Genomic DNA, 57,671 nt, shown 5'->3' with positions numbered 1-57,671 from the left:
TAGAGAGGGGTCGCGTAGCACACGTACTATGCGGTGGCGGGCGCCACGCCGGTCCTGGTTCACAACTCTCGCGCTGGAAATCTTTGTCCGCATCCAGACGCGGAAGGACCCCATACGACATTCCGTCGGGACGGAACGACCGGCGAGATCGACCATTATGAATCCTATGACCGACCTTCAGACCCCCGGAATCCGAAGCCATGGGTCCCGACGAAACGAGTTGACGTGAAGGGTAAACCTCACTACGACAAGAAGACCAAGACTCGTGTCCCGACGCCGCACGTAAATCTTCCGGACGGATCGGCAGTGCCTGCGGAACTCTGGGAGATCCCTAGAAGGAACCCGTGATTCCGGCCCTGAAGTTTCTTCAGAAGTGGTATGCATCCGCCTGTGATGGGGACTGGGAGCATTCGTACGGTATTCGAATTGAAACAACTGATAACCCTGGCTGGATCCTCATCGTCGACCTGGTCCGAACTCCGCTGCATGGTCGAACTTATGATAAGGAAGATCAATCCATTGACGGGTCTTGGGTTTCGGTAAAAAGTGACGGAATCGAGTTTGTGGCGGCATGCGATCCAGGCTCACTGGAGAGGGCAATCGATTATTTCATCGAATTCTCTGATGTCTCCTGAGGCCCGTCCAGGTGGCGGAGTCGGACATGCGGCCGGGCTCTGAGTTCGGGCAGGTCGTGGAGTGCGGGGTGGCTGGTTTTGAGGGGCCATCTCCGCGGGGGCGGAGTGGGGACCGTCGGCATGCGCCCGGTTCCGTTGTTCGGTGTGGTGAATCGTGTCCAGGGGGGAACACGCGTGGTCAGACGGAGATCGTTGCTGCTCGCTTCATCGGCGGCCGGGCTCGCGGTGGGGGGTGCCGTCGTCTATGGCGTGCGGGCCGGTGCCGAAAGTGCTGATGCCGGTGACGGGAGCCGGGGCGGGGGGTCCGGGGAGCGGATGCCGGTGCAGTTGCGGGGGGTGCGGCCCGGGGGGCGGGTTGTGATGGTCGCGCTCGATCGTGGGGCTCGTGAGGGTGAGGTCCGGGCAGTCCTGCGGGAGTTGGTCGCCGGCTTGCGGGCTGTGGAACGGGCCGGTCTCGCTGTGGGGGTTGGGCTGGGGGCCGGTGCGTTCGAAGGCGGTGGGTCGCGGCCCGGCCAGCTCGTCGACATGCCGTCCTTCCCCGGGGACCTGCTGGATCCGGCGCGGTCGCACGGCGATGTGCTCGTACAGGTCGCGGGGGACCGGGTCGCCGATGTGCGGGCGGCGGTCGCGCGGTTGTTGACGGCCGTCCCTGGCTGGCGGGAGCGGTGGCGGATCGAGGGGTTCCGGGCTGAGAACCGGGAAGAGGGTGGCCGGGGGCTGGCCCGTAACCCCTTTCACTTCACCGAGGGGTTCGGGAATCCGGCCGGGGACCGGGAGACCGCGGATCGCGCCCTCGTACGGGCCGGTCAGGGCGAGCCGGAGTGGGCCGTCGGCGGGAGTTATCAGGTCGTACGGGTCATCCGGCTCGCGACCGAGCTGTGGGACAAGGACTCCGTCCCCGAGCAGGAGCGGATCATCGGCCGCCGTCGTGACGGGCGGTGGCTCGACGGGGCGCCCACGGACGAGGAGCCGAACTTCGCGGCCGACCCCAAGGGCCGGCTCACCCCGCTCGACTCGCATGTACGGCTCGCCGCGCCCGACCGCCGCGATCCGCCGCCGCTCGTACGGCGCAGCTACAGCTACGACCGGGGCGACGGCGACAGCGGGCTGGTTTTCTCGTGCTTCCAGCGCGATCTGGCGAAGGGGTTCGAGGCCGTGCAGAAACGGCTGGCGGGCGAGTCCATGGCCAAATATCTGCTGACCACCGGCGGCGGCTACTACTTCGTCCCGCCCCCGGGCGACCACTGGGCCGACGGGCTCCTCCCCGCGTCGGGCTGATCGAGGTGGTCGCTACTGACCCGCCGGGCCGCAGACGAATTCGTTCCTTGTCGTCCAGAAGCTGAAGAGATCCCGTCCGCAGTAGCTGTCCAGCTCCGAGACACCCATCCCGCGCAGAATCGCGTGGATCAGGTCGAAGAAGGCCGCGTTCACCTCGGGGATGAAGAAGAGCAGGACGAAGACGGCGAGCAGTCCGTACGGGGCGAACGGCTCCACCTGGCGGCGGAACTTGTAGGAGAGCCACGGCTCGACCACTCCGTAGCCGTCGAGGCCCGGCACCGGCAGGAAGTTCAGGATCGCCGCGGTGACCTGGAGGAGGGCCAGGAAGCCGAGGGCGTAGCGGAAGCCCGTCGGGACGCCGGACAGGGCGTCCAGCCAGAAGGGCGCGGTGCAGACGACGGCGAACAGTACGTTGGTCAGCGGCCCGGCCGCGGAGATCAGGCTGTGCCGCCAGCGGCCCTGGATCCGGTGGCGCTCGATGAAGACCGCGCCGCCCGGCAGACCGATACCGCCCAGGATCACAAAGACCACCGGCAGCACGATGGACAGCAGCGCGTGCGTGTACTTGAGCGGGTTGAGCGTCAGATAGCCCTTCGCCCCGATCGAGATGTCCCCGCTGTGCAGCGCGGTACGGGCGTGCGCGTACTCGTGCAGACAGAGCGAGACGATCCAGGCGCCGGTGACGAACAGGAATACGGCGATCCGGATGTTCGCCGCGAAGTCGGTCCACACGGCCCAGCCCGAGACCGCCGTGACAGCGACGATCCCCAGGAAGACGGGGGAGATCCGCCGGTCGCTCCGGCGGGAGGAGGCGGTGGTCATGGGTGGGTCTCCTCGGGGCGGGGGGCGGGGCGGGAGTGTCGGGCGTGGGGCGGGAGTGTCGGGCGTGGGGCGTCGGCGTCGGGCGTGGCACGGTCCGGCGGTCGGGCCGCGCTGCCGTGAGCGGCGCCGCACTACGGGCGGCGTCGACCGACCGTACAGCCGCCAGAACGGAAACGTCCGGCACGCCGATAACGTCTCGCCAACGGATCCCAGTTCCGGGGAGGCCGGTGCCGGGACAGTACGACCCACGTGCGGGGGTGCGGGGGCGCGGGGGCCTACGAGGCGGTGCCGGACGGAGTGGTGGCCGAGCCCTGCCGGCACCCGCCCCACGAGGGTCACCGGGCTCGCTCGGCCGCCCGCACTCCGGCGCGCGGGCCCTCGGCGCGACGCGACCGGCCTGCTGGTCGGACTCGCGACAGAACAGGTCGGGGCGGCCTTCCCGACGGCGGTCACGGACAATGGGCTGATGCGCTACCGGCTCCTCGGCACCACCCGGGCACTGCATGACGACGGCACCCCCGTCGCCCTCGGCGGTGCGCGGCTGCGTGCGCTGCTGACGGTGCTCGCCCTGCGGCCCGGCCGTACGGTTCCGGTCGCCCTGCTTGTCGCCGAGGTATGGGACGGCGATCCGCCCGCCGACGCGGTCGGGGCGCTCCAGGCGCTGGTCGGGCGGCTGAGACGGGCGCTCGGCCCCGGGGCCGTCTCCTCCGGGGAGGGCGGCTACCTGCTGTGCGCCGACGAGGAGGATGTGGATCTCCACCGCTTCGGCCGGCTCGCCGGGGAGGGCGCGCGGGCCCTGGCGGATGGAGACGCGGTCAAGGCGGCCGGCCTGCTCGACGAGGCGCTGGCACTCTGGCGCGGTCCCGCGCTGGCCGATCTCCCCGACCGTACGACCGAGGCGGCCCGCTGGGAGACCCGTCGGCTGGAGGCGCGCAGGGCGCGGCTCACGGCCGAGTTCGCCCTCGGCCGGGCCGAGGACGCGCTGCCCGAACTGGCCGCGCTCTGCGGTGAGTTCCCGCTCGACGAGCCGCTTCAGGCGCTGCGTATCCGCGCCCTGCGCGAGGCGGCACGCCCGGCCGAGGCCCTGGCCGCGTACGACAGGGTGCGCCGCGCGCTGGCGGACCGCCTTGGCACCGACCCCGGTCCCGAGCTGCGCGCCCTGCACGAGGAGTTGCTTCGGGGTGCCAACGGCTCCGAGGGGCGGGCCGAAGACGCCCACGGATCCCACGGATCCCACGGATCCCACGGGGCCCAGGGGGCCGATTGGGCCGATGGGGGCGCCGAGGTCGGGCGGGCCACGGGCCGCGGGCGCTCCCACCGTACGGCCGCCACGGCACCCGCCGCGCCCCCGGCCGCCATGGCCGCCGCGCCCCCCGGCAATCTCCGCGCGCGGCTGACCAGCTTCGTCGGGCGCGAAGGCGATATCGAGGCCATCCGCGACGATCTGGGCCGCGCCAGGCTCGTCACTCTGCTCGGGCCCGGCGGAGCGGGGAAGACCCGGCTCTCGCAAGAGGCCGCCGAGCGGATGGCCGAGGGGTGGCCCGACGGCGTATGGCTCGCCGAACTGGCGCCCGTGAACGATCCGGAGACCGTGCCCGAGGCCGTACTGACCGCGCTCGGGGCGCGGGAGACCGTGCTGCGCGGCGCCGGGGCCGAGGAGTTGCGGGCCGCCGATCGGCACGCCGGTGAGCCGATCGTACGGCTGGCCGAGCACTGCGCTCGTCGGCGCATGCTGCTGCTTCTCGACAACTGCGAGCATGTGATCGGTGCCGCCGCCGCGCTGGCCGAGACGCTGCTCGTGCACTGTCCCGGTCTCCGTATCCTCGCGACGAGCCGGGAGCCGTTGGGGGTGCCGGGGGAGTCGGTGCGGCCGGTGGAGCCATTGCCTCCGGATCCGGCGCACCGGTTGTTCGCGGAGCGTGCCCGCGCGGTGCGGCCTGGGTTCGATCCGGCGGGGGATCCGGAGGCGGTGGCGGAGATCTGTCGTCGGCTGGACGGTCTTCCGCTGGCGATCGAGCTGGCGGCGGCGCGGTTGCGGATGCTGACGCCACGCCAGATCGCGGATCGTCTCGATGACCGTTTTCGGCTGCTGACCAGCGGGAGCCGGACGGTCCTGCCGCGCCAGCAGACGCTGCGCGCCGTCGTCGACTGGTCCTGGGACCTGCTGGACGCGTCCGAACGCGCCGTACTGCGGCGGCTGTCGGTCTTCGCGGGCGGCTGTGGGCTGACGGCCGCCGAGTCGGTCTGCGCGGACCAGCCGACCGGCCTTGACGAGATGGGCGACACGGACGACACGAACAACACGGGCGGTACGAACAACACGGGTGGCACGGACAACGCGGGCGGCACGGATACCACGGGCGGCACGGATGTTACGGGTCGCACGGACGACGCGGACGTACCGCATGAACCGGGCACCACTCAAGCCGTCGCGTCCTCGGACGTCGCCCTGCTCCTCGGCTCGCTCATCGACAAGTCCCTCGTCGTCGCCGCCCCCGCGCCGGACGGCGACATGCGCTACCGGCTGCTGGAAACCGTCGCGGAGTACACCGCCGAGCGGCTCGACCAGGCCGGTGAGCGGGCCGCTTCCGAGCGCCGCCATCTCGTGCACTACCGGGAGCTGGCCCGTACCACCGACCCCATACTGCGCGGCCCCGGCCAGCACGCCGCGATCGCCCGCTTCCAGCTGGAGTACGAGAATCTGCGCACCGCGCTGCGCCGTGCCGTCGCCGCCCGCGACGAGCAGGAGGCGCTCTGTCTCGTACTCTCCCTCGGCTGGTTCTGGCAGATGCTCGATCTGCGCGCCGACGCCCGCCACTGGGCGGCGGCCGCCGCGGCTCTCGGACCCGACCCGTTCGCCCCGCCCGTGGAGCCGGCTCCGGCCCTCTCGCAGCGATGCACGGACACGCCGCCGCCCATGACACCCGAGCTGCTCCACGAGGCGCGGCGCCAGGTGCGGCTGATCGGGATCGCCAGCATGAATCACGACGCGGAGAACTGGACCACACCCGAGCGGCTCGCGTGGCTGCGTGAGGTCGCCGGTGCGTACAGCCCGGGGCTTCCGCAGACCTGCCGGTTCCCCGGCACGTTGTGGGTCTTCGCGTACATGCTCACCGGGGATCCGGACGGGCTGAGACGGATCGTGGACGAGACCGTACGGGCCTGCGAGAGGCTCGGTTACGAGTGGGAGCTGGCCGGCGCGCTGCACCTACGGGCCAATGTCGTCTCGAACCGCACCGACGGGACCGGGGCCGCGAGCCGGGACGCCGACCGCAGTCTGGAGATCTTTCAGCGGCTCGGCGACACCTGGGGCGCCGCCGAGGCGCTGTCCGCGCGGGGGGAGGCCAGGGAGAAGGCCGGGGAGTACCGCCTCGCCGCCGACGACTACCGGGCCGCCATGGCCCACGCCGAAGGGCTCGGCGCGCAGAGTCAGGCCGCGCTGTTGCGTTCCCGGCTGGCGGCGACCATGTTCGAGACCGGCGAGGGAGAGGAGGGCGAGCGCATCCTCCGCGAGGTGCTGGCCGAGGGGCGCGACACCTGGCACGAGGCGCAGCCCGCGGCCCGGCTCTTTCTCGCGCTCTGGCTGGGCGGTACCGGACGCGGGGACGAGGCGCGGGAGGAACTCAACCGTCTGCTCGACGTGTTCCGCTCCGAGACACTGGCCATCTTCGAGGGGTTCGTCCAGGGCGTCTTCGCCTGGCTGGACTGCGCGGACGGCCACTACGCCACGGCGCTGGGGGCGGCCCGCACCGCGGTGGAGGCGGCGCTGACACCGCTTTCGCTGATGGTCGCCCCCGAGATGGCCGCGGTCCATCTGATGACGGTGGCCTGGGCGCTGGGCGGGCTGGCCACCGAAGCGGGCGACCGGGAGCGCGGACGGGACGCGGCCCGGCTGATCGGCGCGTACGAGGTGCTGTCGCCCGTCGGGCGCCACCCCGCGTTCTCGGAGCGGTACATCGCGAAGGGCGCGCGCGAGACGGTGGTGGGGCTGCTCGGCGAGGCCGCGTTCGAGGAGGCCCGCGCCGAGGGCGGCGGCCTCACGCTGGAGGAAGCCACCGCCCTCGCCCGACGCTGAACCCGCCGGACCCCGGACCCGCCGGATCCCGGACCCGGAGCGCCGGACCCGGACCGCCAGATCCTGGACCTGCCGGATCCTGGACCCGGACCCGCCGGATCCCGGACCCGGCTTCGGACCCGGACCCGGCTTCGGACCTGAACCCGGCTCCGGCTCCCGCGTCGGAACGTCAGGACTTCTTGCGGAACTTGGCCACCGCGAGCGGCGCCGTCACCACCGTGATCGCCGCCGCCCACCCCAGCGTCATCCACATCGAGTGCGCGACAGGCCCGCCGTTGATCAGACTCCGCGCCGCGTCCGCGAGATTGGACAGCGGGTTGTAGTCGGTGAACGCCTGGAGCCAGCCGGGCATCGTGGACGGCGGGGCGAAGATCGACGATCCGAACTGCAACGGCATCAGGACGAGCATCGCCACCCCCTGGACGGCCTGCGCCGTCTTCATGGTGAGCCCGAGCAGGATGAAGATCCACATAAGCGAGGCGCCGAACACCAGGGACAGACCGACGGCACCGAGCAGTTCGAGCACCGACGTCTGGATCTCCATGCCGAGCAGGAAGCCCATGCCGAGCAGGACGGCGGTGGCGACCAGCATCCGGCCGATCTCGACGACGATCTTGGCGATCAGCACGGACGACCGGGCTATCGGCATCGTACGGAACCGGTCCATGACCCCCTTGCGGAAGTCGTCGTTCACGCCCGTGCCGACGGCCATCGCGATGTTCATGCCCATCATCGCCATCAGACCGGGGATCACATAGTTCACATACTGGTCGCGGCTGCCACCGAGGCTCGCGCCCACGGAGCCGCCGAAGACATAGACGAACAGCAGCGTGAAGATGATCGGCATCAGCAGGACGTCGAACATCGACTCGGGGTCCTGCTTGATCTGGAGGGCGTTGCGGCGCACCAGCGCGCCGATGTGCCGCAGATTGTTGCGCAGTCCGATCCGGCCCTCGGCGGTGGCGGCGGTGGCGGGCCTCGGCGCGGGTGCCTTCTCGGGCGCGGACGTGGGCAGTGTGGTCGTGCTCATGCCGCGACCTCCTCGGGTGTGGTGTCGGACACGGAGGCCGTCTTCTGGCCGGTGATGGCCAGGAACACTTCGTCCAGGCTCGGGAGATGGGTGCCGATATGGGCGATCCCGAAGCCGCGCTCGCCCAGCAGACCCACGACCGCGGTCAGCTGCTCATCGCTCAGGATCGGTACGTACAGCAGGCCCTCGTCGGGGACGGCCTGGGTGCCGGCCAGGCCGTCGAGCCCGGTCTCGGCGATCGCCCGCGCCATCGCGGGGAGCTGGGCCGGGTCCGTGGGCCGGATCTGGAGCGTACGGCCGCCGACCTTCGCCTTCAGTTCGTCCACCTTGCCGTTGGCGATGACCCGGCCGCGGTCGAACACCGTCAGCTCGCTGGCCAGCTGCTCGGCCTCTTCCATGTACTGGGTGGTGAGCAGGACGGTGGCCCCCTCCGCGACCATCCGCTGCACCTCGTCCCAGACCTCGTTTCGGGTACGGGGGTCGAGGCCGGTGGTCGGCTCGTCCAGATACAGCACCGCCGGTTGGCCGATCATCGACGCCGCCAGGTCGAGCCGGCGCCGCATCCCGCCGGAGTACTGCATCGTGGGCTTCTTCGCCGCCTCGGTGAGGGAGAAGCGCTCCAGCAGATCGTCGGCGCGGCGGCGGGCGTCCTTGCGGGACAGATCGAGCAGCCGGCCGATCATGTACAGGTTCTCCCAGCCGGAGAGCTTCTCGTCGACCGAGGCGTACTGGCCGGTGAGACCGATGGTGCGGCGCAGCTGGCGCGGCTGGCGCAGCACGTCGTACCCGGCGACCATCGCGGTCCCGGCGTCCGGCTGGACGAGCGTGGAGAGAATACGGACGAGCGTTGTCTTGCCGGCGCCGTTGGGCCCGAGCACACCGAGGACGGTGCCCTCGCGTACATCGAGGTCCACTCCGTCGAGTGCCCGGGTGCCCTGTGGTCCGCCGTAGTGCTTGACCAGCCCCCGTACCTCGACGGCGTTGCCCGTGCGGCTGCCGTTGGGGTGTTTGTCGATTCGCGTCATGACACCAGTGGACCAGCTGCCACCGACAATCCACCGACAAGCTGCCGACAAGCCGCTGTCGGGCGGTCGTCGAGACGCTGTCGGGCGACCGTCGTACCGTCGACAGCCCCCGGCCGGAGAAGCCGACGGTCCCCGGCCGGAGAAGCCGACAGCCCGCCGACGGGGGAAGATCGGCGGGCTGTCGTCCGTGCGGGCAGTGGCTTCTGGGGCGGAGGCGCCCGCCTCACTGGGGCGGATCCGCTCAGTGGAACGTGTGCTCGTCTAGTGGAACGTGTGCTCCTCCTGAGGGAACGTTCCTCCAATGACCTCGTCCGCAAACTCCCTCGCGGCGTCCCCGAGCGTCTGGCGGAGATTCGCGTACTGCTTCGTGAAGCGCGGCACCTTCCCTCCGGTCAGCCCGACCATGTCCGTATAGACGAGCACCTGCGCGTCCGTCTCCGGCCCCGCGCCGATCCCGACGGTCGGGATGTGGAGGATGCGGGTGACCTCGGCGGCCAGCTCGGCGGGGACCAGTTCGAGCACGACCGCGAACGCCCCCGCGTCCTGTACCGCCTTGGCGTCGCGGAGCAGTTGCTGCGCGGCTTCCTCGCCGCGGCCCTGCACCCGGTAGCCGAGGGTGTTGACGGACTGTGGTGTCAGTCCGATATGTCCCATCACCGGGATGCCGGCCCGCACCAGCAGCTCGATCTGGGTGTGCGAACGCTCGCCGCCCTCCAGCTTGATCGCGCCCACGCCCGCGTCCTTCACCAGCCGCGTGGCGCTGCGCAGGGCCTGGACCGGCCCTTCCTGGTACGAGCCGAACGGCAGGTCGCCGACGATCAGGGCGCGCTTCGTGCCCCGTACGACGGCCGCGGCGAGCATCGTCATCTCGTCCAGTGTGACGGGCACGGTCGTCTCGTACCCGAGATGGCAGTTCCCCATCGAGTCGCCGACGAGCATGACCGGAATGCCGGCCTCGTCGAACACGGAGGCCGTCATCGCGTCATAGGCGGTGAGCATGGGCCACTTCTCGCCGCGCTCCTTGGCGGCGGCGATGTCATGAACGGTGATGCGCCGCGAACTCTTGCCGCCGTACAGCGCCTTGGAACCGGCTTCGGAGCCGGCCGGGCGTCCTGCGGGCGGCTTCTGAGCAGCCTCGGTCTGAACAGTCATGGCCAAAGGCCCTTTCGTCATCTCGAGGCACCCTGACGGTGTCCCCGGACCGGTTCCATGGTGGCATCCCGGTACCGCTCGCGGGAAGTGGGGCCGTTCGTAAAGACTTTCCAATACGAGACGGTCTCGTATCGAAACGGGTCTAGGGTGTACGCCATGTCCACACCGTCCGGCGGCGCCGCCGCCGCACCCCGCATACCCGAGTCCCGTGTCCCGGAGGCGGTCCACCGCCGTCGCTGGGCCATCCTCGGTGTCCTGATGTTCAGCCTGCTCATCGTCGTGCTGGACAACTCGATCCTGAACGTGGCGGTCAAGACGATCGCCGCCCCCGAGCCCACCGGTATCGGCGCCACCCAGAGCGAGCTGGAGTGGGCGATCAACTCCTACACGCTCGTTTTCGCGGGACTGCTCTTCACCTCCGGGCTGCTCGGTGACCGTGTCGGCCGCAAGAAGACGCTCCTCTTCGGCACAGCCGTCTTCGGCCTCGGCTCGGCGCTCGCCGCCCTGTCCGGATCTCCCGCCGAACTCATCGGCTACCGCGCCCTGATGGGCTTCGGTGCCGCCTTTGTGATGCCCGCCACCCTCGCCATCCTGATGAATGTCTTCGAGCGCGAGGAGCAGCCCAAGGCCATCGGCATCTGGGCGGGCAGCGTGGGCCTCGGCATCGCCATCGGCCCGATCACCGGCGGTCTGCTGCTCGAACACTTCTGGTGGGGCTCCATCTTCCTCGTGAACGTCCCGGTGGCCGTGGTCGCGCTGATCGCGATGGTGCTGCTGGTCCCGGACTCCAAGGACCCCAGGCCCGGCCGGCTCGACCCGGTGGGCGTCGTGCTCTCCATCGTCGGACTCGTCCTGCTGGTGTACGGCATCATCCGCGGCGGCGAGCTGGCCGACTTCACCGGCGCGAGCGTGCTCGCCCCGCTCGTCGGCGGCGTGGCCGTGCTCGCCCTCTTCGTCTGGCACGAGAAGCGCAGCAGCCATCCGGCCATCGACATCTCGTACTTCAGGAAGCCGGCCTTCGCGGCCGCCGTCGCCGCCATCGCGCTGGTCTTCTTCGCGCTGATGGGTGTGACCTTCTTCTCGGCCTTCTATCTCCAGAGCGTCCGCGGCTACAGCGCGCTCCAGTCCGGACTGCTGATCCTGCCGCTCGCCGCGGCCCAGATGATCTTCGCGCCGAGGGCCCGGCTGGTGGTGGACCGGTTCGGCGCCCGCGCGGTCTGTACGGTCGGCATGCTGCTGGTCGCCGCCGGACTCGCCGCGTTCGCCGTCTTCGACGCGGACACCCCGGTCTGGGTGCTGTGCCTCGTCTTCTTCGTCCAGGGCACCGGCATGGCGCACATCATGCCGCCGGTCACCGTCGCGGTCATGCAGGCGCTGCCCCGGGAGAAGGCCGGTTCGGGCTCCGCCATCAACAACACCTTCCGCCAGGTCGGCGGCGCCCTCGGGATCGCCGTACTCGGCTCGGTGCTCTCCGCGACCTACCGGGGCGGGATCGAGGGGCACCTCGGCGCGGTCCCGGCCGGCGCGCGGGACGCGGCGGGGGAGTCGATCGAGGCGACGATCGGCGTCGCGGAGAAGATGGGCCCGGCGGGCCGCCCGCTGATCAGCTCCGCCTACGACGCGTTCCTCGACGCCATGCATGTCACGGCGTTCGGTTCGGCGGCCGTCGCGCTGATCGGCGCCGCGGTGGTCGGACTCTTCCTGCCGGGCAGGCCGGAGCCGCGGAAGCTCGCGGGGAGCGAGGAGGCACCCGAACCCGTGAGCGCCGTCCGCGGCTGACAGCGACGCCGTACGCGCCCTATTCGCCCGCTGCGTGTGCACGCAGTGTCCTCGCGCACGCCGTGTACGTGTGCACGAGGACGGCGTGCGGTGGGCCGCCGTGTACGAGAATTGGCGCGGCGGAAGCGCGGCGGGACGTACACGGCGGCCAGGCCCCAGGGCGGCGAGAGGCGGAGACAGGTGCGGGAGCAGGGTCACGAGAAGGAACACCGGCGCGGCAGGCCACGCAGTGAGGCGGTCGAGCGGGCGATCCTGGAAGCCGTCGTGACCCTGCTGGAGGACGGTGTGCCGCTCGGCGCGCTCTCCGTCGAACGCATCGCCCGTACGGCGGGCGTCGGCAAGGCGACCATCTACCGGCGCTGGCCGGGCAAGGAGGAACTCTTCCTCGACGTCCTGCGGGAGATCGAGCCGCCCGAGCCCGAACTGCCGGGCACCTCGGCGCTCGATGATCTCCGGGTCATGCTGGAGGCGATGCGTCAGCGCGGTCTCGCCCAGCGCTCCTCGACCCTGCTGCACAACGTCATGGTTGAGATGAAGAGTCGGCCCCGGCTCTGGGCGGAGTACCACCGGACGGTCATCGACCCCCGGCGCGCGATGACGACGGACCTGATCCGGCGCGGGGTCGCCTCCGGTGAGCTGCGGGACGACCTGAGCGTGGAGCTGATGAACGAGTTGCTGATCGGCCCCATGCTCATGCGCACGCTGCACCGGCAGGGCGCGCCGCTGGAGGAGGACCTGCCCGACCAGATCATCAGCGCCGTGCTCCAGGGGCTGCGCCCGCGCACATGACGCGTACGCGGGTGTCCCCGCGAAGGACCGGCGTGGGCGTCCCCGCGCCGCTCCGGCGCGGGGACATACACCGGACCGGCGCGCGACTCGGAACGGTCGATTACAGCGGTGCGGGATCTGTCACATCCGCCGCTCTTTCATCTGTGGTCGGAACTCCCAAACCCTCCCTCTTCGTCTCCGTCCGGGAACGGCTGTCCCCGGACGGCGGAGAAAGTGCCCGTACATCGCCTAGGGTCGGGGGCGAGCGTGCACAGCAAGGCAGTGAGGGCAGCGCATATGACGCAGGAGTACACGGCGCATTCGGTGACGGACGGCGAGGAGGAGGACCCCCGCACCGGCTCCCGCGCCAGAGCCCTGCTCGACCGATGGCGAAACGATCCGGGCATCTGGCGGCGAGGCATCGTGCTGGCGCTGCTCGCCGTGGTCGTCGCGCTGTTGATGATCTTTCACGCGCAGATCCCCAACAAGATCGGCAACTTGGGGAGTCTCACCGAGACATTCCTGCCCTGGTTCGGTGTGTTCGTTCCGCTGATCCTCGTCCTGGCGCTGGTACGGCGCTCCGCCACCGCGCTGATCGCCGTACTGCTGCCCGCCGTGGTCTGGGTCAATCTCTTCGGTGGACTCCTCACCGACAAGTCCGGCGGCGGCGGTGACCTCATGGTCGCCACCCACAACGTGAACGCGGACAACCCGGACCCGCAGGGCACCGCGCGCGAGCTGGCGCGGTCCGGGGCCGATGTCCTGGCGCTGGAGGAGCTGAAAGCCAGTGCCGTACCGATCTATGTCGACGCGCTGGCCGAGACGTACAAGTACCACTCGGTGCAGGGCACGGTGGGACTGTGGAGCAAGTACCCGATGAGCGGGATCAAGCCCGTCGACATCAGGCTGGGCTGGGTCCGCGCCATGCGCGCCACCGTCAACACACCGGAGGGCCCGGTCGCCGTCTTCGTGGCCCATCTCCCCTCCGTACGCGTCAAGATGAACGCGGGCTTCACCGCCAACCAGCGTGACAAGAGCGCCGACGCGCTGGGCGAGGCCATCGCCGACGAGTCACTGAGCCGGGTGATCCTGCTCGGCGATCTGAACGGCACCATGAACGACCGCTCGCTCAACGCCGTGACCGCCCAGATGCGCTCGACGCAGGGCGCGGCCGGGCACGGGTACGGCTTCAGCTGGCCGACGTCGTTCCCGCTGGCCCGGATCGACCAGATCATGGTGAAGGGCGTCGAACCGACCTCGTCCTGGACCCTTCCCGAGACGGACAGCGACCATCTGCCGATCGCGGCACGGGTGGAGCTGGGCTGAAGGGGGGCGAGGCAGCGCCCACCGCATCCGGGCCGGCCGAATCCGCGCCCACCGAAGCCCACCGAACCCGGGCCCGCCGATCCGCGCGGCCCGGACCTCGCCCGCCGGAGCGCTGGGCGCAATCCGGAGTTCATCCGCCGGAATGGAAACCCTGAGAGGCTTTGTTCCGTGAGGGTACTTAACCCCTGAAGCTCACCCCCTGAAGCTCACCACGGAAGGTCTCTCGATGCCCCTCGCCCTGTTCGCCCTGGCCGTCAGTGCTTTCGGCATCGGGACGACAGAGTTCGTGATGATGGGCCTGCTGCCCAATGTCGCGGACGATCTGGGTACGTCCGTGCCGACCGCCGGACATCTGGTCTCGGCCTACGCGATCGGTGTGGTCGTCGGCGCCCCCCTGCTCACCGCCCTCGGCTCCCGTATCCCGCGCAAGCGGATGCTGCTCCTGCTCATGGCGCTCTTCGTCATCGGCAACCTCGGCTCGGCGCTCGCCCCCGGCTACGGCTGGCTGCTGGCGGGCCGGTTCCTCGCCGGGCTGCCGCACGGCGCGTTCTTCGGTGTGGGCGCGGTCGTCGCCGCCAGGCTGGTGCGCGAGGGCCGGCAGGCGCGCGCCGTCGCGACCATGTTCCTGGGCCTGACCGTCGCCAACATCATCGGCGTTCCCGCGGCCACCCTGCTCGGCCAGAGCCTCGGCTGGCGCGCCACCTTCCTGGTGGTGACCGTGATCGGCCTGATCGCGCTCGCCGCGCTGGCCCGGCTCGTCCCCCACATACCGCTGGAGGCGCACCAGAGCGTGGGCCGTGAGATACGCGCCCTCGGCGACCGTCAGGTGCTGCTCGGCCTCGCGACCGCGGTCTTCGGCTTCGCCGGGGTCTTCGCCGTCTACTCGTATCTGGCCTCGATCACGACCGAGGTCATGGGCTTCGGCGAGTCCTCCGTCACACTGGTCCTCGCGCTCTTCGGCATCGGCATGACGCTGGGCGCGCTGGTGGCCGGGCCGCTGACGGACCGGGCGCTGCGGCCCACGCTGTACGCCTCGCTCGGCGCGCTCGCCGTCGTACTGCTCGCTTTCCGCTTCACGGCGCACATCCAGTGGGCGGCCCTGGTGACGGTCGTGGTGCTGGGCGCGGTCGGCTTTATGACGACCACTCCGCTCCAGATGCTGGTCATGCGGAAGGCCAGGCACGCGCCCACGATCGCCTCCGCCTCGAACCACTCGGCCTTCAACCTGGCCAACGCGGGCGGCGCCTGGCTCGGCGGTGCGGCGATCGCGGCGGGCTGGGGCTGGCTGTCCCCGACCCTGGTCGGCGCGGTGCTCGCGGTCGTCGGTCTGGCGATCGCGGTGACGGCAGGGCTGCTGGACCGGGGTGACCGGGCCGACCGGGGGCCGGAGGCATCGCGGGTCGTCGCCTCCGCCGTGACGAAGGCCGGGGCGACGACGGAACGGGTGAGCTGAGCCCCGGGGCCCGGGGCTCCCACGCGTCCGCGCGTCCGCTACGGCGTGTGCTCGCGCCAGCGGTTCGTGATCGGCAGCCGCCGGTCCTTGCCGAAGCCCTTCGCCGAGATCTTGGTGCCCGGCGGGTACTGGCGCCGCTTGTACTCCGCCGTGTCCACCATCCGCAGCGTCCTGGCGACCAGTTCGGCGTCGAAGCCGGCCGCGACGATCGCGTCCCTGCCCTGGTCGCGGTCGACGTACAGCTCCAGGATCCGGTCCAGCACGTCGTAGTCGGGCAGCGAGTCCGTGTCCATCTGCCCGGGGCGCAGTTCGGCGCTCGGCGGCTTGGAGATCGAGGTCTCCGGGATCGGCGGGGTCTGGCCGCGCTCCTCGGCGACGCGGTTGCGCCAGCGCGCGAGCCGGAAGACGGAGGTCTTGTAGACGTCCTTGATCGGGCCGTACGCGCCGACGGAGTCGCCGTAGAGCGTCGAATAGCCCACGGCCAGCTCGGACTTGTTGCCCGGCGCGAGCACGATGTGCCCCTCCTGGTTGGAGAGCGCCATCAGCATCGTGCCGCGCAGCCGCGACTGAAGGTTCTCCTCGGCGAGCCCGGTCAGCCCGAGCGCGACCATGTACGCGTCGAACATCGGCTCGATCGGGTGCGTACGGAAGTTGAGCCCGGTACGGCGGGCCAGCTCGGCCGCGTCGTCCCTGGAATGGCCGGACGAGTACTTCGACGGCATGGAGACGCCGTACACGTTCTGCGCGCCGACCGCGTCACAGGCGATCGCGGCGACGAGCGCGGAGTCGATACCGCCGGAGAGACCGATCAGCACGGACCGGAAGCCGTTCTTCGCGGCGTACGCGCGCAGGCCCACCACCAGCGCCGAGTAGACCTCCTCGTCGTCGTCCAGGCGCTCGGCGTAGCCACCGGTCAGCTCGGGCTCGTAGGCGGGCAGCGGGTCCTCGGAGAGGATGACCCGGTCGATCCGCAGCCCGTCGTCCACCACCCCGTCCGGGGCTTCGGGCGAGGCGGCCGGCAGTTCGAGGTCCAGGACCACACAGCCCTCCGCGAACTGCGGTGCGCGCGCCACGACGTCGCCGTCCTTGTCCACGACGATCGAGTCACCGTCGAAGACCAGCTCGTCCTGGCCGCCGATCATCGCGAGATACGCGGTGGTGCAGCCGGCCTCCTGGGCGCGCTTGCGCACCAGGTCGAGGCGGGTGTCGTCCTTCTCGCGCTCGTACGGCGAGGCGTTGATCGAGAGCAGCAGCCCCGCCTCCGCGGACCGGGCAGCCGGGACCCGGCCGCCGTCCTGCCAGAGGTCCTCGCAGATCGCGAGCGCGATATCGACGCCATGGACCCGGATGACGGGCATGGTGTCGCCCGGTACGAAATACCGGAACTCGTCGAAGACGCCGTAGTTGGGCAGATGGTGCTTGGCGAAGTTGAGGACGACCGCGCCGCGGTGCAGTACGGCGGCGGCGTTGCGCGGGGCACCGGCGGGCTGGCCGTAGCGCGGCTGGGCCGACTCGGAGCGGTCCAGATAGCCGACGACGACGGGCAGCTCCCCGAAGCCCTCCTCGTCGAGGCGTCCCGCGAGCGCGCGCACGGCGGTCCGGGACGCCTCGACGAAGGACGGCCGCAGGGCGAGGTCCTCGACGGGGTAGCCGGTCAGCACCATCTCGGGGAACGCGACGACATGCGCTCCCTGTTCGGCGGCGTGCCGGGTCCAGTGCACGATCGCCTCGGCGTTCGCGGCGAGATCGCCGACGGTCGAGTCGATCTGATTCAGAGCGAGACGTAGTTGGGGCACGGGACCCAGTGTAATCGTCTGACTGACACGATGTCCTGGGGTGCGCGTGTGGGGCGGCCCACTCGGTCGCCGCGGCGGACCGTCCGTGCGAGACCCGTCCGTGCGAGACCCGTCCGTGCGAGACGCGTGCGCGCGAGACGCGCGCGATACGGGCCGTGTCTGTGCCGGGCGAGCCGGGGCTCAGCCGTGCGCGTAGACCTGTTCCATCCAGGAGGCGAGCTGCCCGTCGGTGAGGTGCTGGGCCAGATCGGCCTCGCTGATCATCCCGACCAGACGCTTGTCCTCGATCACCGGCAGCCGCCGTATCTGGTGGCTCTGCATCTCGTACAGGACCGTGTCCACATCCGCGTTCGCGTCGATCCAGCGAGGGGTGCCGTGCGCCATCTCACCGGCCGTCGTCCGCGCCGGGTCATGGCCCATCGCCACACACCCGACGACGATGTCGCGGTCCGTGAGAATGCCGGTCAGCCGCTCCTCGGCGTCGGCGATGGGGAGCGCGCCCACATCCAGCTCACGCATCAGCTGGGCGGCGCGGTCCAGGGTCTCGTGGGCCGGGATCCACTGGGCCCCGGGGTGCATGATGTCTTTGGCGGTGGTCATGATTGTCCCTGCCTCCTGAGTGCCGTCCACCCCGAGCCAGATCCATCATCGTGGACCCGTTCGGGTGACGCGACCGCAAGCGCCCGAACAGGGACGGGAGAGATGGACGGGAGAGATGAGGGGGAGAGCATGGCGCGACTGACCCTGCGGATCACCGGGCGCGAGCTGCCCGGCCGCGCGTGCGGCTGCTTCCAGGAGGTCCATGTGGCCCCGCAGCGCGGCCGGGGCCCGGACCCGGACCAGCTGGTAAGGGCCGACGCGGCCGAGGCGCACTTCGAGATCCCCGTCGACACGACCACGGCACCCGACGGCACGCCGGATTTCCGCGGGCCCTATGTCCAGGGCCGGCGCGGGGCCCGGTTCATCTATCTGACCTGGGGCGAGCTGTCGCCCGGCGCGGACATCGCGGCGTTCCGGATGTTCCGCCGCGCGAAGCTCTTCCTCGTGGATCTGCCGCCGGACCTGCTCGCCGGGGGCGCCGCCGAGACGACGCTGTCGCTGACGGACGCGAAGGGCCTGCCCCGGTGCGCGCGGCTCCGCCCGCCCGAGCTGGTGTGGCGGACCGTGCCCGGGACGCGGGAGCGCTGAGATCGCGGGGCCGCCGGCTCCCCGGGGAACCGGCGGCCCCGCGCGTCAGCCGGTACGCGGCTGCGCGCCGCGTGCCGCGAGCAGGTCCGCCATCAGGGCCATCTCGGACTGCTGCGCCGCGACCATCCCTTCGGCGAGGTCCTTCTCCGTACCGGGTACGCATAGCTGTACGCAGCCCTCGGCCATGTCGACCCCGCCCTTGTGGTGGTCGGTCATCAGCTGGAGATACAGGACTTCGGCCGCCTTGCCACGGGCCTCGCGGAGCCGGTCCAGCTCCGTCTTCGTGGCCATGCCCGGCATCAGCGAGCCGTCCTGGGGCTGATGGCCCGCGTCGCCGTGGTCCATCGAGCCCATGTCCGTGCCGCCGCCGTGGTCCATGATCTTGTCCATGGACATCCAGGCCATCGGCTCACGGCCCGACTCGACCTTCGGCAGCCCCCACATGTCCAGCCAGCCCAGCAGCATCCCGCGCTGGTTCGCCTGGGTGTTGGCGATGTCGTACGCCAGCCGGCGCACTTCCTCGTCGTCCGTGCTGTCCCGCACGATGAAGGACATCTCCACCGCCTGCTGATGGTGGACCGCCATGTCACGGGCGAAGCCCGCGTCCGCCGAGTCCGCCGTGGGGGTACGGGGCGCGGCCGGGCCGCCGTCACGCCCGGCCGAGGCCACCGCCGCCGTACCGGCGAAGACCAGCGCCAGGACGACGGCGGTGATCGCCGCCCACTGGGTGCGTGTCGCCTTGCGCGCCGGACGAGCCGTGTCGGCCGCGTCGTCGGCGGTGTCGGCCGTCTCCGCGCCGGCGGTCGGGTCCGGGGCGCTCCCCGCTGTCACTGCGCGCCCATTCCGCCCGTGCAGGCGGCGCCCGGCTCAGGGGTCTGCGCGCCCTGCACGTACTTCGTGAAGAACTGGTCCACGCGGGGGTCCGTGGCGCTGTCCACCGTGACCTGCTTGCCCCACGCGCTCAGCATGAGGGCGCCCGACTGGTTCTGCACCGGGCTCATCAACGAGTAGGGCGTCTTCTCCACCTTCTCGCCGAGCGCCTTCACATCGGCGTCGGAGGCCTTGTCGTTGTACGTGACCCAGACCGCGCCGTGCTCCAGTGAGTGCACCGCGTTCACGTCCGGGATCGCCTCCTTGTAGACGTCCCCCTGGCAGTTCATCCAGACCTGGTTGTGGTCACCGCCCACGGGCGGCGTCATCGGGTACGTGACCTGCTCCGTGACGTGGTTACGGCCGAGCTCCTTGGCGTCCCAGGACTTCTCGCCCTTCACGGGCGCCTTGGCCGCCGCCTGCTCCTGCTCCTTCTGCTCCGACTCCTTGTTGAGGAGGTAGGCGCCACCGGCGACGAGGGCGGCCACCACGACGGCGCTCGCCGTGATCGTGATGATGCGACTGCGCCGCTCGCGGGCCCGCTCGACCCGGCGCATCTCCTCTATTCGGGCCTTGCGCTCGGCGGACTGGGACTTGGAAGCCATGATGTGTGTCCTTCTGAGATAACTGCGGAACGCGGACAACTGCGTGACCACGGATCGTGGTTCGGGATATTCGGGAACCCGGCGCGGGGGTGGCCCGGTGCGGGTGCGGGCCCGGCTACGTCCGCAGTACTTGAAGGACGTGGAGATCCGGGGCGCGGGCGAGCGCTCCGGAGCGGGGCACCTGGCCGGTGGGGTACGGCGGTTCGAGGTGCGGGGGCTGGACCTGGCCGGCGAACGGGGTGGCCGGCGGCGGGACGGTGAGCACGGCGGGGCTCTGATGCGGGAAGAGCCCGCAGTCGCCCTTGTCGTACGGGCAGGTGTAGCGGGCCTCCGCCTCGGCCCGGTCCGCGACCGAGGTCTCGGCGACCGGGCCGTACGCGGCGCCGTTCGCCGCCGTCGCCGGACCGTCCGGGTGGTGGACGCCGGTCCCGCCCGGGTCAGGACCCAGACAGAGGAAGAGCGCGGCGAGCAGCGTCGCCACGGCACTCAGCAGAGCCGTGGGACGCGCGATACGTATGTGGCCGGGCCGCGATCCCCCCATGAGCGCAGATCGTAGTGCGTACACCCCCGCCGGCAGCAGTGAGGAACCGGTTCCGGTTCCCCTCCGTGACCCCAGACGGTACGAACCGGGCACCGTCGGGGTACAAAGAGGCATGACCGAGGATCCGCGGCCGCGTCGGCAGCCGAGTCGTCAGCCGCTGTCGCGATCGCGGTCGACCGCCAAGGGCCAGGCGGATCCGGGGGGCCGACGGGGTCCGGCCGATGTCGACGCGGTGACGCACGCCGTACTGACCGCGTCCAAGCTGCTGGCGAAGGTGTCGGCCCGGTCTCTCGCGTCGGTCGCGGAACCGGTCACCCTGCCGCAGTTCCGGCTGCTCGCGGTCCTCACCGCCCACGGCGATGCCAAACTCGTCGATATCGCCGAACGGCTCGGGGTGAATCCGTCGACCGCCATGCGGACGCTCGACCGGCTGATCGCCGCGGGCCTGGCGACCCGGCGGAGCAATCCCTGCGACCGCCGCGAGACGCTGCTGCGGCCGACCCAGCGGGGCCGGGCGCTCGTCGACCGGGTCACCGCCGTACGCCACCGCGAGATCGCGGCGATCGTCGAGCGGCTGACCCCCGAGCAGCGCGCGGCCCTGGTCGGCGCGCTCACCGCGTTCACCGAGGCGGGCGGGGAGCAGGCGGTACCGGGCGAGGACACCGAGCCGTACCCGCTGGGCTGGTCGGACACGACCGTCCGGCACGGTGGGGGCTGACCGGCGCCGGAGTCGATCTTCCGCACCGATCTCGCGCACAATGGGGTTGCGGCCGCCTGCTACCTGGGCATCGGTCGAACAGGCACTATGGGCCGCGAGCCCGTACACACGCACGACGCGAAGCGTTGGACGGGGGTTCGCAACGCGCCGGAAATCGTGTGGTGGGATGCTCGGGTGCCCCCGGGGTGCCTCGTGGCATGGGAGCAGGTGGCCTGACCAGCAAGGATGGGTAGGACGGCTAATATGGATAAGCAGCAGGAATTCGTGCTCCGCACGCTCGAAGAGCGCGACATCCGCTTCGTACGCCTGTGGTTCACCGACGTGCTCGGCTTCCTGAAGTCGGTCGCCGTCGCGCCCGCCGAGCTGGAGCAGGCCTTCGACGAGGGCATGGGCTTCGACGGATCCGCGATCGAGGGCTTCGCCCGGGTGTACGAGTCCGACATGATCGCCAAGCCCGACCCGGGCACGTTCCAGATACTGCCGTGGCGCGCGGAGGCCCCCGGAACGGCCCGGATGTTCTGCGACATCCTGATGCCCGACGGCTCGCCGTCCTACGCGGACCCGCGCTATGTGCTCAAGAGGATCCTGGCGAAGACCTCGGATCTGGGCTTCACCTTCTACACCCACCCCGAGATCGAGTTCTTCCTGCTGAAGACCAAGCCGGTCGACGGCACGCGCCCCACGCCCGCCGACAGCTCCGGCTACTTCGACCACACGCCGCAGAACGTCGGTATGGACTTCCGGCGCCAGGCGATCACGATGCTCGAATCCATGGGCATCTCGGTGGAGTTCAGCCACCACGAGGGCGCCCCCGGCCAGCAGGAGATCGATCTGCGCTACGCGGACGCGCTCTCCACCGCCGACAACATCATGACGTTCCGCCTGGTCATGAAGCAGGTCGCGCTGGAGCAGGGCGTACAGGCGACCTTCATGCCGAAGCCGTTCTCCGAATACCCCGGCTCGGGCATGCACACCCATCTCTCCCTCTTCGAGGGCGACCGCAACGCCTTCTACGAGTCGGGCGCCGAGTACCAGCTGTCGAAGGTCGGCCGCTCCTTCATCGCCGGGCTGCTCAAGCACGCGGCCGAGATCTCGGCCGTCACCAACCAGTGGGTCAACTCGTACAAGCGCATCTGGGGCGGCTCCTCCCGTACGGCGGGCTCGGGCGGCGAGGCCCCCTCGTACATCTGCTGGGGGCACAACAACCGCTCCGCGCTGATCCGCGTCCCGATGTACAAACCCGGCAAGACCGGCTCCGCGCGGGTCGAGGTCCGCTCGATCGACTCGGGAGCCAACCCCTATCTGACCTACGCGGTGCTGCTCGCCGCCGGTCTCAAGGGCATCGAGGAGGGCTACGAACTCCCGGCGGGCGCCGACGACGACGTATGGGCCCTCACGGACGCGGAGCGGCGCGCGATGGGCATCGAGCCGCTGCCGCAGAACCTGGGCGAGGCGATCTCCCTGATGGAGCGCAGCGAACTGGTCGCGGAGACGCTCGGCGAGCATGTCTTCGACTTCTTCCTGCGCAACAAGAAGCAGGAGTGGGAGGAGTACCGCTCCGAGGTCACCGCCTTCGAGCTGAAGAAGAACCTGCCCGTGCTGTAGGGCCGTGGGTGTGAACCGATCCGGGCCGGCGGGGTCTTCGTCGTCGGCCCTCGGCCGCGAGCCGGGTCTGGGCGAGTAAGTCCGAAGTGTCGTCGTTCGCCCGGAGGCAGACGAGACTTCGGACCTACTCCTCTAGGCTCGTTCTTGAGCTTTGGCCGGACCGGGTTGTGGACAGGAGACGGGGAACATGGCGCTGCCGGGACGCAGAAGCAGTACCTTCACCCGCCTGCTGCGGCACGGCTTCACCGATCCCTCCGCCGCCGAGCGGCTGCTCGACGCCCCCGCGATGTCACCCGTACGGTCCGATCCGCTGCTCCTGGACGCGCTCGGCGCCACCGCCGACCCCGATCTCGCGCTGCGCGGGCTCGTCAGGCTGGCGGAGGCGCAGCGCCCCGACGAGCTGCGGGTGCTGCTGGACACCGTGATCGCGGCGAAGCCGCTGCGGGACCGGCTGCTCGGGGTGCTCGGCTCGTCGGAGGCGCTCGGGGACCATCTGGCCAGGCACCCGGGGGACTGGCATGTGCTGGTCACCTACGAGCTGGCCGATCTGCACCCCGGCGTCGAGGAGTTCGAGCGCGGGCTCGCGGAGGCGACCGACCCGGTCTCGCTGCGGGTCGCCTACCGCCGCTGTCTGCTCGCCATAGCCGCCAGAGATGTCTGCGGGACGGCGGACTACGCCCAGACCGCCGCCGAGCTGGCCGATCTGGCGACCGCGACCCTGCGCGCCGCACTCGCCATCGCCAAGGCGGCGGCGCCCGAGGACGCCGCGCTGTGCCGGCTCGCGGTGATCGCGATGGGCAAGTGCGGCGGCCATGAGCTGAATTACGTCTCGGACGTGGACGTGATCTTCGTCGGTGAGCCGGCCGACGGGGTGGGGGGTGCGGCCGAGGGCGTCGACGAGGGCAAGGCCATCCAGGCGGCGACCCGGCTGGCGTCCCATCTGATGCGGATCTGCTCCGAGTCGAACAGCGAGGGCACCATCTGGCCGGTCGACGCGAATCTGCGTCCCGAAGGCCGTAACGGTCCGCTCGTGCGGACACTGAGCAGCCATCTCGCGTACTACCAGCGCTGGGCCAAGACCTGGGAGTTCCAGGCGCTGCTGAAGGCCCGCGCCGTGGCCGGCGACCCGATGCTCGGCGCCCAGTACATCGAGGCGGTGTCGCCGCTGGTGTGGCAGGCCGCCGAGCGCGAGCACTTCGTCTCCGACGTACAGAAGATGCGCCGCCGGGTCGTGGACAACATCCCCCCGGGCCAGGTGGACCGCGAGCTGAAACTCGGTCCGGGCGGGCTGCGGGACGTCGAGTTCGCCGTACAGCTCCTCCAGTTGGTCCATGGCCGCAGCGACGCCACGCTGCACAGCGGCTCGACCCTCGAAGCGCTGGCCGCGCTGGCGACGGGCGGCTATGTCGGCCGGGCGGACGCGTCGCAGCTGGACGAGGCGTACCGCTTCCTGCGCGCCATGGAGCACCGTATCCAGCTCTACCGGCTGCGCCGTACCCATCTGGTGCCCGAGGACGAGGCGGATCTGCGCCGCCTCGGCCGCTCGCTGGGGCTGCGCGGCGATCCCGTCGCCGAGCTCAACCGGACCTGGCGGCGGCACGCCTCGGTCGTCCGGCGGCTGCACGAGAAGCTGTTCTACCGGCCCCTGCTCGACGCGGTCGCCCAGCTCGCGCCCGGCGAGATCCGGCTCAGTCCACGCGCGGCGCGGCAGCGGCTCGAAGCGCTCGGTTACGCGGACCCGGCCGCCGCGCTGCGGCATCTGGAGGCGCTGTCGTCCGGGGTGAGCCGCAAGGCGGCGATCCAGCGGACGCTGCTGCCGGTGCTGCTCGGCTGGTTCGCGGACTCCGCCGACCCCGACGCCGGGCTGCTCGGTTTCCGCAAGGTGTCGGACGCGCTCGGCAAGACGCCCTGGTATCTGCGGCTGCTGCGCGACGAGGGGGCGGCGGCGGAGAATCTCGCGCGGGTGCTCTCGGCCGGCCGGCTCGCCCCCGACCTGCTGCTCCGCGCGCCCGAGGCGGTGGCCATCCTCGGCGACCCCCAGGGGCTGGCTCCGCGCGGCCGTGAGCCGCTGGAGCAGGAGGTCCTGGCGGCGGTCGGGCGCGCGGAGACGGCGGAGGGCGCGGTCGCCACGGCCCGCGGGATGCGCAGGCGTGAGCTGTTCCGTACGACCGCGGCGGACATCATCGGCTCGTACGGCACGGAGGACAGCCCGGCGGAGGAGGACCCGGGGGCGCTGGTCGACCGGGTCGGCAACGCGGTCACCGATCTGAACGCGGCGACGCTCGCGGGCGCCCTGCGCGCCGTCGTGCGCGAGCAGTGGGGCGACACGCTGCCCACCCGGTTCGCGGTCATCGGCATGGGGCGGTTCGGCGGCCATGAGCTGAGTTACGGCTCGGACGCGGATGTGCTCTTCGTCCACGAGCCGCGCGAGGGCGTCGCCGAGCACGAGGCGGCGCGCGCCGCGAACGAGGTGGTCGCCGAGATGCGGCGGCTGCTTCAAGTCCCCACCTCCGACCCGCCGCTGCTGATCGACGCGGATCTGCGGCCGGAGGGCAAGAGCGGCCCGATGGTCCGTACGCTCGCCTCCTACGCGGCGTACTACCGGCGCTGGGCGCTGGTCTGGGAGAGCCAGGCGCTGCTGCGCGCGGAGCCGATGGCGGGGGACGCCGATCTCGGCCGCCGCTTCATCGAACTGGTCGATCCGCTGCGGTTTCCCGCGGAGGGGCTGGGCGAGGAGGCGGTACGGGAGATCCGCCGGCTCAAGGCGCGGATGGAGTCGGAGCGGCTGCCGCGCGGCGCCGACCCCACCCTCCACACCAAGCTGGGCAGGGGCGGGCTCTCCGATGTCGAGTGGACCGTCCAGCTGCTCCAGCTTCGGCACGGCTGGGCGGAACCCGGACTGCGCACCACCCGTACCCGGGGGGCCCTGGCGGCGGCCCGCGCGGCGGGGCTGCTCTCGACGGAGGACGCGCAGATCCTGGACGAGGCCTGGGTCCTGGCGACCCGGGTCCGTAACGGCGTGATGCTGGTCAGGGGCAGGCCGGGCGACACCTTCCCGTCGGACGGACGCGAACTGAGCGCGATGAGCCGCTATCTGGGATTCGGGCCGGGACATGTCGGCGACATGCTGGACGACTACCGTCGTACGACGCGCAGGGCGCGGGCGGTGATGGAGGAGCTGTTCTACGGGGCGGCGACCTGAGGGGCCGTGCCCGCCCCCTCAGACAGGCCCAAAGGCCGTGCCCGCCCCCTCAGACGGTCCCTGGCCGGCGGCGCAGTCGGAGCGGGCGTGGCCGGTCGTCGTCGACATGGCGGGGCAGCCGGTACGGCGTCGAGCCGTACCAGGCGTACGAGAGCGCCATGCCGAACGCCAGACAGAGCATGCCGCCCACCGCGTCCAGCCAGAAGTGGTTCGCGGTGGCGACGATCACCAGCAGCGTGAGCGTCGGATAGAGCAGGCCGAGGATCTTCGCCCAGGGCGCCGAGGCGACCGCGAAGATGATCAGTCCGCACCACAGCGACCAGCCGATATGCATCGACGGCATCGCGGCGTACTGGTTCGACATGTGCTTGAGGTCGCCGGACGCCATCGAGCCCCAGGTCTCGTGGTGCACGACCGTGTCGATGAACCGGCCCCCGTTCATCAGCCGGGGCGGCGCCAGCGGATACAGGTAGTAACCGAGCAGCGCGACGGCCGTGGTGGCGAAGAGCACCATCCGGGCGGCGGCGTACCGGCCCGGATGGTAACGGAAGAGCCAGACGAGCACCCCGATCGTGACGAGGAAGTGCAGTGTCGCGTAGTAGTAGTTCATGCCGACGATCAGCCACGTCACCGAATTCATCGCGTGGTTGATGCTCTGCTCGACCGCGATGCCGAGGGTCTTCTCCGTCTCCCAGATCCAGTCCGCGTTCCGCAGGGCCTTGGCCTTCTGCTCCGGGACCGCGTTGCGGATGAGGGAGTACGTCCAGTAACTCACCGCGATCAGCAGGATTTCGAACCAGATGCGCGGACGGCGGGGCGCTCTGCGGCGCTGGAACCACGTACGCTGTCCGACGGCCTCGCCGCTCGCGTCCGGCTCGGTGCTCGCGCTCGTCGCCGCCGCGGCCGCCTCCTCTTCAGGGATGGGTGACGGGGTCACCGTACGGCCGCGCAGGCCTTCCTGTGTCTTCACGGTCGATTCACCCATAGCGAGAGAGTCTGCCAGATTCCCGTTCCCGACCGATCATCCCCCGGACGGGTTCGGGCCGCATTCGCTACACCCTACGGACGACTTCGCGACCCTGATGTTCCTTGGGGTCCCGGGACCGGCCCGGAGGCGGTTGAACCGCGTACCACCAGCTCGGGCATGAAGACGAACTCGCTGTGCGGGGCGGGTGTACCGCCGATCTCCTCCAGCAGCGCCCGGACCGCGGCCTGGCCCATCGAGGGCACCGGCTTGCGGATCGTCGTCAGCGGCGGATCCGTGAAGGCTATGAGGGGCGAGTCGTCGAAACCGACGACCGACAGGTCCCTGGGCACGTCCAGACCGAGCCGGCGGGCCGCCCTGATCGCACCGAGCGCCATCATGTCGCTCGCGCACACCACTGCCGTACAGCCGCGTTCGATCAGCGCGGAGGCCGCCGCCTGGCCGCCTTCCAGAGTGAACAGCGACTGCTGGATCAGCTCGTCCGCCTCCTCGGAGGAGAGCCCGAGCAACTCCTGGACCGTGGCGCGGAAACCCTCGATCTTGCGGAGGACCGGCACGAAGCGCCGGGGGCCGACGGCGAGACCGATCCGCTGATGCCCCAGCGAGACGAGATGGGTGACCGCGAGGCGCATGGCCGCCCGGTCGTCGGGGGAGATGAAGGGCGCCTGGACTTTCGGCGAGAAACCGTCCACCAGTACGAACGGCACGCCCTGGGCGCGCAGCTTCTCGTAGCGCCGCATATCGGCGGAGGTGTCGGCGTGCAGCCCGGAGACGAAGATGATGCCGGAGACATCGCGTTCGACGAGCATCTCCGTCAGCTCGTCCTCGGTGGAGCCGCCGGGGGTCTGGGTCGCCAGCACCGGCGTGTAGCCCTGCCGGGTCAGCGCCTGGCCGATGACCTGCGCCAAGGCCGGGAAGATCGGGTTCTCCAGCTCGGGGGTGATCAGTCCGACCAGCCCCGCGCTGCGCCGGCGCAGCCGCACGGGCCGTTCGTAACCCAGCACGTCGAGCGCGGCGAGTACGGACTCGCGGGTGGTCGCGGCAACCCCGGGTTTGCCGTTCAGTACGCGGCTGACCGTCGCTTCGCTGACCCCCGCCTGAGTTGCGATATCGGCAAGCCGTGCGGTCATGTCAGTGGACTGTACCGGGCGTATGTCGGATTGCCCACCGTGCCAGGGGCCGGGCCCCGGCGGCAAGCCCTTGCAAGATCTTGCGAAGCCTTCCCGCCGCACCGCCGCAAGGCGCACCCGATCCGCCCGGACCGGCACTGACCTGCGCGGTTCGCCCTTGCCAGGTCACGCGTGTTCCCGTCAAGAGGTTGATCGGCAATCGACAGGACACATGCCGGTAACGATCCCTCGTCCTTGCAGAAATATTCCGCAAGGTCTTTCGGCCATCTTGCAAGGCTGTTACGTTCACGTCCGACCCGGCGCCGCGACGGAGCGGTACGGCAGTTGAAGGAGTTCGGATGCGACGTGGCATAACGGCCACCGCCCTGGCCGCGACCCTGGCCCTCGCGGCGACCGCCTGCGGCAGTGACGGCGACGCGGAAAGCGGCAAGAGCTCGGGCGGCGAGCTCTCCGGCACGGTCACCTGGTGGGACACCTCGACCGTGGGCAGCGAGGACAAGGTCTTCAAGCAGCTCGCCGAGGGCTTCGAGAAGAAGCACCCGAAGGTCGACGTCAAATATGTCAACGTGCCCTTCGGTGACGCCCAGAACAAGTTCAAGAACGCCGCGCAGTCCGGCTCCGGGGCGCCCGACGTGATCCGCTCCGAGGTCGCCTGGACCCCCGAGTTCGCCGATCTCGGCTATCTCGCCCCGCTGGACGGCACCCCGGCGCTCAAGGACGAGAAGGACTTCCTCGCGCAGGCCGCGGCCTCCACGAAGTACGGCGACAAGACCTATGCCGTGCCGCAGGTCATCGACTCCATGGGCATCTTCTACAACAAGAAGATCTTCAAGGACGCGGGCGTCGAAGTCCCCAAGACCGTCGACGAGTTGAAGACCGTATCGAAGACGATCAAGGACAAGACCGGCAAGACCGGCCTCTATCTGCGCGGCGACGACGCCTACTGGTTCCTGTCCTTCCTCTACGGCGAGGGCGGCAACCTGGTGGACGCGGCGAACAAGACCGTCACCGTCGACAACCCGGCCGGCGTCAAGGCCATGACCGTCGTCAAGGACCTCGTCGACTCCGGCGCCGCCAAGACCGACGCCACCGACGGCTGGGAGAACATGCAGTCGGCCTTCAAGGACGGCGATGTCGCGATGATGATCAACGGTCCGTGGGCCGTCACCGACACCTACGGCGGCGCGCAGTTCAAGGACAAGGCCAATCTGGGCATCGCCCCCGTACCGGCCGGCTCCGTCGGGCAGGGCTCCCCGCAGGGCGGCCACAACCTCGCCGTCTACGCGGGCTCCAAGAACCTGGACGCCTCCTACGCGTTCACCGAGTACATGACCTCCGCCGAGAGCCAGGCCAAGGTCGCCGAGGAGCTGAGCCTGCTCCCCACCCGTACGTCCGTCTACACGCAGCCCGGCGTCGCCGACAACGAGATCGTCGGCTTCTTCAAGCCCGTCGTGGACAAGGCCGTCGAGCGCCCCTGGATCCCGGAGACCGGCAGCCTCTTCGCACCGCTGGTGACCGAGTACACCAAGGTCCTCACCGGTCAGACCGACCCGGCCAAGGGCGCCAAGGACACCGGCGACGCCTACCGCAAGCTGCTCAAGGGCTGGAAGTAACAGGTAACGGGAAGGAAGGCGGGCCGGCTGATGGCTGTCCACACCAGCCAGTCGGTGGCGTCGGCCGCGGGCGATGACCTCGCCCGCGGCCGCGGCCGCGGCACTGGCACTGGCAAGGCACCCGGCGAACTCCGGGTGTCGACGAGACTCCGGCGCGGTCTCGCGACCCACTGGTACGCCTGGGCCATGGTCGCCCCGGTGGTGGCCGTGATCGGCGTGATCATCGGGTACCCGCTGGTCCGGGGTATCTATCTGTCGCTCACCGATGCCAACGAGCGCAATGTCGAGCGCAGCATCGGCGTCAACCACCTGCCCGCCACCTATGAGTTCGTCGGCCTCGACAACTACGCCGACGCGCTCACGGGCGATCAGTTCCTCGGCACCCTCGGCTGGACCCTGGTGTGGACGGTGTCCTGCGTCGGTGTCACCTTCGCGCTCGGCCTCGGCCTCGCCAATATCCTCAACCGCCGGATCGCGGGCCGCTCCTTCTACCGGATGCTGCTGATCCTGCCCTGGGCCGTCCCCGGCTTCGTCTCCGTCTTCGCCTGGCGCTTCCTCTACAACGAGGAGCGCGGCTTCCTCAACAGGCTGCTCACGGGTGGCGGCATCGACGCCGTGCCCTGGCTCAACGACCCGACGTGGGCGAAGTTCTCGGTCATCGCCGTGAACATCTGGCTCGGCGTGCCCTTCATGATGGTCGCCCTCCTCGGCGGACTCCAGTCCATCCCGGGGGAGATGTACGAGGCGGCCGAGATGGACGGCGCCAACGCCTGGCAGCGCTTCCGTCACATCACCCTGCCGGGGCTGCGCTCGGTCAGTACGACCGTGATCCTGCTCTCCACCATCTGGACCTTCAACATGTTCCCGGTGATCTTCCTGCTGACCCGCGGGGGACCGGGTGAGGCCACCCAGATCCTGGTCACCCAGGCGTACAAGTTCTCCTTCGAGATCAGCCCCCGCGACTTCGCGCAGTCCTCCACCTGGGGCGTGCTGATCCTCGTCCTCCTGATGCTCTTCGCCGCCGTCTACCGGCGCGTCCTCCGTAAGCAGGGAGATACGTGGTGACCACCGCCGCCCCCGCCCCTGGCCAGACCGTCAACGTCCCGCGCCGCGGCCGCCGTTCGCCCCTGGCCTCGGTCGCGCTGCACGCGACCCTGATCGTCGCGTCCGTGATCGCCGTCTTCCCGGTGCTGTGGGTCTTCCTGACCTCGCTCAAGCCCGCGAGCTACGCCACGACCACGGACTTCTTCAAAGAGACGACGTTCGAGAACTACACCAACCTGCTGCGGGACACCCCGTTCCTCACCTGGTTCGGCAACTCGCTGATCATCGCCGGACTCACCACCCTGCTCGGCGTGTTCGTGGCCGCCACCACCGGCTACGCCGTCAGCCGCTTCCGCTTCCCCGGCAAACGCGGCCTGATGTGGACGCTGCTGATCACCCAGATGTTCCCGGTCGCCGTCCTGATCGTGCCGATCTACAACATCATGGCGGGCCTCGGGCTGCTCAATCAGTCGGCCGGTCTGGTGATCACGTACCTCACCATCGCCGTACCGTTCTGCGCCTGGATGATGAAGGGCTTCTTCGACACCATCCCCCGGGAGATCGACGAGTCCGGCATGGTGGACGGACTCACCCCGTTCGGCACCTTCTACCGGCTGATCCTGCCGCTCGCCAAGCCGGGGCTCGCGGTCACCGCGTTCTACTCGTTCATCACCGCCTGGGGCGAAGTGGCCTACGCCTCGGCCTTCATGGTCGGCGACGAGAACCTCACGCTCGCCGGCGGTCTCCAGAAGTTCGTCAACCAGTACAGCGCCCAGTGGGGGCCCATGACCGCCGCGTCCGTCCTCATCGCCATCCCCGCCGCGCTGGTCTTCCTCTTCGCCCAGCGCCATCTCGTCACCGGCATGTCCGCCGGTGCCGTCAAGGGCTGAGCGGCCTTGCCCTTACCACCGACTCCGTATGACGACGGCGGCGCGCGGGACCTGACCGGCCGCGCGCCGCTCCCCACCCCCAGACACCACAGGGACGACATGACCCAGCACCTCGCTGCCCCTCTGACCGGCACGTCCGACGACGCCCCGGGCCACCGCCACGGCTGGTGGCGGGACGCGGTGATCTACCAGGTCTATCCACGCAGCTTCGCCGATGGCAACGGCGACGGAATGGGCGATCTCGACGGGGTACGCCGCCGCCTGCCGTACCTCAGGGACCTGGGCGTCGACGCCGTCTGGCTCAGCCCCTTCTACGCCTCCCCCCAGGCCGACGCGGGCTACGACGTCGCCGACTACCGGGCCATCGACCCGATGTTCGGCACCCTGCTGGACGCCGACGCGCTGATCCGGGACGCCCACGAGCTGAATCTGCGCGTCATCGTCGACCTCGTCCCCAACCACTCCTCCGACGCGCACGAGTGGTTCAAGCGCGCCCTGCGCGAGGGCCCCGGCTCCGCGCTGCGCGAGCGCTACCACTTCCGCCCGGGGAAGGGCGCGAACGGCGAACTCCCGCCCAACGACTGGGAGTCCATCTTCGGCGGCCCCGCCTGGACCAGGACCACCGACCCGGACGGCACCCCCGGCGACTGGTATCTGCATCTCTTCGCCCCCGAACAGCCCGACTTCAACTGGGACCACCCGGCCGTCGCCGACGAGTTCCGCTCGATCCTGCGCTTCTGGCTGGACATGGGCGTCGACGGCTTCCGCGTCGATGTCGCCCACGGTCTCGTCAAGGCCGAGGGGCTGCCCGACATCGGCGACACCGGACAGCTCAGGCTGCTCGACAGCGCCGACGGCGGCACGCCGTTCTTCGACCAGGACGGTGTGCACGAGATCTACCGGCAGTGGCGCAGGATCCTCGACGAGTACCCCGGCGAGCGGATCGCCGTCGCCGAGGCGTGGACCCCGACCGTCGAGCGCACCGCGAACTACGTACGCCCCGACGAACTGCACCAGGCGTTCAACTTCCAGTATCTGAGCACCTCATGGGTGGGTGCCGCGCTGCGCGAGGTCATCGATGTCTCGCTCGCCGCGATGCGCCCGGTCGGCGCCCCCGCCACCTGGGTGCTCTCCAACCACGATGTCACCCGGCACGCCACCCGCTTCGCGAGCCCGCCCGGCGGCGCCACCCAGACACGCGAGGCCGGCGACCGTACGCTCGGGCTGCGCCGGGCGCGCGCGGCGACCCTGCTGATGCTGGCCCTGCCCGGCTCCGCCTATGTCTACCAGGGCGAGGAACTCGGACTGCCCGACGTCACCGACCTGCCGGACGAGGCCCGGCAGGACCCGTCGTACTTCCGCGCGGACGGCCAGGACGGCTTCCGTGACGGCTGCCGGGTGCCCATCCCCTGGACGCGCGAGGGCAGTTCGTACGGCTTCGGCGGCGGGGGCAGCTGGCTGCCGCAGCCGGAGGGCTGGGGCGCGCTCAGCGTCGAGGCGCAGACCGGTGACCCCTCCTCCACCCTGGAGCTGTACCGGGCGGCGCTGGCCGCCCGCAAGGAGCACCCCGGTCTGGGCGCGGGTGACTCGGTGGAGTGGCTGGACGCGCCCGAAGGGCTGCTGGCCTTCGCCAGGCCCGGCTTCGTCTGCACGGTCAACACCACCGACACGGCGGTACGGATCCCCGCGCACGGCCGGGTGCTGGTGGCCAGCGGCCCGGTGTCCGTGCACGGCGCCGAGGCCGAACTGCCCGCCGACACCACGGTGTGGTGGACGGTGTGACCGACCTCCTGCCGCCGGGCGGCGACGGACAGCGGCTCACCGCCGGTACGCCGAGGCTCGCTGACATAGCGGGCCGGGCGTCGGTGAGTGAGGCGACCGTCAGCCGGGTCCTGAACGGCAGGCCGGGCGTCGCGGACACCACGCGGCAGCGGGTGCTCGCGGCGCTCGACACCCTCGGGCACGAGCAGTACGAGCGGTACGAGCGCGATGAACGGCAGCGGAGGCGCGAGCGGCCCGAGCGGCACGAACGGCCCGAGCGGCACGAGCGCCCGGGGCGCTCCGGGCGGGGGACGCGCTCCGGGCGGGGCGCGAAGCCGCGCGGCCCGAAGCCGCGCGGCGCCGGGCTGATCGGGCTGGTGACCCCCGAACTCACCAACCCGGTCTTCCCCGCCTTCGCCCAAGCCGTAGAACAGGTCCTGGCCGGGCACGGCCACACCCCGGTGCTCTGCACCCAGCTGCCCGGCGGCGCCACCGAGGACGAGTTGGTCGAACAGCTCGTGGAGCGGGGCGTCGGCGGCATCGTCTTCCTCTCCGGGCTGCACGCCGACACCTCGGCCGACCCGGCGCGCTACGCCGCGCTCGCCGCGCGCGGTGTGCCGCACGTACTGATCAACGGCTACAACGAGCGCGTCAGCGCGCCCTTCGTCTCGGCGGACGACCACGCGGCCGTACGGATGGCCGTCGGCCATCTCGCCGAGCTGGGACACCGCAGGATCGGGCTCGCGACCGGACCGCAGCGCTATGTACCGTCCCGGCGCAAGCGCGAGGGCTTCCTCGACGCGTCCGTCGGGCTGCTGGGGCTGGCCTGGAGCGAGGCCGAGGAACTGGTGTGTTCCACGCTGTTCGGCGTCGAGGGCGGTCAGGTCGCGGCGGACGCGCTGCTCGGGCTCGGCTGCACCGGCATCGTCTGCGCCAGCGATCTGATGGCGCTCGGTGTGGTGCGGGCTGCCCGGGGGCGCGGGCTCGCGGTGCCGTACGACATCTCGGTCGTGGGGTACGACGACTCGCGGTTGATCGCCTTCACCGACCCGCCGCTGACCACGGTCAGACAGCCGGTGCGCGCGATGGCCGCGGCGGCCGTCGCCGCGCTGCTGGAGGAGATGGCGGGCAGCCCCATGCAGCGCACCGAGTATGTCTTCCAGCCCGAGCTGGTGGTACGCGGCTCCACCGCGGGAGCGCGCGTACCCGGGCGCCACTGACCCTTTCCGCACCACCGTTCGTGCACAGAACCGCACCACCGTCACCCGCACCTCCCCCCACCAGTGTTGTTGGAGGAACCGAATGGCTCGCAGAACTCTGGCCGCCGCGCTCGCCCTCGTGGCGGGCGCCGCGGTCGCGCTCACGGTCCCCGCCGGGACCGCCCAGGCGGCGCCGCCCGGTGGCAAGGACGTCACCGCCGTACTGTTCGAGTGGCGCTTCGACTCCATAGCGAAGGCGTGCACGGACACCCTCGGCCCGGCCGGCTACGGCTATGTACAGGTCTCCCCGCCCCAGGAGCACATCCAGGGCGGCCAGTGGTGGACCTCGTACCAGCCCGTCAGCTACAAGATCGCCGGGCGGCTCGGTGACCGCGCCGCCTTCTCGACCATGGTGAATACCTGTCACGCGGCAGGCGTCAAGGTCGTCGCCGACGCCGTCATCAACCACATGGCGGCCGGTGACGGCACCGGCACCGGTGGCTCCTCGTACACGAAGTACAACTACCCCGGTATCTACTCGGGCTTCGACATGGACGACTGCCGCTCGCAGATCAGCAACTACGGCGACCGCGCCAACGTACAGAACTGCGAATTGGTCGGGCTCGCCGATCTGGACACCGGCGAGGAGTACGTACGCGGCCGGATCGCGGCGTATCTGAACGACCTGCTGTCGCTCGGCGTCGACGGCTTCCGGATCGACGCCGCCAAGCACATGCCGGCCGGTGATCTCGCCAACATCAAGAGCAGGCTGAGCAATCCGGGCGTCTACTGGAAGCAGGAGGCCATCTACGGCGCGGGCGAGGCCGTCTCGCCGAGCGAGTACCTCGGCAATGGTGACGTCCAGGAGTTCCGGTACGCCCGCGACCTCAAGCGGGTCTTCAACAACGAGAACCTCGCCTATCTGAAGAACTACGGCGAGGGCTGGGGCTATATGGAGTCGGGCAGGTCCGCCGTCTTCGTCGACAACCACGATACCGAGCGCGGCGGCGACACCCTCAGCTACAAGGACGGCGCGAACTACACGCTCGCCAATGTCTTCATGCTGGCCTGGCCGTACGGCTCGCCCGATGTGCACTCCGGCTACGAGTGGAGCGACAAGGACGCCGGTCCGCCCAACGGCGGTACGGTCAACGCCTGTTACAGCAACGGCTGGAAGTGCCAGCACGCCTGGCGCGAGATCTCCTCGATGGTCGCCTTCCGCAACACCACGCGCGGCCAGGCGGTCACCAACTGGTGGGACAACGGCGGCGACCAGATCGCCTTCGGCCGCGGCTCGGCGGGCTATGTGGCCATCAACCACGAGGGCTCCACGCTCACCCGCACCTTCCAGACCTCGCTGCCGGGTGGTACGTACTGCGATGTGCAGAACGGCAGGACGGTGACGGTGAACGGCTCGGGACAGTTCACGGCGACCCTCGGCTCGGACACCGCGGTCGCGCTGCACACCGGCGCCCGCACTTGCTGACCGCACTTGCTGACCGCACCTGCTGACCGCACGCGCTGACCGCACCTGTTGACCGCCGATCCGCGCTGAGCCGCTGACACAGCGGTCGGCGCACAGGAAACGGCCGTCCGGCGACCGCCTCCCCGCTCTCCGTCGCCGGACGGCCCCTTTCCCGTACCCGCGTATCCCCTGATCCCGCATATCCGAGGAGATCCCGCGTGAAACGCCCGTCCCCCCGAAGAACGGCCACCGCCGTCCTCGCCGCCGCCCTGTGCGCGGCGCTGGTGCCCGCCCCGCCCGTCGCCGCGTCGGTGGCCGAGCGGCCCGCCGTGTCCACGCCGCCCGCCCCGCCGTCGGACGCCCGGCTCGCCGCCGAGCCCGCCCGCCACGATCTGACCCGTGAGCAGTTCTACTTCGTCCTGCCCGACCGGTTCGCCAACGGTGACACGACCAACGACCGCGGCGGACTGACCGGTTCGCGGACCTCCACCGGATACGACCCCACCGACAAGGGCTTCTACCAGGGCGGCGACCTCAAGGGCCTGACCGACCGGCTCGACTACATCAAGGGGCTCGGCACCACCGCGATCTGGCTCGCGCCGATCTTCAAGAACAAGCCGGTGCAGGGCGAGGGGAAGGACGCCTCGGCCGGCTACCACGGTTACTGGATCACGGACTTCACCCAGGTCGACCCGCACTTCGGTACCAACGCCGAGCTGACGAAGCTGATCGACAAGGCCCATGACAAGGGCATGAAGGTCTTCTTCGACGTCATCACCAACCACACCGCGGACACCGTCGACTACGCGGAGAAGCAGTACGGCTACCGGCCCAAGGGCGCCTATCCGTATCTCGACAAGGACGGCCGCCCCTTCGACGATCGCGGCGACAGCGCGGGTGAGGGCCTCGCGAACGCCGACGCGGACTCCTTCCCGTACACCCCCGTCGTGCGTACGGGCGAGAAGAAGGTCCCGGCCTGGCTCAACGACCCGATGATGTACCACAACCGGGGCGACTCGACCTTCGCGGGCGAGAGCGCTGAGTACGGCGACTTCGCCGGGCTGGACGATCTGTGGACCGAGCGTCCCGAGGTCGTCTCCGGGATGGCGGAGATCTACGAGAAGTGGGTCCGCGACTTCGACATCGACGGCTTCCGCATCGACACCGTCAAACACGTCGATCTGGACTTCTGGACGCAGTGGGCCACGGCGCTCGACGCGTACGCGGCGAAGCGCGGCCGGGACGACTTCTTCATGTTCGGCGAGATCTACTCGTCGGACACCGCCGTCACCTCGCCGTATGTGACCCGGGGGCGGCTGGACGCCACACTCGACTTCCCGTTCCAGGACGCGGCGCGCGCCTACGCCTCGCAGGGCGCGTCGGCCGAGCGGCTGGCGAAGGTCTTCGCCGACGACTACCGCTACACCACCGACAAGGCCAACGCCTATGAACAGGTGACCTTCCTCGGCAACCACGACATGGGCAGGATCGGCACCTTCCTCGCCCAGGACAACCCGGGGGCCTCCGACACCGAGCTGGTGGACCGCGCCCGGCTCGCCAACGAGCTGATGTTCCTGTCCCGGGGCAACCCGGTGATCTACTACGGCGACGAGCAGGGCTTCACGGGCGCGGGCGGCGACAAGGACGCCCGCCAGACGCTCTTCGCCTCGAAGACCGCCGACTATCTGGACGACGAGCAGCTGGGCACGGACCGTACCCATGCCTCGGACGCCTATGACCCGGGGCACCCGCTGTACCGGTCGATCGCCGCGCTCTCGAAGCTCACCAAGGCCCACCCCGCGCTACGGGACGGAGTCCAGACGGAGCGGTACGCGAAGGATTCCGTCTACGCCTTCACCCGCACCGAATCCGGCACCGAATCCCGTACGGAGTCCCGCACCGAATCCCGCACCGAATCCCGTACCGACGCCAAGGCGCGCACCGAGTACGTCGTCGCCGTGAACAACGCCGCCGACGCCAAGAGCGTGGAGATCCCGGTCGGCTCGGCCGCGGGCACCGACTTCCGTACGCTGTACGGCGGTTCGGGCACCGACGCCGGTACAGGTAGCGGCGCGGGTACGGTACGCGCCGGGGACGGCGGCAGCGTCAAGGTGACCGTACCCGCGCTCTCCTCGCTCGTGCTGAGGGCCGCGAAGCCGCTGCCCGCCCCCGCCGCCGAGCCCGCGATCACCCTCAAGGCCCCGGCGCCCGGCGCCACCGGCACCGTCGAACTGACCGCGGACATCACCGGCGGACAGCTCAACCGGGTCGTCTTCGCCGCCCAGACCGGCGACGGGAAGTGGCGGACCCTCGGCACCGCCGACCACGCCCCGTACCGGGTCACCGACCACATCGACACCGCCGCCGGAACACCCCTGCGCTACAAGGCCGTTGTGATCGACAGCGCGGGCCGTACCGCGAGCGCGAGCGCCGCCTCGACGGCCGGGCAGACGCCCGCGCCCGAGCGGCCGAGCGCCGTCGAGCGCGACTACGCGGTCGTCCACTACCAGCGGCCCGACGGCGACTACGAGGGCTGGCGGCTCACCTCCGGCACCACGACCGCCGCGTTCACCGGCCGGGACGCCTATGGCGCCTTCGCCTGGATCAAGGTCCCCGAGGGTGCGTCGAGCATCCCGTACACCGTGGAGAAGCCCGGCGCACCGGACGAAGGACCGCGGCGCGCCATCGACCTCGCCCGCACCGGCGAGGTATGGATCACGCAGGGCGGGGACGGCCAGTCCGAGCAGGCGCCCGACGGCGCCTACCCGCCGCAGGACACCACGAAGGCGACCGTCCACTACCGCCGCGCGGACGGCGACTATGCCGGCTGGGGGCTGCACACCTGGACGGGCGCGGCCTCGCCGACCGACTGGTCGAAGCCGCTCCAGCCGGTACGGGAAGACGCGTACGGCGTGACCTTCGAGGTCCCGCTCGCCGCCGGTGCCACCTCGCTCAGCTACATCCTCCACAAGGGCGACGAGAAGGACCTGCCCACCGACCAGTCCCTGGACCTCGCGACCTACGGCAACGAGGTGTGGCTGCTCGCCGGACAGCCGAAGTACCTGCTGCCGCAGTTCGGTTCGGGACCGAGCCTCGACCTCTCCAAGGCCGAGGCCCAGTGGATCGACACCGACACCGTCGTCTGGAAGGTGAAGGCGACCGCCGCGACCAGCCAGCAGCTGGTGTACGCACGCGACGGCGGCATCACCGTCGAGGACGGCGCGCTGTCCGACGAGGGGCAGTGGCTGCGGCTCTCGCCCGCCGCGCTCACCGACGCGCAGCGGGCGGCGTACCCGCATCTCAAGGACTATCCGGCCTTCACCGTGGACGTACGCGACCGGGACAGGGTCCGCGAGTCGCTCTCCGGACAGCTGATCGCCACCCAGCGGGCCGCCAACGGCGCGCTGCTCGCGGCCACCGGCGTCCAGACACAGGGCGTCCTCGACGACCTCTACAGCGCACGGGCGGTCAAGGCGTCGCTCGGACCGGTCTTCACCGGCGGGCGTCCCGTCCTCTCCCTCTGGGCACCGACCGCGCACCGGGTCGCCCTCGAACTCGACGGCCGCACGGTCCCGATGAAGCGCGACCCGGCCTCCGGCGTCTGGTCCGTGACCGGCGAGCGGAGCTGGGCGGGCAGACCGTACCGGTACGCCGTGACCGTCTGGGCGCCGAGCGTCCAGAAGGTCGTCACCAACCTGGTCACCGACCCCTACTCGACCGCGCTCACCACCGACTCGGCCCGCAGCCTCGTGGTGGATCTGGCCGATCCGAAGCTGGCCCCCCAGGGCTGGTCCACGCTCAGGAAGCCCGCCGCCGTCCCGCCGCGCGACGCGCGGATCCAGGAGCTGCACATCCGCGACTTCTCGATCGCGGACCGCACCTCGGACCACCCCGGCCGGTATCTGGCCTTCACGGACCGCGGCTCCGACGGCATGAAGCGGCTGGCGCGGCTGGCGGATTCCGGTACGTCGTACGTCCATCTCCTGCCGGCCTTCGACATCGGCACGATCCCGGAGCGCGCCTCCGACCAGGCCACCCCCGGCTGTGACCTGAAGGTGTACGCGCCCGACTCGGCCGAACAGCAGGCGTGTGTGGCGCGGACCGCCGCGAAGGACGCGTACAACTGGGGCTACGACCCGCTGCACTACACCGTGCCGGAGGGCTCCTACGCCTCCGACCCGGAGGGGACCCGGCGTACGGTCGAGTTCCGGCGGATGGTGCAGTCGCTGAACGGCACCGGCCTGCGGACGGTCATGGACGTCGTCTACAACCACACCGTCGCGAGCGGACAGGCCGACAAGTCCGTCCTCGACAAGATCGTGCCTGGCTACTACCAGCGGCTGCTGGCGGACGGCTCCGTCGCCACCTCCACCTGCTGCGCCAACACGGCGCCCGAGAACGCCATGATGGGCAAGCTCGTCGTGGACTCGGTCGTCACCTGGGCCCGGGAGTACAAGGTCGATGGCTTCCGGTTCGACCTGATGGGCCACCACCCGAAGGCCAACATCCTCGCCGTACGGAAGGCGCTGGACGCGCTGACCGTCGCGAAGGACGGCGTCGACGGCAAGAAGATCATCCTCTACGGCGAGGGATGGAACTTCGGCGAGATCGCCGATGACGCCCGCTTCGTCCAGGCCACCCAGAAGAACATGGCGGGGACCGGCGTCGCGACCTTCTCCGACCGGGCCCGGGACGCGGTGCGCGGCGGCGGCCCCTTCGACGAGGACCCCGGCGTCCAGGGCTTCGCCTCCGGCCTCTACACCGAACCCAACTCCTCCGCCGCCAATGGCACGCCCGCCGAGCAGAAGGCCCGGCTGCTGCACTACCAGGACCTGATCAAGGTGGGGCTGACCGGAAGCCTCGCGGACTACACGTTCACCGACACCTCCGGGCGTACGGTCACCGGCTCCGAGGTCGACTACAACGGCGCTCCGGCCGGCTACGCGGCCGTCCCCGGCGACGCGCTGGCCTACGTGGACGCCCACGACAACGAATCCCTCTACGACGCGCTCGCCTTCAAGCTGCCGCCATCGGTCCCGGCCGCCGACCGGGCCAGGGCGCAGGTCCTCGCGATGGCGACCGCCACACTCTCCCAGGGCCCGGCCCTCTCCCAGGCGGGCACGGAACTGCTGCGCTCCAAGTCCCTGGACCGCAATTCGTACGACAGCGGGGACTGGTTCAACGCGATCCACTGGGACTGCCGCGACGGCAACGGCTTCGGCCGGGGACTGCCGCCCGCCGCCGACAACGAGGACAAGTGGCCTTATGCCAAGCCCCTGTTGACGGCTCCGGCGCTGACGCCCGGGTGCGCGCAGATCGACGGCGCCTCGGCGGCGTACCAGGATCTGCTGCGGATCCGCACCACGGAGCCGGTGTTCGGTCTCGCCTCCACGGACGCGGTCAGGTCCGCGCTGACCTTCCCGCTGTCGGGGCCCGACGAGACACCGGGCGTCATCACCATGCGGCTCGGTGAGCTGGTCGTGGTCTTCAACGCGACTCCGGAGGCGCGGGGCCAGCGGGTGGCGGAGCTGGCGGGGCGGCCGTACGCGCTGCACCGGATCCAGGCCGGGGGAGCGGACCGTACGGTCAAGGAGTCCCGTTACGACCGGAGTTCGGGGACGTTCACGGTGCCCGCGCGGACGGTGGCGGTCTTCGCGGCGCGGGGAGCGTGAGGGGTGTGAGGGGTGTGAGGGGTGTGAGCGGCTTGAGGGGCATGAGCGGCCTGAGCGACGTGAGGGGTGTGAGCGGGTTTATCTATCGAAGTGACCGAACAGAGTGCGCTCTCGGCTGCTTCTGACCGTTTCCCACCACGGGTGTCAGTGTGGGTGCCCAACTGGTCCAGACTGTCCCCGTGGTGGGGCACATTCCCGAAGAGACGACCAGCTTCGTAGGGCGCAGGACCGAACTGGTCCGCCTGGCACGCGCGTTCGAAGAACACCGGCTGATCACCCTGACCGGAAGCGCGGGCGTGGGCAAGAGCCGGCTGGCGGTGCGTGCCGCCGAGGGGGCGGGTGGCCGGTTCCCGGATGGTGTGTGGTGGGCGGATCTGTCGCCGTTGTACGACGAGAAGCTGTTGCTGGGGACGGTGTGTGATGCCGTCGGGCTCTCGGATCATTCGCTGCGTTCGCCGGTGGAGGCGTTGTGCGAGTGGCTGGCGGGGCGGCGGTTGCTGCTGGTGCTCGACTGCTGTGAGCGGATGGTGGCGGCGGTCGGGCATCTGGTCGGTGAGCTGCTGACGGCCGCACCCGGCCTGACCGTACTCGCCACCAGCCGGCAGCCGCTCGGGACGAGGGGCGAGCACTGCCTCGACATCCCGCCGCTCTCCCTGGAAGGGGACGACCAGGTCCTGCGGCTCTTCCGCGACCGGGCCGCCGACACCGCGCCCCAGATGTCCCTGGACGACCCGGGCACGGCCGCCGCGGCCGTCCAGATCTGTCATCGTCTCGAAGGTGTTCCGCTGGCGGTCGAACTGGCCTGTGCCCGGCTGGCCGATCACTCGGTGGAGCATGTCGCGGATCTGCTGACCAGCCGACTGGAAGTGCTGACCGACGAGACGGCCTGGCCCCGCCACCATCGCGCGCTGCGTACCGCGATCGGGTGGAGCCATGAGCTGTGTACCCCTCTCGAACGTCTGCTGTGGGCCAGGCTCTCCGTTTTCCGTGGCGACATCGGGGCGGCCGACGCGCGGGCGGTGTGCGCCGGAGGTCCGCTCGGTGCCGACGCGGTCACCGCCGCCCTGGCGGGACTCGTCGCCAAATCCGTGCTGCGCCAGGACGAGGGCGAGGACGGCCGTTACCGCATGCTCGACACGCTGCGCGAATACGGCGCCATGTGGCTCGGCGAACTCGGCGAGGAGAAGCTTCTCGCCGACCGGCACGCCGCGCACTTCGCCGAACTCGCGCGCCGCGCCCACGCCGGCTGGACCGGACCCGACCAGGTCGCCTGGTACCGGCGGATCACCGACACCCACCCCGATCTGTGCGCGGCGCTCAACCACCTTCTCGACGAGGACCCGGAAACGGCCGTGGAGATGGCGGGCCGCGTCGCCTTCTTCTGGAGCTGCTGCGGGCATCTGCACGAGGCCCGTATCTATCTGGAACACGCGCTCCACGCCCATCGTGCCACCGGCCCGCACCGTACCCGCGCCCTCTGGGCCCTCGGCGTCACCGTCATGCTCCAGGGCGACCACGAAGGCGCCCACCGCATCGGCGAACGGTGCACCGAGGCCGCCTGGCACGATCAGGACCCCGAATCGCTGCTCTCCGCCGGATATCTCGTCAGCCTCACCTGCCTGATGATGGGCCGCGCTCAGGCCGCGCACACCGTCGCCGAGCGCGCGCTGCGGGCCCGTCCGGGCCGCCCCTTCGACTCCCCGTCGCAGCTGCGCTGCCGGCTGGTCGTGGTCTTCTCGCTCACCGCGCTCGGCCGACTGGACGAGGCGCATACGGCCGCCACGGAGCTGCGCCGGGTCTGTCTGGCCCGCGGCGAGTGCTGGACCAGGGCCTACGCCGACTACCAGCTCGCGCTGGTGCATCTGCTCCAGGGCCGGCCCTACCAGGCGGAGGCGTTCGCCCGTTCGATGGTCAGTGGCAAGGAACAGCTGGGCGACAGCTTCGGCATCGCGCTCGGACTCGATCTGCTCGCCGCCGCGATCGCCGCCCAGGGCGACGGCGAACGGGCCGCGCACGCCTACGGCACCGGCCAGGCGTTCTGGCGCATGGTCGGCCATCCGCAGCGCGGCACCCCCGAACTCGCCCCGGTCCGCGCCGAGTGCGAACGGCAGGCGCGCGCCGCCGCCGGGAACCCCGTCTACGACGAGGCGTTCCACCGCGGACTCGTCGACGACGGCGCGAGCGGTCTCAGCCGCGCGCTCCAGGGCCATCTGCCGGACGCCTGAACCGGTCCGCCCGCGCGCGGGATTGGCCGTGCGACGGTATGAACTCGGCCGTACGGGCAATCCGTTGAGTATGACGTCCACCGACGCGCGCCAGGAGAAGCCCCGGAGCCGTACCCGGCTGTCCCGGTGGGGCAGGCCCCCGCTCGTACTCCTCGTCGTCGCCGCGCTGCTCTTCGCGGGCAGTCGGCTCGATCTGATACCCGGGTTCGGTGATCTCTTCGGCGAGGAGACCAACGACCGTACGGGACCCACCCTGCTCGAATCCATCCAGGACCTGGACCGGTACGAGGCGGCCTCCGGCAACTTCCAGGTGGTCGTCGACCTGGAGAAGGACACCAAGTACCTGCCGGACGCGATCCGCGGCACCCGCACCCTCTATGTGGGCGCGGGCACCGTCTCCTCCTACGTCGACTTCAGCGGCCTCGGCGAGAAGAACGTCCAGGTCAACGAGGAGCGCACGGCCGCCACCATCCAACTGCCGCACGCGCGGCTCGGCGAGCCCGCGCTCGACCCGAAGCGCTCGTACGCCGTGTCCAAGGAACGGGGGCTGCTCGACCGGCTCGGGGACCTCTTCTCCGACAACCCGGCCGACGAGCACGCCGTGAACATGCTCGCCGCCCGCCATATCGGCGACGCGGCCAAGGACAGCGAACTCACCGCGCGCGCCGAGAAGAACACCACCGGCATGCTCCGGGGCCTGCTGGGCTCCCTCGGCTTCACGGAGGTGAGGGTGGTCTACGCCTGAGGGGGACGCCGGGGTAAGTCCTGACCCGCCGTGCGGACAGCAGACGAAGCTCGGTACGCCGCCTTTTCAGTGCGGCCGCGCGGTCGCACCCGAGTACCGTTAGCAGCCGCTCACAGCTTCCGGACCATGACGGCATACAACGGGGAATCGTCGGAGGGCTTCGCCTCGCCTTCCTTGCTGTAGTTCCAGCGCTCATAGAGTGCCTGGACCTTGGGGTGCCCAGTGTCCACCAGGAGGGTAATCATGTCGGCCGGCACTGGTTCGAGCAGCGCGTCGTGTATCCGCTGTGCCCGTCCAGTGCCGCGCCACTTGGGAATAACCATGAGTTCGGACAGAGCAAACGCGGAGCCCTTGAGGTCAGAAGGACGCCGGTGCCCCTTCCACCATCCACCCGGCTTGAACTTCGAGCCGTAGGCGTAGCCAACCGGGCCGCCCTCCTCCCAGCCTGAGACGCACTGCCAGTCTTCCCGTGACGACCAGAGATCAACGAAATAGGAGAAGCGCTCACGCGAGTTGAACGGGTCCGGATCGTCGGCGTATGCCTCGTCGTGGATGTCCAGCAGCAAAGAACGTACATCCCGCGCGTCGGCGTGCGTGTAGCGCTTCAGATCCATTGGCCGGACTCCTCAATCCACTCGGCGACCTCAGGGGCCTTCGACCCCGAGGCTACGAGTACCTTGCGCGTCGCAGCCAGAGTGTTGGTCGTCCGCCGTGATCCGGACGACGGTGGCAGCAACGTGTACGCCTCCCGACTCGTTGCGCAAGCAAGTTCCAAATCCTCTTGCCTCGCCTGAGCGAGGGCCAAGTGAGCGGTATACAAGGCTCGATCACGGACTCTCCCTCCGGGGATAGCCGCAAGGCTGCGGTGCAGACAGTATTCGGCGCGTCCGTGATCCCCGAGTGCCGTCCATATGAACGAGGACAGAGCGTTGACTTCACTGCTGTCGTAGAAGCTGATCCACTCGGGACGCTGTAGGTGTGCACTTCGGGCAAAAGCCCGCTCAGCATCCGTGAGGGCGCGCAGAGCCTCGGATTGCCGCCGCATTCGCGCCAGTCCGTTGGCGCTGCGCATGTGCCCGAGAGAGGCATACAGCGGGTCTCGCCGTGAGATTGATGAGCGCTTCAAAGCCTCCGCGCCGGCGACGGCTTCAGCGTGGTTCTCCCGCTGGCTGGACGTCAGGGTCATGTGGTTCCAGACGTGATACATCGCCTGACTGCTCCGAGACAGGCCGGCGAAGGTCAGGGCCTGGCCGAGATGCGCGCGTGCCCGCTGCGGTGCGCTGGCATCGATCGAGGCGAAGGCGGCCGAGCTGATGACCTCTGCGGCGAGCCTATAGAGCATTTCCTGTACGCGAGTCGAGGTGGTGGATACGGCAAGAGCGGACTGGATTCGAGAAGCCAGCTCCACCGCCAGGTTCTCTACCTTCTGACTGTCACGTCCCGCATCGTCTCGCCTGAGGATGGCCACATAGTCCTGATGGAAGCGCCGGACATCGCTGATGCCCAGTCGTCCATGGCCGTTGGCACCCGAGGCCCCAACGGCCAAGACTGAACCGCTCGCCGCGGAGAGGAACGTACGACGGTGCACAGGATCTTCCTCCGATGGTGCACTGCTCTTCTTGCGCGGCACGAACCCTAGATCCTCGGCACGGGCGGAGAGAACCCGTTCCAGACACAGCCTGATCCGATCCTGGGGCCACTTTGTCTCGCCGCGTAGCCATCGGCGCACATCCGAGTCAGTGACGTTGCCAGGCTTCCCCGTCAGAAATTCGATCTCAACATTGATCTGACGTGCTAACTCGGCCTGACCGACGCCAAGTTCCGCAATCCGGAGTGCAAGTTGCCGGTTCCCCTGGGACATGTCCCCACGGTAGCTCTGAGCGACCTCGGGGACACGGGGGAAGGTAAAAATCACCGGGGTTGTGCGCTGGCGCCCCAGCCTGTTTCCCCTGTCCCGGATACCTCATCCGCCGTTGACTAAGCACCGCCAGACAGCAAGGGCTACGGAGGGAACAGACGGCATGGCGAAACAGAGCATCCCCACCTCTCAACCGTATGCGGTCGACCTGACGACGATCTCGCACACGGTGAAGCAGGCGCTCGAAATCCGTATCGCACTACCCGCGCGGGAGTGGACGGACATCACAACACTGAAGCTGCGCGGACACTTGGCCACGCTGATCGATGACGAAATCTGGCGCGTCGAGACCGCCCAGTCGCGGGCGCTACTCAAAGAGGCCCGAGAACTGCTCCGGGACGACGTCCGCCCCACGGAGACGACACCCCCCGGTTTCGCGTACGAACACATGCGGAGCTTGGCCCTGGCCACCCGTACGACTGTCGCCGTCTACCGGCTCCGTCACATGGATCGCGACAGGAAGAGGCGAGCCGTAGAGGGCAACCGGTGAGCCCGCGCGCGGAGCAGACCGCCTACGTGATGACCGTTGGCGCTCTCGGCTGCGCCCTCGTGCTGGCGGTGTGGCTCGGATGGTGAGCTACCAGGACTGGGTTCGTGCAACTCGCACGCCTTCCGACATGTTCGCCATTGATCTGGACCCCCAGTCGGTGCGGCTGGGGGATCACATCCTCCTTGAGGGCGTGTACTACCCGATCAGGGACATGAGAGGCGTCGGCTTCGGCGAGAAGCTGTTGATGCTCGATGGCCGCCCTCCCTGGCGCATGGCCGGCCCCCTCCGCATGTACCGGCCGAAGGAGCGCACGACGGCGGAGTTGGAGGAGGGCCCCACATGAGCATGGCCCTCGGCGAGGTCATGCCCCGGGAGGAGGCGGGCCGAACGCACGCCGCTGCCGCTCCGCCACCCTCTGAAGAAGGACTGGCCGAGTGATGGGGGTGGGTTCACAAGCTCAGTGCACAATCCAACAAGAAGGGTCATGACAGTGACAACGAGCATCGAAGCCACGTCGGTCGAGAAGACCGCTACTCGGCTCTTATGGCTGGACCTGACGCGGAGGTGCCAGCTCAACTGCACTCACTGCTACAACGCGTCGGGGCCTGACGGCACCCACGGGACCATGGCTCGCGAGGACTGGATCAGCGTCCTCGACCAAGCCGCCGCCTACGGAGTACGCAACATCCAGTTCATCGGTGGCGAGCCGACCATGCATCCGGATTTCACGGACCTGGTAGACCGTGCTTTGACCATCGGACTGAACGTCGAGGTCTACAGCAACCTGGTACATGTCTCAAAAGAATGCTGGGACATCTTCCAGCGCAACGGACTGAGTCTCGCGACGTCCTATTACTCGGGCCGCGCCGAGGAACATGAGGCGATGACCGGCCGCCGAAGCCACGAACGGACCCGGACCAACATCCAACGGGCCGTTGGCCTGGGCATCCCCCTTCGGGTCGGGATCATCAACAGTGTTGATGGGCAGCCGGTCACCGAGACACGGCGAGACCTTGAAGCTCTGGGCGTCCGCCGGATCAGCGTTGACGTCGTCCGTCCCTTCGGACGGGGCGCACAGGGGCAGGACCCGGATATGGCGAACCTCTGTGGCCGGTGTGGCGTCGGCAGGGCAGCCATCAGTCCCACTGGCGAAGTCTCTCCGTGTGTCTTCTCCGGCTGGATGAACGTCGGCAACGTCATGAGCACTCCGCTGGCCACTATCCTCGGCGGCGGCGCCATGAAACGGGCCAACACCGCCATCCGGGCTGAAGCTGGGGGTGACGATGATGACGACGACAATGACGATGAATGCAGCCCCGGCTTTCCGGGCAGTGAGTGCACCCCGAGGAATTGAAGGGCTCATGAATCGCAATGACCCGGGCTCGGGGTTCTGGACCCTGCTCCACCCGCACACGGGAGACCTCACTCACTTCCAGCCCACCTCGCGTGGGTTCAGCTCGGATGTCACAGCCCTGGTCGAGTGTGAGAAGGGCCGGTTCTTCGTCAAGGCCGTACGCAACCGACCTGGAGGCCGGCGCGACTCCATCCGCCGGGAAAGGCTGATCAACCCGGCCGTATGTCCCATCTCCCCGGCCATGCGATGGCACGCCGAAGATGACACGTGGTACGCGCTCGGCTTCGATTGGGTCGATGCACGGGGTTCTGACTTCGCTCCGGAGTCAGCGGATCTCCCCGCGATCGTTGACATCCTCAACCGGATCGGGGAACTGGATGTACCCGAGACAGCCCGAGACTGGCCGGAGACTCGTTGGGACCGCTTCGCCGTGGATGAGGCCGACGTCTCTCACTTCCGGGGTGAAGCGCTGCTCCACACCGATATCCACCCGAGCAATCTACTCATCGGAGATCGGGGCACGTGGGCGGTCGACTGGTCGTGGCCCACTCGCGGCGCGGCGTTCATCGACCCCGCCTGCCTGGTCGTGCAACTGATCTCGGCGGGACACAGTGCCGAGAGCGCCGAGTCCTGGGCGTCCCGCTGTGCGGCCTGGACGGACGCGGACCCGAAAGCGATCGATGCGTTCGCCGTTGCCACATTGCGCATGCATCGTGCCTTCGCTGAGCGCAAGCCCCATGCGTTGTGGCTCGGGGCCATGGTTGAGGCGGCCCAGTTGTGGGCCTCTCACCGGGGCGTGGCCGTGCGAGCAGTCCCCTGAGTCACATGAGAAGTAACCGGCCAACCCGCCTCGCGGTCTACACCTGGCCCCGCGGCGCGGGCAGCCCCGTGCTCAGCGTCATGAGCCGGCCCAGCAGATCGCCGAACGCGCCGTCGGCCGGCTCGTCGGCGACGATGCCCAGCAGGATCTTCGCCATCTCCTCGTCGTACGCCGCGCTCACGGCGGCCAGCGCGGCGAAGTCGTGCACCAGTTGCAACTCCAGCTCGGCGCGCGGGACCTGCCGCCCGTCCAGCCAGATCAGCGCCTTTGTCTCGGCCAGCGACACCCAGGACCGTATGACCAGCTCCAGCCGCGCGGGCGGGTTCCCGACCCCGAGATGGGCCAGGATCTGTTCGTACGCGGCCTGCCGCACCTCGTCGATCAGCGCGGTGGCCGTCGAGGAACCTACGGCGGGGCCGCCGCGCATCAGCGCGGAGAAGCCGGCGCCGTGCTCGTCGACGAAGTCGAAGAAGCGCCCCATGACCCGCAGCAGCCGCGCCCCGAGGGGCCCTTCGCGCGGCTCCAGGAAGCGGGTCGCCAGATCGTCGGCGGCGCGTCGCACGGCGGCCTCGTACAGGCTCTGCTTGCCGGGGAAGTAGTGGTAGACGAGCGGACGGGAGATACCGGCGGCGGCCGCGATCTCGTCGATCGAGACATCCTCGGGAGACCGGCGGCTGAACAGCTCAAGCGCCACGCCGATCAGCTGCTGCCTCCGCTCCTCCACGCCCATCCTGCGGCGCACCCCGGTCGTCATACGAACAGCCTAACGGGCGGCTCCCGGCGCATGTCCGTTACGCTCCGGACCATGAGCGCATCTGACCAGGACGAGGCCATGGACACGCCGGTACCTGAGCCCTACGACGGCGGACTGACGCCCCGTCAGGCACGGATGGCGCGGATCGCGTTGGCGTCGGTGCTGCTGGTCGGTCTCGCCGCGCTGCTGGCGGTCCGGCTCGCGGAACGGACCTCGGTCCTGGTGGTCGGGGTGTACGGGCTCGCGATGATCCTGTGCGGTGTGGTGATCGAACTGAGCCGCCACGGCCGTACGCGGCTGGGCACATGGCTGCTGGGCGTGGGTCTGGTGGCGGCGCTGGGAGCGGACTGGCTGCTGCTGCCGTGAGGTTGGGGCGCGGGCACGGGGGGTGACGGGGGGCGACGTCGTGGACGCCGCCGTCAGCGCAGCGAGTCCACCCGCGTCCCGTCCGGAGTCCTGCCGTACAGCTCGGCCCGCGCGCCCTCCTTCGCCCGTACCGCCAGCAGGTTCCCCCGCGCGCTGCCCCGCACGCCGCCCGACACCTCGACCGACTCCAGCCGGCCGCTCCCGGCGGCCAGCACGTACCACTCACCGCCCCGCGACTTCCACAGCACGCCCGCCAGCACCTGTGACCGCCGTCCCCCGCAGGCCGGTGAGTTCTCCGCCCGCGCGGCGACGGCCCCGGGCGCCGCGTTCTCCGACGGCGCCTGGAACTGCGCCAGCACCCGGCTTCCCGGGCCCCGCCAGGTCTCGGCGCGGGTGCAGAACCAGGTCGCGGTGCCGTTGGACTCGGGCAGTGTCTGCCGCGCGTACGGCCAGGAGTTCACGGACCGTACGCCGTGGGAGCGCAGCGCGGGCAGCAGACAGGCGGTCCTGGCCCAGGCGGCGCGGTCGGCCGGGGCCGACACATCGCCGGGGGCGGACGGCGGCCCCGATGTCAGCCGGGCGGGGGTCAGCTCGCCCAGGTCGGTGAGCAGCCGGTCCGTGGCGCGGGCGCCTGACGCCACGGCGTCGGCGTCGGCGTCCGTCTGCGCGGCGTTCGCGCCCGCGTCGCCCCCGTCCCCGTTCGCGTCGCCCCTGTCCCCGTTCGCGTCGCCGCCGCCGTCCCTGTTGGCGTCGTCGTCGCCGGGCCTCGCGCTGCCGTCGCGTACCGACAGCGTCTGCCAGGAGCGGCAGTCGGGGGCCATCGCCGGGCTCGCCATCGGGTCGGTCACCCCGTCCGCGTCGCGCCGCAGAGGCCGGGCGGGCCCCGACGCGTCGAGCAGATCGCGTACCGACGTACCGCGCACCCAAGGCGCGGTCAGATAGCGCACATCGCCGTCCGAGCGGCCGACGACCAGCGCCCCCGCCGCCGCGGCGTCCGCGCTGTCGACCCGCGCGAAGTCCAGGGCGGCCAGGCCCTCCCCGCCGCCCGCGGGCTCCGCGTAGCGCACCACCCGCAGGCCGTCGTGGAAGAGCACCACCCGCGCCGCGTCCACCTTCCCCGCGTACAGCAGCTGCGGCGATCCCATCGGCGGGCCCGAGGGGGTGGCGGGCGTCGCCGACACCTGTACGGAGGCGCCGGGCGCGGCCCAGGCCTTCAACGCCCGGCGCAGCAGCGCGCGGTCCTTGGCCAGCGGCCCGCGCGCGGGCCAGACGGAGAAGTCCGTACGGGCGGAGGTCTGCCACGCGGCGGGCGCGATCCGCCGCACCCTGGCCGGATCGAGGGCCGCCGCGAGGGCGGCGCCCCGGCCGTACGCGGGATCCCCGTCGTCCGGACCCCGGCCGCCGGGCAGCCCGAGGAGCGTCCCGCACACCAGCAGGGCCGCACCGGCGGCGAGCGCGGCCCTGCCGTACTGGCGGCGGCGCATCAGATCGGTGGGCCTGGCCTGGAGCGAGCACGGATCGAACTCGGGTGAGCGCAACAGCTCGACGGGGTCCGCCGTACCGATCCGCTGCTCGGCGGCCTCTGTCGCGTCGGTGAGGGCGCTCTCCGTGTCCTCGGCCCCTGCCGCGTGGAGCAGTCGGCGTACCTCCTCGTCGGTCAGCAGTTCCAGACCGCGCAGCACGAACGCCGCGCGAGCCGGTCCTGAGAGGGCGGAGAGCCGCTGGTCCAGGGCGAGTTCATCGGCGCCGCCCGAGCGCGGGAACAGCCGCAGTCCCCAGATGTGCGGCAGCAGCGGAGGCAGTTGGGCGCGCCTGGGCCGGGCGAGCCTGCGCAACGGCCGTCCGGCGTCGAGCGCCTGGCGCAGCACGCGCTCGCGTACGTACACGTACCCCGGGTTCCGCCCCGGCCCGGTCGGGGTCCGGCCGGCGGCCCATTCGGCCCCCACGGCCCCCCATGCCCCTTCGGCGTGGTTCTGCGCGGGGATCGCCGAGCGGCCGGAAGGCGCGGCCGTGCGCCCGCGCGGCAGCGAGCGCTGTACGAGCGCGTGCGCGGTCAGCACGCGCCGGTTGCGGCCGAGCGACGGCGGCAGCACGAGATACGCGAGGCGTACGAGACGCGTGTAGTGCTCGACGAGAGCCGCCTCGGCCTGCTCGACGCCGGGGGCGCCGGGGGCGGTGAGGGGAGCCGCGTCGGACACGGACGTATCCGCGGGAGCGGCTGCGGAGGTGGCGGTCGGGGCGGCGTCGGCGCTGTGTGGGGGCACGTTGAGCAGAACGAGCGATTGGTCCGATGGTCACCCCGGAATCCGGCCGTTCCGCCGCGCGGCAACCGGGTGTCGGGGACGATGGGCGCATGCGTACAGAACGATCCCTGGTGGTGCTCGCGGCCCTGGCCCTGGCGCTGACGGCGGGCTGCGGCGGCAACGACGAAAAGGCTCCCACGACGCCGGACACGGCGACGGGGAGCCTCGAACAGATCGCCTCGAAGGTGGAGTGCGAGCCGAACATCCAGACCGACGCCGACGAGCTGCGGCAGGGCAACTGCACGACGGACGACGGGAAGTACGTGCTGGTCACCTTCGCCACCGACCGCGGTCTGCGCGAGTGGATCAACGAGGCCAAGGACTACGGCGGTACGTATCTCGTCGGCAGGAAATGGCTCGCGGTCGGTGACGAGAAGGTGGTGACGGCGCTGCGCGGCCGGCTCGGCGGGACCGTGGAGGCCGGCTCGTCGCACCACTCAGGGGGAAGTGGTGCCGGTGGGGGAGACGAGGAGCACTCCGGTCACCGCACGAACTGACCGCGCAGCGCGGATGTGGGGGACATGCCCAGCGGGGGGGAGGGGGGCGGGCAGGCGCTTACGCGCCCTGCCTCACCTGCATGTGCGTCCGCCGTTGACGCAGCTCACGACCTTCTTCATCAGGTTGTCGTCGAAGACGTTGATGAAGTCGCCGTGATCGGTGATGGGCTTGTGCAGCTGCTCCGGGAAGGAGTCCAGGGCGAAGCCGGGCCCCGGCGGTATGTCGTACACCACCCGCTGCTGGAGCTGGGGGATCGCCTTGAACCCGTTCTGGCAGCGGCCGTTGCGATCGGCGAACGCCACATGCGTGCGGTGGTTGGCGCTGTCCGCGTTCTGGCCGTCCCAGCAGCTCTGGAACTTGAAGGTGCGGACCACCTGGCTGCCCTCGGGGCAGATCGGGTATTTGTCCTTGAGCTGGCGGTTCTCGAATCCGGTGCAGCTCCATGAGGCATTCGCATTGGCATCACCATTGGTGAATGCCTTGGCGTCGCCGGTGATGATCCGAAGGAACCGCGGCATGGCGGTGACCTTGGACTTCGGACTGCCGGCGAATGTCAGGGTCACCTGGGAAGGCGTCTGGATCTCACCGACATTCCCTTCCTTGCCGCCGCCGTCCACATTGGCGTCGTCCTCGTCCTGGCCGTTCTGAAGGCGCAGCACCGGCCAGTAATAAGTGGACTTGTCGCCCTGATTGCGGCAGCTGGTCGCACCGGCCGCGAGGGAGTCGTCGGTCGCGAACGCGTCATTGGCCTGGTTGCCGACATAGTCGTGCATATGGTGTGCGCCATTGCTCACACCTGGGGCGACGATGACATTGTCCGAATTGAACTTCCCGGCCGCGTTGACCCCGCAGTCGGTGGTGAAGGTGCCCTTCGAGCCGCCGCGGGCGGTCCTGACTTTCTGGACATTGGGCCGGACGGTGGTGATGTCGACGAAATCGGAGGCCTCGGGGCCGTTGCCGGCCTGGCCGCCACCGGTCTGACCGTCGCCGTCCTGCCCGCCGTCCTGCCCGCCGTCCTGCCCGCCGTCCTGCCCGCCGTCCTGCTCGCCGTTCTGCCCATCGCCCTGGCCGCCGTCCTGGCCCGGCCGACCGCCGTCCTGCCCGCCGTCCTGGCCCGGTTGGCCCCCGTTCTGGCCCTGGCCGCCCTGACCCCCGTTCTGGCCGCCCTGACCGGGGGCGGTGCCGCCGGCCCGCAAGGTGCAGGGCGCGAGACCCTCCAGCCCCTGCGGACGCTCCGCCACCCTGCCGATCGAGAGGGCGATCCGCTCAAGCGTGGCCGTTCGCTTGTCCTTCAGCGGATTGAGAACGGCATTGTCGGCGAATCCCGGATCCCGCTCGATCTGGGCCTTCTCATCGGCGAATCGTTTGTACGCCTCGGTGATCTGGCTGTCGATGAGGGCGAGATTCCGGTCGACCTCGGAACGCGCCGCTTCCGGCACGTTCGCCAACTGGTCCTGGGTCGCCACATCCGGGCAGTCGATCGTCGACATCGACTGCCTCACATTCTGGGTCCTGGGGGCGGACCGGTTGGCGTCGCCCTCACCCGCGGATGCGTAGACATTGACCGCTACCAGCCCACCCCCGCCCAGGAGCAAGGCAGCCGTGGCGACAATCGCCCGGTTTGCCAGTGTGGAGCGTTTTCTCGATGTGCGTGGCATGGAACTCCTCAAGCTTCGTCGCCGGTTACGGGAAAGCGCGGCAGGGGAGAAGCGAAGCGCTCCGTTCCATACGGACCCGGGCCGGTGGGTGTTCAGCGGCCGGGGGAATTCATGGAAATCTCCAGCGTCAAACCGGGCGGATGCCCCTCAATCACCTGCCGTGGTCCAGATAGGCGAGAACCGCCAGCACCCGGCGGTTGTCGTCGTCCGACACCGGCAGATCCAGCTTGGCGAAGATGTTCGAGGTGTGCTTGGCCACCGCCCGCTCCGTGACGACGAGTTGGGCGGCGATGGCGGCGTTCGAGCGGCCCTGCGCCACCAGCTCCATCACCTCGCGCTCACGCGGGGTCAGCCCGCCGATCGGCTTGTCCTGTGCCCGCCGGGAGAGCAACTGCGAGATCACCTGCGGATCCATCGCCGTACCACCCGCCGCGACCCGGCGTACGGCGTCGATGAACTGGTCCGCGTCGAAGACCCGGTCCTTCAGCAGATATCCGATGCCGCCGTTGCCGTCCGCGAGCAGCTCGCGCGCGTACAACTGCTCGACATGCTGGGACAGTACGAGGACCGGCAGGCCGGGCCGGGCGCGGCGCGCCGCGAGCGCGCACTGGAGGCCCTCGTCCGTATGGGACGGCGGAAGCCGGACGTCGACCACCGCGACATCCGGCTCCAACTCCGCCAGGGCCTTGGTCAGTTCCGGCCCGCTCTCCACCGCCGCCAGGATCTCGAAGTCGTACGCCTCCAGCATGCGGACCAGACCGTCGCGCAGCAGGAAGAGATCTTCGGCTAGGACAACTCGCAAGGGATCTCCATGGTGACCATGGTGGGACCGCCCGCTGGACTGCTGACGGCCAGGACGCCGTCGAATGTACCGAGTCGGCGTTCGAGCCCGCTCAGCCCCGAGCCGGTACCGACCGTCGCACCCCCGCCGCCGTTGTCCGTGACGGCGATCCGCAGCATCCCCCCGGAGTGCGAGACATCGACCCACACCCGGTCGGCGCCCGCGTGCTTGACCACATTGGCCAGCGCCTCGCTCACCGCGAAGTACGCCGCCGACTCGACCGGGGCGGCGGCCCGGCCCGCCAGCTCCACCTGCACCTCGGTCCGCACCGGCAGCCGCAGCGCCAGCGCCTTCACGGCGTCCCCGAGACCGCGCTCGGCCAGCACGGGCGGATGGATGCCCCGTACGAGATCGCGCAGCTCGGTGAGCGCCTCCGCGGAGGACTGCCGGGCCTTGCCGATCAGCGCCTTGGCCCTGGCCGGGTCCTTCTCGATGAGCGCTTCTACGGTGCCCAGATCCATGCCCACGGCGACCAGCCTGGCCTGCGCCCCGTCGTGCAGATCGCGCTCGATACGGCGCAGTTCGGCGGCGGAGGTGTCCACCGCGTCGTGCCGGGACTCGGTGAGCCGTTCGATCCGCAGCGCCATCTCCTGGTCGCTGCCGGGGGCGAGGAGCACCTTGGCCAGCAGGAAGTGGCTGCGCAGCAGATCCGCGTTGTAGCGCAGCCCGAGTCCGAGCAGCACCGCGCCGAGACCCGCCGCGGCGAGTCCGCTCAACTGGCTGCTGACCGGTATGAACGCGTACCAGTACCGGTTGTCCTCGAACGCCCGCCACAGGCCCGCGGCGAGTACGAAACCCTCCACCGCGTAGAGGAGCAGGGCGCAGGACAGGATGGCGGTGAAGAAGCCCGCCGTCATGTCGACCAGCAGCCACTGGAGATCGCGCCAGGTGGCCGGGTCCTTCAGCATCAGGGAGCAGCGCTTCACCGGGCCGGTGACGCCGCCGCGCGGATCGGCGGGGAAGGGCCGGTACGGGACCGGGATCCGTACGCCCGACCACCGCGAGGCCAGCAGCCGGCGCTGATTGGCATGGGCCCTGACCATCGTCAGCACCCAGGGGGTGGTGAAGATCCCGAAGCCCAGCAGGATGAAGGCGAGGGAGAGCATCGTCAGCACGAAGAGTGTGATCGATCCGGCGAGCGAGACGACCGACAGCATCAGCCCCCGCCCGGCCGACACCAGCGGGCCCGGCCTTTTCGTCATGCTGTCCATGGCGTACTTCTCTCCCTCGCGGCCGACGGGCCCGACGCCCTCCCGGCGGTCCGACCACCGGACCTGGCACCAGTCTGACCGGCGCGGTTCCGCGACGGCAGCCGGTCGGCCCCCGGTCCGGGGTGGTGCTGGATACACCCCGGCGGCGTACCGGGATTGTCAGTGGTGGCTGGCACGATCGGTGCAACGGGATGAGCGTGATGGGGAACGACCAGGGGGCACACCATGGGCACGTGGGACACCGGCCACTTCGACAACGACGCCGCGGTGGACTTCTCGGCGGACCTGGACGAAGTGACCGTCGAGCGGCGTACGGAGATCGTGCGGGCCGCGCTGCTGCGTGTGGTCGGCGGGGATGGCGGGGATGGTGGGGATGGTGGGGAGGGCGGCGGAGGTGGCGCGGGCGGTCCGCTCGACGGTGACGCGGGGGCGGTCGCGGTCGCCGCGGCCGCGCTGGTCGCGGAGCAGTGCCCCGGCGGGCCGCCCGTGGAATCGGTGTACGGCCCGGAGGAGCCACTGCCCCGGCTTCCCGAGGAGTTGAGGGAGCTCGCGGTCCTGGCGCTGGACCGGGTGAGCGAGGCGGGGTCCGAAGTGCGCGACCGCTGGGTCAGGGCGGACGGCGAGTACGGCGCGTGGCACCACGGAGTCGCCGAGCTGCGGGGCGCGTTGACGGCGGCGATAGCGGGACGGGGGGCCGACGGCGGCTGACGGGGCGGACGGCGCTATGTGTCAGACGGGGCCTGGGCGCGGCCCTATGTGTCAGACGGGGCCTAGATGAGTAAGTCCGAAGTTTTCGGGTGCATGAAGCGAGGGTCTCGTTAGTCCGTTTGTGACGACAGACCTCGAAACCCTCGCGATTGC

At 70.2% G+C, this 57,671-nt stretch carries 44 protein-coding genes and 1 pseudogene; 27 read left to right on the top strand and 18 right to left on the bottom strand.

What is annotated here, in order from left to right:
- Nucleotides 1-344 precede the first annotated feature (344 nt).
- Together ABTZ59_RS30325 and ABTZ59_RS30320 are read left to right on the top strand one after the other, a co-directional pair.
- Nucleotides 345-635, top strand: coding sequence for an immunity 53 family protein (locus ABTZ59_RS30325; protein WP_351420149.1), 291 nt, complete (start codon nucleotides 345-347; stop codon nucleotides 633-635).
- 120 nt (nucleotides 636-755) lie between these two features.
- Nucleotides 756-1,913 (top strand): Dyp-type peroxidase, encoded by a 1,158-nt coding sequence (locus ABTZ59_RS30320; RefSeq protein ID WP_351420147.1) that lies wholly within the window; start codon nucleotides 756-758, stop codon nucleotides 1,911-1,913.
- Between the two features lie 12 nt (nucleotides 1,914-1,925).
- Here ABTZ59_RS30320 and ABTZ59_RS30315 read toward each other — a convergent pair whose 3' ends face one another.
- Nucleotides 1,926-2,735 carry a site-2 protease family protein gene (locus ABTZ59_RS30315; protein WP_351420145.1) on the bottom strand — a complete coding sequence of 270 codons (810 nt, stop codon included), beginning with the start codon at nucleotides 2,733-2,735 and terminating at the stop codon, nucleotides 1,926-1,928.
- A gap of 466 nt (nucleotides 2,736-3,201) precedes the next feature.
- Here ABTZ59_RS30315 and ABTZ59_RS30310 point away from each other — a divergent pair, with 466 nt between their 5' ends.
- Entirely contained in the window at nucleotides 3,202-6,810 is a 3,609-nt protein-coding gene (locus ABTZ59_RS30310) for an AfsR/SARP family transcriptional regulator (protein WP_351420142.1), read from the top strand.
- 169 nt (nucleotides 6,811-6,979) lie between these two features.
- Here ABTZ59_RS30310 and ABTZ59_RS30305 read toward each other — a convergent pair whose 3' ends face one another.
- From ABTZ59_RS30305 to panB, 3 genes are all read right to left on the bottom strand, one after another.
- Nucleotides 6,980-7,840 (bottom strand): ABC transporter permease, encoded by an 861-nt coding sequence (locus ABTZ59_RS30305; protein WP_351420139.1) that lies wholly within the window; start codon nucleotides 7,838-7,840, stop codon nucleotides 6,980-6,982.
- Nucleotides 7,837-8,865 carry an ATP-binding cassette domain-containing protein gene (locus tag ABTZ59_RS30300; protein ID WP_351420137.1) on the bottom strand — a complete coding sequence of 343 codons (1,029 nt, stop codon included), beginning with the start codon at nucleotides 8,863-8,865 and terminating at the stop codon, nucleotides 7,837-7,839. The genes ABTZ59_RS30305 and ABTZ59_RS30300 overlap by 4 nt, the downstream gene beginning before the upstream one ends.
- Nucleotides 8,866-9,126: 261 nt before the next feature.
- Nucleotides 9,127-10,017 (bottom strand): 3-methyl-2-oxobutanoate hydroxymethyltransferase, encoded by an 891-nt coding sequence (gene panB / locus ABTZ59_RS30295; RefSeq protein ID WP_351420135.1) that lies wholly within the window; start codon nucleotides 10,015-10,017, stop codon nucleotides 9,127-9,129.
- A 156-nt stretch (nucleotides 10,018-10,173) separates the two neighbouring features.
- On the opposite strand from panB, the gene ABTZ59_RS30290 reads away from it, so the two are divergent.
- The 4 genes from ABTZ59_RS30290 (at nucleotide 10,174) to ABTZ59_RS30275 (ending at nucleotide 15,343) form a co-directional block, all read left to right on the top strand.
- The gene (locus tag ABTZ59_RS30290; RefSeq protein WP_351420132.1) at nucleotides 10,174-11,796 is read left to right on the top strand and encodes an MFS transporter; all 1,623 of its coding nucleotides are present in this window, start codon (nucleotides 10,174-10,176) and stop codon (nucleotides 11,794-11,796) included.
- A 180-nt stretch (nucleotides 11,797-11,976) separates the two neighbouring features.
- Entirely contained in the window at nucleotides 11,977-12,585 is a 609-nt protein-coding gene (locus tag ABTZ59_RS30285) for a TetR/AcrR family transcriptional regulator (RefSeq protein ID WP_351420128.1), read from the top strand.
- Nucleotides 12,586-12,861: 276 nt separating this feature from the next.
- Nucleotides 12,862-13,890: an endonuclease/exonuclease/phosphatase family protein gene (locus tag ABTZ59_RS30280; protein ID WP_351420125.1), complete on the top strand. Its 1,029-nt coding sequence runs from the start codon at nucleotides 12,862-12,864 to the stop codon at nucleotides 13,888-13,890.
- Nucleotides 13,891-14,116: 226 nt separating this feature from the next.
- Entirely contained in the window at nucleotides 14,117-15,343 is a 1,227-nt protein-coding gene (locus tag ABTZ59_RS30275) for an MFS transporter (protein ID WP_351420123.1), read from the top strand.
- Nucleotides 15,344-15,381: 38 nt separating this feature from the next.
- On the opposite strand, the gene ABTZ59_RS30270 is transcribed toward ABTZ59_RS30275, so the two are convergent.
- Nucleotides 15,382-17,139 (bottom strand): NAD+ synthase, encoded by a 1,758-nt coding sequence (locus ABTZ59_RS30270; protein WP_351420119.1) that lies wholly within the window; start codon nucleotides 17,137-17,139, stop codon nucleotides 15,382-15,384.
- Nucleotides 17,140-17,319: 180 nt separating this feature from the next.
- Nucleotides 17,320-17,739, bottom strand: coding sequence for a CBS domain-containing protein (locus tag ABTZ59_RS30265; RefSeq protein WP_351420117.1), 420 nt, complete (start codon nucleotides 17,737-17,739; stop codon nucleotides 17,320-17,322).
- 129 nt (nucleotides 17,740-17,868) lie between these two features.
- Between ABTZ59_RS30265 and ABTZ59_RS30260 the strand changes: the two genes are divergently transcribed.
- Nucleotides 17,869-18,327 (top strand): DUF5990 family protein, encoded by a 459-nt coding sequence (locus tag ABTZ59_RS30260; RefSeq protein ID WP_351420116.1) that lies wholly within the window; start codon nucleotides 17,869-17,871, stop codon nucleotides 18,325-18,327.
- A 45-nt stretch (nucleotides 18,328-18,372) separates the two neighbouring features.
- Here the strand turns inward: ABTZ59_RS30260 and ABTZ59_RS30255 are convergent, their stop codons facing one another.
- From ABTZ59_RS30255 to ABTZ59_RS30245, 3 genes are all read right to left on the bottom strand, one after another.
- Nucleotides 18,373-19,158, bottom strand: coding sequence for a DUF305 domain-containing protein (locus tag ABTZ59_RS30255; protein ID WP_503003783.1), 786 nt, complete (start codon nucleotides 19,156-19,158; stop codon nucleotides 18,373-18,375).
- A complete protein-coding gene (locus ABTZ59_RS30250) occupies nucleotides 19,155-19,802 on the bottom strand; it encodes a thioredoxin-like domain-containing protein (protein ID WP_351420112.1) in 648 nt (215 codons plus the stop codon). The genes ABTZ59_RS30255 and ABTZ59_RS30250 overlap by 4 nt, the downstream gene beginning before the upstream one ends.
- Before the next feature lie 115 nt (nucleotides 19,803-19,917).
- On the bottom strand, nucleotides 19,918-20,343 hold the full coding sequence (locus ABTZ59_RS30245; RefSeq protein ID WP_351420110.1) for a hypothetical protein: 426 nt from the start codon (nucleotides 20,341-20,343) through the stop codon (nucleotides 19,918-19,920).
- A 112-nt stretch (nucleotides 20,344-20,455) separates the two neighbouring features.
- Here ABTZ59_RS30245 and ABTZ59_RS30240 point away from each other — a divergent pair, with 112 nt between their 5' ends.
- The 3 genes from ABTZ59_RS30240 to ABTZ59_RS30230 all read left to right on the top strand — a co-directional run bounded on the left by ABTZ59_RS30240 (nucleotide 20,456) and on the right by ABTZ59_RS30230 (nucleotide 25,868).
- A complete protein-coding gene (locus ABTZ59_RS30240) occupies nucleotides 20,456-21,061 on the top strand; it encodes a MarR family winged helix-turn-helix transcriptional regulator (RefSeq protein WP_351420107.1) in 606 nt (201 codons plus the stop codon).
- A gap of 243 nt (nucleotides 21,062-21,304) precedes the next feature.
- On the top strand, nucleotides 21,305-22,666 hold the full coding sequence (gene glnA2, locus ABTZ59_RS30235) for a gamma-glutamylpolyamine synthetase GlnA2 (protein ID WP_351420104.1): 1,362 nt from the start codon (nucleotides 21,305-21,307) through the stop codon (nucleotides 22,664-22,666).
- 187 nt (nucleotides 22,667-22,853) lie between these two features.
- The gene (locus tag ABTZ59_RS30230; protein ID WP_351420101.1) at nucleotides 22,854-25,868 is read left to right on the top strand and encodes a bifunctional [glutamine synthetase] adenylyltransferase/[glutamine synthetase]-adenylyl-L-tyrosine phosphorylase; all 3,015 of its coding nucleotides are present in this window, start codon (nucleotides 22,854-22,856) and stop codon (nucleotides 25,866-25,868) included.
- 49 nt (nucleotides 25,869-25,917) lie between these two features.
- Here ABTZ59_RS30230 and ABTZ59_RS30225 read toward each other — a convergent pair whose 3' ends face one another.
- Nucleotides 25,918-26,853: a phosphatase PAP2 family protein gene (locus ABTZ59_RS30225; protein ID WP_351420097.1), complete on the bottom strand. Its 936-nt coding sequence runs from the start codon at nucleotides 26,851-26,853 to the stop codon at nucleotides 25,918-25,920.
- A gap of 74 nt (nucleotides 26,854-26,927) precedes the next feature.
- Nucleotides 26,928-27,983: a LacI family DNA-binding transcriptional regulator gene (locus tag ABTZ59_RS30220; protein WP_351420094.1), complete on the bottom strand. Its 1,056-nt coding sequence runs from the start codon at nucleotides 27,981-27,983 to the stop codon at nucleotides 26,928-26,930.
- Nucleotides 27,984-28,321: 338 nt separating this feature from the next.
- Between ABTZ59_RS30220 and ABTZ59_RS30215 the strand changes: the two genes are divergently transcribed.
- The 9 genes and pseudogenes from ABTZ59_RS30215 (at nucleotide 28,322) to ABTZ59_RS30175 (ending at nucleotide 44,597) form a co-directional block, all read left to right on the top strand.
- Nucleotides 28,322-29,596, top strand: coding sequence for an extracellular solute-binding protein (locus ABTZ59_RS30215; protein WP_351420090.1), 1,275 nt, complete (start codon nucleotides 28,322-28,324; stop codon nucleotides 29,594-29,596).
- Between the two features lie 30 nt (nucleotides 29,597-29,626).
- Complete coding sequence (locus ABTZ59_RS30210; protein WP_351420086.1) at nucleotides 29,627-30,661, top strand: carbohydrate ABC transporter permease; 1,035 nt, start codon at nucleotides 29,627-29,629, stop codon at nucleotides 30,659-30,661.
- The gene (locus tag ABTZ59_RS30205; protein WP_503003782.1) at nucleotides 30,655-31,530 is read left to right on the top strand and encodes a sugar ABC transporter permease; all 876 of its coding nucleotides are present in this window, start codon (nucleotides 30,655-30,657) and stop codon (nucleotides 31,528-31,530) included. Before ABTZ59_RS30210 ends, ABTZ59_RS30205 begins: the two co-directional genes overlap by 7 nt.
- 99 nt (nucleotides 31,531-31,629) lie before the next feature.
- Nucleotides 31,630-33,312 (top strand): glycoside hydrolase family 13 protein, encoded by a 1,683-nt coding sequence (locus tag ABTZ59_RS30200; protein WP_351420081.1) that lies wholly within the window; start codon nucleotides 31,630-31,632, stop codon nucleotides 33,310-33,312.
- Nucleotides 33,297-34,511, top strand: coding sequence for a LacI family DNA-binding transcriptional regulator (locus ABTZ59_RS30195; RefSeq protein WP_503003781.1), 1,215 nt, complete (start codon nucleotides 33,297-33,299; stop codon nucleotides 34,509-34,511). Before ABTZ59_RS30200 ends, ABTZ59_RS30195 begins: the two co-directional genes overlap by 16 nt.
- 82 nt (nucleotides 34,512-34,593) lie before the next feature.
- Nucleotides 34,594-35,973: pseudogene (locus ABTZ59_RS30190) on the top strand (alpha-amylase); the annotation flags it as partial.
- Between the two features lie 200 nt (nucleotides 35,974-36,173).
- Nucleotides 36,174-41,627, top strand: coding sequence for a pullulanase-type alpha-1,6-glucosidase (gene pulA, locus ABTZ59_RS30185; RefSeq protein WP_351420074.1), 5,454 nt, complete (start codon nucleotides 36,174-36,176; stop codon nucleotides 41,625-41,627).
- 182 nt (nucleotides 41,628-41,809) lie between these two features.
- Complete coding sequence (locus ABTZ59_RS30180; protein ID WP_351420169.1) at nucleotides 41,810-43,852, top strand: ATP-binding protein; 2,043 nt, start codon at nucleotides 41,810-41,812, stop codon at nucleotides 43,850-43,852.
- 70 nt (nucleotides 43,853-43,922) lie between these two features.
- Complete coding sequence (locus ABTZ59_RS30175) at nucleotides 43,923-44,597, top strand: DUF4230 domain-containing protein (RefSeq protein ID WP_351420166.1); 675 nt, start codon at nucleotides 43,923-43,925, stop codon at nucleotides 44,595-44,597.
- Nucleotides 44,598-44,707: 110 nt separating this feature from the next.
- Here ABTZ59_RS30175 and ABTZ59_RS30170 read toward each other — a convergent pair whose 3' ends face one another.
- The gene (locus ABTZ59_RS30170; protein ID WP_351420070.1) at nucleotides 44,708-45,211 is read right to left on the bottom strand and encodes a GNAT family N-acetyltransferase; all 504 of its coding nucleotides are present in this window, start codon (nucleotides 45,209-45,211) and stop codon (nucleotides 44,708-44,710) included.
- Entirely contained in the window at nucleotides 45,202-46,458 is a 1,257-nt protein-coding gene (locus ABTZ59_RS30165; RefSeq protein ID WP_351420068.1) for an NsdA family TPR-like regulatory protein, read from the bottom strand. Before ABTZ59_RS30165 ends, ABTZ59_RS30170 begins: the two co-directional genes overlap by 10 nt.
- Before the next feature lie 160 nt (nucleotides 46,459-46,618).
- Here ABTZ59_RS30165 and ABTZ59_RS30160 point away from each other — a divergent pair, with 160 nt between their 5' ends.
- The 4 genes from ABTZ59_RS30160 to ABTZ59_RS30145 all read left to right on the top strand — a co-directional run bounded on the left by ABTZ59_RS30160 (nucleotide 46,619) and on the right by ABTZ59_RS30145 (nucleotide 49,179).
- Nucleotides 46,619-47,005 carry a DUF6415 family natural product biosynthesis protein gene (locus tag ABTZ59_RS30160; protein WP_351420066.1) on the top strand — a complete coding sequence of 129 codons (387 nt, stop codon included), beginning with the start codon at nucleotides 46,619-46,621 and terminating at the stop codon, nucleotides 47,003-47,005.
- 127 nt (nucleotides 47,006-47,132) lie between these two features.
- Nucleotides 47,133-47,348: a hypothetical protein gene (locus tag ABTZ59_RS30155; protein WP_351420063.1), complete on the top strand. Its 216-nt coding sequence runs from the start codon at nucleotides 47,133-47,135 to the stop codon at nucleotides 47,346-47,348.
- Between the two features lie 141 nt (nucleotides 47,349-47,489).
- A complete protein-coding gene (locus tag ABTZ59_RS30150) occupies nucleotides 47,490-48,359 on the top strand; it encodes a radical SAM/SPASM domain-containing protein (RefSeq protein WP_351420061.1) in 870 nt (289 codons plus the stop codon).
- Between the two features lie 7 nt (nucleotides 48,360-48,366).
- Nucleotides 48,367-49,179 (top strand): phosphotransferase, encoded by an 813-nt coding sequence (locus tag ABTZ59_RS30145; RefSeq protein ID WP_351420057.1) that lies wholly within the window; start codon nucleotides 48,367-48,369, stop codon nucleotides 49,177-49,179.
- A 37-nt stretch (nucleotides 49,180-49,216) separates the two neighbouring features.
- Here ABTZ59_RS30145 and ABTZ59_RS30140 read toward each other — a convergent pair whose 3' ends face one another.
- Nucleotides 49,217-49,933 (bottom strand): TetR/AcrR family transcriptional regulator, encoded by a 717-nt coding sequence (locus ABTZ59_RS30140; RefSeq protein ID WP_351420054.1) that lies wholly within the window; start codon nucleotides 49,931-49,933, stop codon nucleotides 49,217-49,219.
- 51 nt (nucleotides 49,934-49,984) lie between these two features.
- Here ABTZ59_RS30140 and ABTZ59_RS30135 point away from each other — a divergent pair, with 51 nt between their 5' ends.
- Entirely contained in the window at nucleotides 49,985-50,299 is a 315-nt protein-coding gene (locus ABTZ59_RS30135) for a hypothetical protein (protein WP_351420052.1), read from the top strand.
- Nucleotides 50,300-50,352: 53 nt separating this feature from the next.
- Here the strand turns inward: ABTZ59_RS30135 and ABTZ59_RS30130 are convergent, their stop codons facing one another.
- The gene (locus ABTZ59_RS30130; RefSeq protein ID WP_351420163.1) at nucleotides 50,353-52,497 is read right to left on the bottom strand and encodes a hypothetical protein; all 2,145 of its coding nucleotides are present in this window, start codon (nucleotides 52,495-52,497) and stop codon (nucleotides 50,353-50,355) included.
- 155 nt (nucleotides 52,498-52,652) lie between these two features.
- On the opposite strand from ABTZ59_RS30130, the gene ABTZ59_RS30125 reads away from it, so the two are divergent.
- Nucleotides 52,653-53,099 carry a hypothetical protein gene (locus ABTZ59_RS30125; protein WP_351420050.1) on the top strand — a complete coding sequence of 149 codons (447 nt, stop codon included), beginning with the start codon at nucleotides 52,653-52,655 and terminating at the stop codon, nucleotides 53,097-53,099.
- A gap of 72 nt (nucleotides 53,100-53,171) precedes the next feature.
- On the opposite strand, the gene ABTZ59_RS30120 is transcribed toward ABTZ59_RS30125, so the two are convergent.
- The 3 genes from ABTZ59_RS30120 to ABTZ59_RS30110 form a co-directional block, all read right to left on the bottom strand.
- Complete coding sequence (locus tag ABTZ59_RS30120; protein ID WP_351420047.1) at nucleotides 53,172-54,758, bottom strand: DUF1996 domain-containing protein; 1,587 nt, start codon at nucleotides 54,756-54,758, stop codon at nucleotides 53,172-53,174.
- A gap of 151 nt (nucleotides 54,759-54,909) precedes the next feature.
- Nucleotides 54,910-55,560, bottom strand: a complete 651-nt coding sequence (locus ABTZ59_RS30115; protein WP_351420044.1) for a LuxR C-terminal-related transcriptional regulator — start codon at nucleotides 55,558-55,560, stop codon at nucleotides 54,910-54,912.
- Nucleotides 55,545-56,810, bottom strand: a complete 1,266-nt coding sequence (locus ABTZ59_RS30110) for a sensor histidine kinase (protein ID WP_351420041.1) — start codon at nucleotides 56,808-56,810, stop codon at nucleotides 55,545-55,547. The genes ABTZ59_RS30115 and ABTZ59_RS30110 overlap by 16 nt, the downstream gene beginning before the upstream one ends.
- A 225-nt stretch (nucleotides 56,811-57,035) precedes the next feature.
- Between ABTZ59_RS30110 and ABTZ59_RS30105 the strand changes: the two genes are divergently transcribed.
- Nucleotides 57,036-57,518: a DUF4259 domain-containing protein gene (locus ABTZ59_RS30105; protein ID WP_351420039.1), complete on the top strand. Its 483-nt coding sequence runs from the start codon at nucleotides 57,036-57,038 to the stop codon at nucleotides 57,516-57,518.
- Nucleotides 57,519-57,671 lie beyond the last annotated feature (153 nt).

The organism is Streptomyces sp. NPDC094034 (assembly GCF_040303865.1).
GTDB lineage: Bacteria > Actinomycetota > Actinomycetes > Streptomycetales > Streptomycetaceae > Streptomyces.
Note: the sequence above shows the minus strand (reverse complement) of the source record. Positions and strands in the feature narration are given on the sequence as shown.

Coding starts and splice junctions, on each gene's coding strand:
- ABTZ59_RS30320 (WP_351420147.1), top strand. CDS start 756: ATGCGCCCGGTTCCGTTGTTCGGTGTGGTGAATCGTGTCCAGGGGGGA.
- ABTZ59_RS30315 (WP_351420145.1), bottom strand. CDS start 2,735: ATGACCACCGCCTCCTCCCGCCGGAGCGACCGGCGGATCTCCCCCGTC.
- ABTZ59_RS30310 (WP_351420142.1), top strand. CDS start 3,202: ATGCGCTACCGGCTCCTCGGCACCACCCGGGCACTGCATGACGACGGC.
- ABTZ59_RS30305 (WP_351420139.1), bottom strand. CDS start 7,840: ATGAGCACGACCACACTGCCCACGTCCGCGCCCGAGAAGGCACCCGCG.
- ABTZ59_RS30300 (WP_351420137.1), bottom strand. CDS start 8,865: ATGACGCGAATCGACAAACACCCCAACGGCAGCCGCACGGGCAACGCC.
- panB (WP_351420135.1), bottom strand. CDS start 10,017: ATGACTGTTCAGACCGAGGCTGCTCAGAAGCCGCCCGCAGGACGCCCG.
- ABTZ59_RS30290 (WP_351420132.1), top strand. CDS start 10,174: ATGTCCACACCGTCCGGCGGCGCCGCCGCCGCACCCCGCATACCCGAG.
- ABTZ59_RS30280 (WP_351420125.1), top strand. CDS start 12,862: ATGACGCAGGAGTACACGGCGCATTCGGTGACGGACGGCGAGGAGGAG.
- ABTZ59_RS30275 (WP_351420123.1), top strand. CDS start 14,117: ATGCCCCTCGCCCTGTTCGCCCTGGCCGTCAGTGCTTTCGGCATCGGG.
- ABTZ59_RS30265 (WP_351420117.1), bottom strand. CDS start 17,739: ATGACCACCGCCAAAGACATCATGCACCCCGGGGCCCAGTGGATCCCG.
- ABTZ59_RS30260 (WP_351420116.1), top strand. CDS start 17,869: ATGGCGCGACTGACCCTGCGGATCACCGGGCGCGAGCTGCCCGGCCGC.
- ABTZ59_RS30250 (WP_351420112.1), bottom strand. CDS start 19,802: ATGGCTTCCAAGTCCCAGTCCGCCGAGCGCAAGGCCCGAATAGAGGAG.
- ABTZ59_RS30245 (WP_351420110.1), bottom strand. CDS start 20,343: ATGGGGGGATCGCGGCCCGGCCACATACGTATCGCGCGTCCCACGGCT.
- ABTZ59_RS30240 (WP_351420107.1), top strand. CDS start 20,456: ATGACCGAGGATCCGCGGCCGCGTCGGCAGCCGAGTCGTCAGCCGCTG.
- glnA2 (WP_351420104.1), top strand. CDS start 21,305: ATGGATAAGCAGCAGGAATTCGTGCTCCGCACGCTCGAAGAGCGCGAC.
- ABTZ59_RS30230 (WP_351420101.1), top strand. CDS start 22,854: ATGGCGCTGCCGGGACGCAGAAGCAGTACCTTCACCCGCCTGCTGCGG.
- ABTZ59_RS30225 (WP_351420097.1), bottom strand. CDS start 26,853: ATGGGTGAATCGACCGTGAAGACACAGGAAGGCCTGCGCGGCCGTACG.
- ABTZ59_RS30220 (WP_351420094.1), bottom strand. CDS start 27,983: ATGACCGCACGGCTTGCCGATATCGCAACTCAGGCGGGGGTCAGCGAA.
- ABTZ59_RS30215 (WP_351420090.1), top strand. CDS start 28,322: ATGCGACGTGGCATAACGGCCACCGCCCTGGCCGCGACCCTGGCCCTC.
- ABTZ59_RS30210 (WP_351420086.1), top strand. CDS start 29,627: ATGGCTGTCCACACCAGCCAGTCGGTGGCGTCGGCCGCGGGCGATGAC.
- ABTZ59_RS30200 (WP_351420081.1), top strand. CDS start 31,630: ATGACCCAGCACCTCGCTGCCCCTCTGACCGGCACGTCCGACGACGCC.
- ABTZ59_RS30175 (WP_351420166.1), top strand. CDS start 43,923: ATGACGTCCACCGACGCGCGCCAGGAGAAGCCCCGGAGCCGTACCCGG.
- ABTZ59_RS30170 (WP_351420070.1), bottom strand. CDS start 45,211: ATGGATCTGAAGCGCTACACGCACGCCGACGCGCGGGATGTACGTTCT.
- ABTZ59_RS30165 (WP_351420068.1), bottom strand. CDS start 46,458: ATGTCCCAGGGGAACCGGCAACTTGCACTCCGGATTGCGGAACTTGGC.
- ABTZ59_RS30160 (WP_351420066.1), top strand. CDS start 46,619: ATGGCGAAACAGAGCATCCCCACCTCTCAACCGTATGCGGTCGACCTG.
- ABTZ59_RS30155 (WP_351420063.1), top strand. CDS start 47,133: ATGTTCGCCATTGATCTGGACCCCCAGTCGGTGCGGCTGGGGGATCAC.
- ABTZ59_RS30150 (WP_351420061.1), top strand. CDS start 47,490: ATGACAGTGACAACGAGCATCGAAGCCACGTCGGTCGAGAAGACCGCT.
- ABTZ59_RS30145 (WP_351420057.1), top strand. CDS start 48,367: ATGAATCGCAATGACCCGGGCTCGGGGTTCTGGACCCTGCTCCACCCG.
- ABTZ59_RS30140 (WP_351420054.1), bottom strand. CDS start 49,933: ATGACGACCGGGGTGCGCCGCAGGATGGGCGTGGAGGAGCGGAGGCAG.
- ABTZ59_RS30135 (WP_351420052.1), top strand. CDS start 49,985: ATGAGCGCATCTGACCAGGACGAGGCCATGGACACGCCGGTACCTGAG.
- ABTZ59_RS30125 (WP_351420050.1), top strand. CDS start 52,653: ATGCGTACAGAACGATCCCTGGTGGTGCTCGCGGCCCTGGCCCTGGCG.
- ABTZ59_RS30120 (WP_351420047.1), bottom strand. CDS start 54,758: ATGCCACGCACATCGAGAAAACGCTCCACACTGGCAAACCGGGCGATT.
- ABTZ59_RS30110 (WP_351420041.1), bottom strand. CDS start 56,810: ATGGACAGCATGACGAAAAGGCCGGGCCCGCTGGTGTCGGCCGGGCGG.
- ABTZ59_RS30105 (WP_351420039.1), top strand. CDS start 57,036: ATGGGCACGTGGGACACCGGCCACTTCGACAACGACGCCGCGGTGGAC.